Raw genomic sequence first — 57671 nt, 5'->3', positions numbered from 1 at the left:
AGATTCACCACCTCTTGTGATACGTGGTCTAGGTCCTGAGCAAACTTCTCACGCTCACTTGTGATGATTTGAGCGATCTCTTGGCGCTCTCTCGCCACCATCAATTCCAAAGCTTGGCGCTCATCACTCAACTGAGACAAACGCTCTTCCGTTTTTTGGTCAATGTCTTCCACTAGAGGCTGCAATTGAACGGCCATCTGCTCTGCCAAGTTACGCATGTACTCAGGGTTGTTGTCGATAAAGTCCTTCAACGACTCAGAAGTCACCTTCAAGCTGTTTAGCGCTGCGTTGACTTGTTCAATACTTGCTGAGCTGTTGAGTGCCAGCAACTGCGCTTTCCAAGTCATGATCTTAGGTGTTTGTTCTGAGACCAAACTTAAACGGTCGGATACATCACCGATGGCTTCAGGCATTGTACCAAGCGTAGTAACGGCTTCTTCCTCACTGATTTGGTTTGCTTGCAACCATGCTCGGTAAGCCGGCGTTCTGATCATGCTTAAATCAGCAAAAGGATACTTCTCGACAAAGTCTGCCACGAATACTTGGGTCTTTTCGTACACGTCTTTCTTCAATAGCGATTTCGCTAGTTTATCGACTTCTTTTGCCAAATGTTCAGACACTTTTTTTGCTTCGCCAGTCGCAAATAGGTCTTTGCCCGCCCCTTCACTGTAGAACTGGTTCATCTGGTGAGTGAACACCCACGTATCAATCAGAGCAGCCATTGGTGAAACTTGGTAAGCAGCAGCTTGAAGCCCCTCTTCCGCATTGATTTTCCAGAGCAGAATATAGGATTGGTTTACTTTATCACTCGGCTCATAGTTTTCTTGGAGCACATCGGCGGCTTGCTCGACTTGAGCAAAGAATTGCTGAGCATATTCACGCGTCATAATACGCATGTTCAGCTCTTGTTTGGTGAGCGGTACAGTTTGGCTGTCGATTTTCACCTCTAACAGAGAACACCCTGAAAGACTTAAAACCAAACAAGCCACCATCAATGAGGACAGTCGACGGATGGACATGAAATTACCTATGGTCAAAATGTGTAGAACAGGAACAGTGGCGAACCAAGGCATCAGGTTCGCGAGCGTCCCTTAAATACCTTAATCTTTTCTATTTTAAGTCAGAGGAATATCAATCCGTTAGCACTTCTCGAATGTTTTCACTATTGAGAACTCTTTCGGCAAAAAGTGTCGTTTTCTTTAACGTATCTTCTAACTGATCCAATTTATCGTCTGAGACTTGCTCGCCTTGTTTGATTAAAGATTCGATATCCCCAGAGATATAGTGTAGAGGCATTGCACCTATACTGCCCGATACCCCTTTCAAACTGTGCGCAACACGTTGAGCATGCTCCTTATCCTTCCCTTCAGCAATAAGACCTTTGAGCTTTTCGCTGTCTTCAGCGTGATCTTGGATGAACACTTCCAATAACATGCGCACTGACTCTTCATCACCAGACAGTGAGTCGAGCATTTTCTCTATATCAATATAAGGCTCTTTGATGTCTGAATCTTCGCTCTCGGTCGCCATGTTTTGAGTCGGAGGCGTTGCACCATCATCCTCTTTAGGACGAGGGAGTTCTGTCTGAACCGCAGATTCTGCTTTTTCAACCACCTCATGTTTCGTTTCAACCAAATGCGCTTTTTCTAGGTTTGAAACTGCAGTAGATGGAACGGTTGGCGTCTCTTCATTCTTATTTGGCGTTGACGATTCTTCCGTCACAAGCACTGTTTTAGAGAATAAAGACCAAGAGATAAGCGCAAGTAAGGAACCACTTACTAACGCAAGAAAAGTGATATAAAACGTCAGTTTTTGCTCAAGGGAACTAATCACTGAAGCCAGTTGGTTCGGGAACTCGGGGTTAAGCAGCTGATTAGAGAGGTGGCTGCCCTGCGCGTGAGCGGCCAATACGCTTGAAGTCTGCGCTAATCGACGCTGAAATGAGGCTTGTTCTTTGGATTCAAGGTTCTGTGATTCGGTAAACAAAAAATCCAGCTCTTGGTATGTGTCAGCACTTGTTGCTGCGTCGCTGAACATGGCTTCCAGTACCAAAGCGCCCAAACGGTAATACATGGTGCGAAGTTGCTCTGAATTGCTGACAGACTCGCGACTGTTGTGTAACTGATCTGCGAAAGCAACTAGCTCACTATCGCTCCCAATAAAGGTTCTAGCGCCTTCAAGAAAACGGTCTGTGGAATAAAGCAGCTGAGTTAAATCCGGGGAACCCCACCCGGCAGAATGTTCGCTTTCAAGTTGTAAGCGAACAGCGTAAACAAGCTGAAGCTTCAGAGAGACTTGATCAACGTGTTGTGCACGATAAGGCAATTCGAAGTGGAAGATATTGCGCACCTCGTCCACTTTGCTGCTGAGTTCATCAATGGTCGAGATCGTGCGGATAGTTTGTTGCGCTTGCAGCCAAATACCCACGGCAAATGCACACCACACAGCAAACAAAAGCCAGACAGCTCTTCTAATTCCCTCTTTGAATTGCAGCAATGCTTTTCCCTCGACTATTTCTTATTAATAACAAGCATATACCATGAAGCACGCGCTGACTGTGCGCACTTCACATAAAAAAAGAGAGCATAATGCTCTCTTATTATCAATTAGTTACGGCTTAACTGATCTTTTAGGTTTGGTGGCGTACCTTTGATCGTTAGCGTATCTGTCTCTGGATCGTAGAAAATACGCTCGCCAAGTAACAAGCTATCAAAGCTGATATTCAAACCACCACCAGCGCCAACGTACTTAGTTAGCTTGCGTACGGTAGAACGGTCACCAGGGAAAGACTCTTCCAACTCGTAGCCTTGCTCTTTGGTAAAGTCCATAAAGCTTGTGCCATCTTGGCTTGGTGGCAACTCACCAGACAGTTCAGAAATTTGTACTTCGTCGCCTGATTTGATTTGCTCGTTACAGTAGTTGTAAACCTGCTTTTTGTACTCGTTCGCTTCTTGCTTCTCAAGCTTAGAATCCGCACAAAAGTCTTCTACCGCTTGCATTAGCACTTGGTTTTGCTGCTTAGTATCTAGACCAACATCCGCTTGTAGGAAATCGAGGAAAAAGTCTGCTACTTTGCGACCAACGCGACCTTTGATGTAAGAAAGGTAACGATTTGACTCACGGTCTGTGTCGTAACTTGAAAGATCAATGCGCGCTGCAATGTCCATCTTAGTGATATCTAGGTAATCCGTCGCATCAATATCCAAGCCTTCAGTCACTTTTAGACTTTGGTTCATTGGCAAGATACCAATAAACAAATAGTCAGTTGCTAAGCTTTGGTACTCAGCAAAGACTAAGATACCCTCATCAGCAAATGGGTACTTAATCAGCTCTTCTTTCAAGCGATTTGCACTAATTTGTGAGAAATCATAGAAATCTCTCTCCCCTTTGCGCATTTCTTGAAGCCAAAATTGAAATTCGCTGTCTGATTGGAAAGAGCCGAAACCTTTGCCTGCTTTCGAGTGGAATACGCGATGCAGTTCCGCGACAAGGTTTTCAGTAGAGGTATCGTTTTCTAACGACGCCGGGCGAAGTTTAACAACCAGTTCGTCCTGATCGTTTTTGCACAATTGATGCAGAATAACGTTTGAAAGATGAAGGCTCATAGTGATTTTATCTTGCTACAAGGTTTAAGTTGTTGGGCATTGTAGGTTATCATAAGCCGCTTTTACTATCATTATTAGAGTCTTTATGCCGATTACATCTAAATATACTGACGAACAAGTAGAGAAAATTCTTGCTGAAGTGGGTGCTGTACTTGATAAACACGCTGCCTCTCCTGAGTTGACGCTAATGATTGCGGGAAATATCGCAACCAATGTCTTAAATCAACAAGTTGCTGCTTCACAACGCAAAGTTATTGCTGAAAAATTTGCTCAGGCACTGATGTCTTCTCTTGAAGCGCCAAAAACACATTAATAACGGATAATAGAACAAGTACATGGTAGACAGCGGAAACTCATACGGCGAACGCGTATCTCGACTAGTAGGTTGGGGTCACTGGTTTGCATTCTTCAACATCGTTGCATCGATGTTGATAGGTACACGCTATATCGTTCAATCGCCTTGGCCAGAAACCCTTATGGGGCAATTTTATCTGGCTGCATCTTGGGTTGGCCATTTTGGCTTCCTTGTTTTCGCCCTGTACTTATTAGTTCTATTCCCGCTGACGTTTGTCCTGCCATCAAGGAAACTTTTCCGCTTGGTGGCAGTGATATTCGCAACGGTTGGTCAAACCGTTTTATTGATTGATACTCAAGCGTATCAATCCATTAATTTGCACCTGAACCCTGTGGTTTGGGAGCTATTGTTTAGCGAAGATAAAAGTGCGATCAGTTCCGATCTCCAACACCTTTTTGTGGTGATGCCGCTTATTTTCCTAGTGCAACTTGCGCTTTCTGAGTGGGTTTGGCGCAAACAACGCAAACTTTCCCATAAACACGTTGGCCGTCCTTTAGCTGCCGTGTTCTTCTTAAGCTTTATGACCAGCCATTTGGTTTACATTTGGGCTGATGCTTACTTCTACAATCCGATTACTAGCCAACGCTCTAACTTCCCATTGTCATACCCGATGACGGCGAAGAGCTTTATGGAAAAACATGGCCTCCTTGACCGTGAAGAGTACCTAAAACGCCTAGCAGAGAACCAAGGCAACATCGATTTAGTCAGCTACCCGCTAGAAAAGCTTGAATTCAATCGTCGTGGTAACAAGTTAAACGTGCTGATGATCAGCGTGAATAACCTTCGTGCAGATGCACTTAACCAGAACGAAATGCCGAACTTGTATAAGTTTGCGCAAGACAATCAAAACTTTACGAATCATTACAGCTCAAGCAATGACACTTACGGTGCATTTGGCTTGTTCTATGGCTTGCCAAGCAGCTACGCAAGCAGCATCAAAGCGCAAGGCAGTGCGCCAGTATTACTAGACGTACTAAAAGATCAGGATTATAGCTTTGGTCTATTCAGCGGTAACGGTTTTGAAGATGACCTGTATTCAGAAGTTATCTTCCGAGGCTTGAATCTGGCTAATGAGCTAGATGGCACACAAGCTCATACCGACAAGCAGTCGATTGCAGCTTGGAATACATGGCTAACTGAACAAGCGAAAAAACCTTGGTTTAGCTACATCGAAGTTACCACCGTCGACAACTTTGAATCTGAGCCGATGGCTGCTAACGAAGAAATTCCAGCCAGCGAACGATTTAAGAAAGCTTACGAGCAGTCAGTGAAATCCGCAGATAAAACGGTTGCAGAAATTATTGCTGATTTGGAAGCGAATGACTTACTGGCGAACACCATCGTGGTTATAACCTCGAATCACGGCAGTGAGTTTAACGAAACCAATACCAACAGCTGGGGAGCAAACAGCAACTACAGCCGTTACCAACTGCAAGTACCAATGGTGATTCACTGGCCGGGAATGCTACCAGCCGAATTTACGCACAGTACGAGCCACTTAGATTTGTCTGTAACGCTTTTACAAGATATGTTGGGTGTATCTTCAAACCCTTACGATTACAGCAGTGGCCGAAACTTATTTGATGAGAGCCGTCGCCGTTGGATTCTAGCTGGTGACACGCGTGAAATCGCACTTATCACTAGCTCACAAACAACCGTTATAGACAAATTCGGTAACTATAAGCTCTATGATGACAATTATAAGCGTTTGAGAGAGTCTACACCGAAGCTCCCAGTGCTAATGCAAGGGCTGACAGAACTTCAGCGCTTCTATTCAAAAAGCAATTAATTGAACAAAAGCTCTCCACTCGGAGAGCTTTTTCGTTTCTTTTCTCCACAAACAACACAAAATCGTGCAGTAAACATCCAAACGGTTCATTTTGGGGTTTACAAGATTTTCAAAGCCTTATATTATTCGCGTCAACAACGGAGAGATGGCTGAGTGGTTGAAAGCACCGGTCTTGAAAACCGGCATACGTTAATAGCGTATCTAGGGTTCAAATCCCTATCTCTCCGCCACTATTAAGAAGCCTCGCTAGAAATAGCGAGGCTTTCGTCGTTTTAGCGCTTTGGAAATTACGGGATTTCTAAATCCCTAGTTGAACGCAACCCCGAACTAGGCGTCCCCACACTCAGCCAAGTTCAGAAAAAGCCGGTCTGGTCCTCTAGGCACTTTCCGATACGCAAGAAAAAAGCTCACTAAGATTTAGTGAGCTCTCATCGTTAAGTATTGGTATGAAAGAGTTAGTTTCCTTTCGCTGCCTCAATCCTTTTATCGAGGTCTGGATGAGTACTCAACCACTCAGGCAACTCGTCATAACCTTTGTTGCGGAACAACTCAAACATTTCAGCCATCGGCTTTGTGTCGCCATAAACCTTGAGCATCGCCTCTCTTGCGAATGCATCGGCTTGTATTTCGGCTTCTCTGGAGTAACCACTGGACAACACAAACACACTTGCCCCGGCAAGATTGTCCACGATGCCAGAGCTTTCACCAGTTAAAAGAGCGACACCAACAGAAAGGACACTCGAATACACCAACCTCTTTAGCATATGGCGATGATGAATATGACCAAGCTCGTGAAGAATAATACTGTCCAACTGTTGCTGATTTTTAGACAACGCAACTAATTCATCGAGCAGCACAATCTTTCCACCAGATAAGGCAAACGCATTTGCTCCTAGCTCAGAAGATCGGAAAACAATCTCTACTTGATAAGGCAATGCCTCTAACTGCGTTAAGTGCTGCTCTACCCTGCTTCGAATGGCTTCTTGTTCGGCTTTACTCAGCTCACTCGGGTCCCAACGGGAATCCAAGCTTTGAAGTACCTTTTCGCCAAGTACAACTGAGACACTGTCAGGAATAGCGTATGCGACTTTGTCGCTCACCCAAGGTAACGCGTAATAATATCCCCCGAGCACAACGGCAATACATGCCATCGCAGACACGCCCCAAGCAAGCCAGTTCGATTCAATTTTATCAACAAAGCTTGACCTTTTATTTGCCTCCAACCACCGAGACACTTCTTCAGTACGCTCGGTAACGAAAACCCAACCATTGGGCAGCTTAAATCTGACGGGTAGATTGCCGACAGGAGCAGTAATGTCCGCATGTTGCTGATCACAGCTAAAAATATTGTCAGCAACAACCAAACTCAGCGAGTTAGCTTGAGCGACATCCAATTTGGCTTGATGTCGCTCAGAACTTTTTGGTGGAAACGCGGTTCCTTCAAACTGCATTAACCGATTCCAACACCGAGATCGAAGGCTTGTGCAACTTCATCAGAAATCGCTGATTTTACTTTTGAATCTTGGTCTGCAGCTTTCAGTTGGCTCATGTCTCCAACGACGATCGTCTTGTCAGCAACATAGCGAGAAGTACGAACCATTACCCATGGTCTCGCAATACTCAAGGTCACAACTTGTAATAGGAAGTTTGAGATAATCAGCCACATGTAGCCATCAACTGTATAGGTAGACTTAAACGTAAAGTTGTTTTCTTCTTGCCCTTCTTTTTCTAGCTTCATTTGGGAGAACAAGTAGTTACGAGTTCTTGTTGCTGTGTATGCCGTCAAGCCGATGGTTAAGCCAATCATACCAAGGTACATGACAACCATTGTAATGACAGGGCTAGATTCATTCAGTGAAGCCAAGTCGCCCGTTGCCGCTTCCATTAGCCCTGAGCTCCCGACCATCACAATGACCGCTACAATCGCAAGCGCGACAGCTGTGCTAAGGCCGATTGCCACGGCTTTCAGATAGGTTTTTACAAAGAAACTGGTTTCAAGTTCGCCACTAAACTGCCAATCACCATAACGGTAGCCATTAACAAAGTAGCGTTGAACGCCAACCACAACCCAACCATAAAGTGCAGCCATAACGACGACTGAGCAAAGCCCTAAAATAACCGACGCAGCTTGCGAAACGCTCGCAACCGCCACACAGATACCAATGAAAACCATGACTGCCAGCGCTGCACCAAAGCCTCGGCCAAGTATGCTGATGTATGCATCTTTTAGTGACGAATTAAAAGAGAAGTGAACATTGCGGTAACTCGTCATTGCAGAATCAAATCGTGCGTTGCTCCATAACAACCATGGCAGGGCGACATAAAACAGAAGTAAGAGCACAAGCGCCAGTTGGGGAATGAATGAGTTTGCGATACCCCATAGCAATACAATCGCCAGCGCGACTAAACGCCCCTTTAAGATTTGCATTGGCTCGGCATGATACTCAAAATTATCACCGTCGATGTACGTGTTACCGTAGAAGTAGCGCTTTGTTCTTACTTTGGCCCAAGCAGAGTAAATTCCAAGCGTAACGATAGAAAGTAGAACATTGACAATCCAGATGCCAAAAAACTCTCCCCCTCGCCCTTTAAAAGAGATGGTATTGGAAATGCGTTGATGGTTCATATACAGTCCGAATAGTTTATTTAATTTTATGAATTTAAAGGCGTTATCCTATCTCATTCATAAATTGATAAACTTGACTGCCATAAGCAAACTAAACATCAATTATTTATAAAATACATATTAATTATGAATTCAAATTCACCAAAAAAAATAATTTAATGGTCATTTCCGCGCAAATGAAAGCATCTAAAGTGATAGAAACCACCCACTCAGTGAATTTAATCAACAATGGCTCATTATCACTAAAAAACTCAAAAACCTGAGACGTCACCTTACCAATCAAAAGGTTAGTTGCTGATTACATTTTTTATCAGGCGAATTGTAAGGTGTTTATAACTATCTAAATACCGCGAAGCCCCCTAATATTCGCCTCGGCATAAGGCAGGAGCATCTTCTTTCTGCATTAGCTAAATCCATCCATTTGTTGTTTTAGACAACGTCAAAGGCTAGGAAAATAAAATTGGGAAAGGATTCCCAGCCCTAAATGTTCATTCGAGAACTGAGTCCATTACCTCGATTTTCAACATTCTAGATTCAGTCTTTAAAAACGAATTCAGCGGCATTTAATAACTGCATATGAATAGGCACCAAATCCGCGTGTTCACTTCGATAACCACCACCAACGACAGCCGCAACAGGAATACCTCTGTCTTTCATCAACTGCATTAAGAAACGGTCTCGCTCAAATATACCTTCCGTCGACACGTTGAAGTACCCCAGTTCGTCGTCGATATGAATATCCACACCAGCGTCGTAAATCACCATGTCGGGACGATGCAAGTTAATCGCCATTTCGACGACCTCTTTAAACGTCATTAAATACGTTTCATCATTGGTATCACGACTCAAAGGGACATCAAGATCAGAGTCTGGCTTTCTCGCCGGGAAGTTTTTATCGCAATGGAAAGACAAGGTGACAATGTCGGGTTCACTTTCACAAATCGTCGCTGTGCCATCGCCATGGTGGACATCACAATCGATGATCATCACTTTATCGACGTGTTCATGATCAAGCATGTGCTTAGCAGCAATCGCCAAATCGTTGAATAGACAAAAACCACTGCCAAAGTTTTTGTGCGCATGATGATAGCCACCGCTTAGGTGAATCGCGACGCCATGTTCTAATGCCTTTTCTGCGGTCAGCACTGTTCCGGCAGTGGATGTCAGTGTCCGTGTTATCAACGCCTCACTCCAAGGAAACCCAATTCGACGCATTTTGGCCGCAGGCATAGCTCCCGTCACCAACAAGTCAACATACTCCCCATCATGCACGCGTTTAATATCATCCGTACTTAGAGGGCTTGGTTGGAAGAATTCAATTTGCCCTCCCCAATCTTCACTCGCGAGTTTCTCCATCACAGCTTGATAAAGATAGCGATATTTCATGATCGGATAACGATGACCATTTGGTAGATCGAGTTGCGAGTAAATAGGGTGGTAAATCAGTGGCAGCATGAAACATTCTTTTCATAAAACGTTGTGAAATAGTACCAACTCCCTGAGTTGATTAAAAAGAAATTTAATTGATAATGATTTTCAATATCAATTAAATTTCTACCTGTTATGAATAAAACCTTATATACGATACTCGGCGCTTTCTTTGGTTCTTTCTGCGCGATGTCTCTGTTCATGTCGATGATGTTAGGTGCATGGTGGTTAGTTGATTTTATCGCCCTTAGCTAACACAATGGTTCTGTTTCCACTTAACCCCTTGAATCAGACAGATAGGTGTACTCATGAGTCAGACAGTCTTTATTACTGGTGCGAATCGCGGTATCGGTTTGAGTTTAACCGAGCTCTATTTGCAACAAGGCGCTCAAGTTCACGCGACAAGCCGTAACCTAACAGAAAGTAAAGCACTACACGCATTAGCATCGCGTTATAGTACCTTGGTGCTACATGAATTAGACGTGTCGGATTACCAAGGAGTCGCCCAACTCGCAAGCGAACTCCCAGCAATCGATCTACTGATCAACAATGCCGGTTACTACGGGCCTAAAGGCTATGGTTTTGGTAATACCGACATCGAAGAGTGGCGACAAGTCTTCGAGATAAATACCATCGCCCCATTAAAGCTAGTGGAAAGCTTTTATCCGCTGCTACAACAAGGCAAAACGAAGAAAATTGCGTGTATCTCCTCTAAAGTTGGCAGCATGACGGAAAACACCTCTGGTGGTGGTTACATCTATCGCTCTTCCAAAGCAGCGCTCAACTCTGTGGTTAAAAGTTTAAGTAACGACCTAACCGATGAGGGCTTCACAGTCTTGGCACTTCATCCGGGCTGGGTACGTACTGAAATGGGTGGGCCTAATGCCCTTATCGACACCCAAACGTCTGCTGATGGTTTAGCAAAAGTGATTGAGCAAAGCACGAAAGAAAATTCGGGGCAGTTTATTAACTATGATGGCACCGAACTTCCTTGGTAATAGTCAACTATCAATAAGTTAATGTCAGGCGACGAAAGGTTCCTGGTTTCGTCGCCATTCTCCACTTCTCCAATCTCATTACTTAACTTGAATTTCACCGTTTCCTATCCAGACTTAGTGAGGTATTAACCCCACTAAGGAGAGTAACCATGGCAGCAGATAAAGATCTGGTGAATTTCAGTGAAGATCATGAGCTCAATTACTGCTTAAGAAGTGCAGGTAAACGTCAAACTCAAGCGAATCGCGATACGCTGATCGACTTAGGACGACAAGTAAAACAGGATTTAGGTAAACGAGTATTAACTCAAGATGACGTCAGAGGCGCAATCGACAAGAACGATAACTTGTTCGACTAGCCATGACCTTAATATAAGAAAGCGGCACTGGATGGTGCCGCTTGATTGTAAGTAAACATGAGTTATTTAGAGGATTTACGTTTGGTGGTCGTCGTTTTTGATGCACCAGATTTGTTGTAACTGCGCTTCTTACGCTTGAATGCTGGTCGCTCTACTTTAGGAAGATGACGCAGAGATTCCGGAATCGGACCTGATTTCACTTCGCCCATCAGCCCGTCTATACGTTGTTCTAACGCCTGCATGAAAGGTTGATACGCTTGATTTCTTTCTGCCATTCCTTGTAATTGGTGTTCCCAATGCGCGGTCATATCCGGGTACGTCGAATCCATTGGCAAGGCATGAATCAAGCCACGTCCTGCTGGTGAGCTCAAAATCGATTTCCCCTGACGAGTCAGCAACTGGCGTTTGAACAAGGTATCAAGAATGCCAGCCCTCGTCGCTTCTGTGCCCAGACCATCGGTTTCACGTAATATCTTCTTTAGTTCCTTATCTGCGACATAACGAGCGATGCCCGTCATGGCTTGAAGCAGTGTTGCCTCAGTAAAATGCTTTGGCGGCTCTGTTTTACGATCTTTGATTTCACCTTCACGACAAGTCAGCACGGTGCCCTCAGCAAGTGGTGGCACAGCATCGATACCATCGTCTTCTTTGTCCGTTTTCCCCATCAACGCTTTCCAGCCCGGAGAAACAAGCTGGCGACCTTTAGCGATAAACGTACCACCAGCAATATCAAAGACGAGCTTCGCTTCCGCATAAACTGCAGCTGGATAGAATTGCATTAAATATTGACGTGCAATGAGCTGATACACCTTCATCTCATTACCTGATAATGCATTCACATTTGCTTGTTTTGGTGTTGGAATGATTGCGTGGTGAGCATCGACTTTTTTGTCGTTCCACGCTTTAGACTTAATCGATAAGTCCGCACCTTGCACCGCGCTTTGTAGCTCTTTGGCATTGTTAGCAATAGCGGAAGTGACAGAACCCGCTTGAGAATAATGCTCCATCGGTAAGTAACGACAATCAGAACGTGGATACGTGATCAGTTTGTGCTTCTCATACAACGCCTGACAAGTATCTAAAACCTGTTGGGCACTCATGCCATAGCGTTTGGCAGCATCAATCTGCAAGGCTGACAGTGAATAAGGAAGTGGCGCAGACTGCTTCGTTTGCTTTTGCTCGGATTCCGTGACTTTCGCAGGCTGGTTAGCAATGCGATTTGCTACGTTCTCAACGAGCTTTCGGTTAAGAACTCGACCTTCTTCATCTTGCCAAGGTTTGCATGCCTCACTTGGCTTCCAACGAGCGCGAATATCAAACGAACCATTTTGATCTTGATAAGGGATCAATGCATGCAGAGTGAAATAGTCTTTGGGTACAAAGTTTTCGATTTCTTCGTCGCGACGCACCACTAAACCAAGTACAGGGGTTTGGACTCGCCCGACCGATAATACGCCTTGGTAGCCTGCTTTTTGGCCCAGCAAAGTATAGGCGCGAGACATGTTCATTCCGTAAAGCCAATCAGCACGAGAACGCGCCAAAGCCGAAACAGAAAGAGGAATGAAATCGCGATTGCTGCGCATTGAGCTCAATGCACGCTTAACCGCGGGTAAGTTCAAGTCTGAAATGAGAAGTCGTTGTGTCGCTTCTTTCTTGGTTTTGGAGAGCTTACAGTAGTCCAACACCTCATCCACCAACAATTGCCCCTCTCGATCTGGGTCGCCTGCATGGATAACTTCTGTCGCATCTTTAAGGAGTTTACGTATTACCGTAAGCTGTTTACTGGCACTTTTTCTCGGTCTTAACTGCCATTGCTGAGGAATAATCGGTAAGTCAGCTATATTCCATTTTTTATAGCGTTCATCGTAGGCATCAGGTTCAACTTGCTCTAACAAGTGACCGATACACCAAGTCACGACGTCACCATTACCACAACGGATAAAGCCTTGATCTTTCTTTTGAGGGTTTGGTAGTGCAGCCGCAATCGCGCGACCTAGACTTGGTTTTTCAGCAATAAACAGACGAGACATAAGGTTTTGGAAATCATAATAATTAGGGCCACATTATCTAATGTAGCCCTAACAAATCAAGGAAAACTGTACAGATGAACAGTTATAGCGTCACTTTCTAGCTTACTGAAACTCAACAAACTGAGACAGGTCACGCTCTGGCACTTTCATTGGGGTGCAACCTGGTGTGCCAAGATATAAGAATCCTACGATTTGATCTTCGCCTTCAAGGCCAAAAGCTTGATGCACTTCTGGGTGGAACATCCACTTACCCGAGCGCCAGAAACCTTGGAACCCTTGTGCTACCGCTGCCATTTGCATCGCTTGTGCCGCACAGCCTGCTGACAAGTATTGTTCGAATGCAGGGACTTTCTCATGTTCTGTCACCTTCGCAATCACCGTGATGACCATTGGCGCACGAAACGGGGCATTTTTTACTTTTTCAACGACCGCTTCTTCACTGTTTTCCGCTTCAGCAGCTTTAACAAGAATATCCGACAGTTTCTTCAAGCCATCGCCTTGAGCAATCACAAAACGCCAAGGGGTTAAACCCGCATGATCAGGCGCGCGCAGACCTGCACGAATAATGTTCTCCAACGCTTTACCTTCTGGCGCAGGCTCAGACAACTTGGCAATAGAACGACGGTTGAGCAAAAGATCGAGAGCTTCCATGAGCAAGTCCTTATTTGATTGAATTATTATTTTTACGCAGCTCACTTTAGCATAATCCAAACTTTCGAATAACAACCTGTTTTATAGGGATTTAGAACAAAAAAAGCTGCGCACTTGGCGCAGCGATAAAAGGTTAAGAACGAATGAAAAAACTATTTTGAGGTTACGTTTTAGAGTTTCACAGCAAGTTTGACGCCTTGGCGGATTGCTCTCACCGCATCAAGTTCACCGGCATGATCTGCGCCACCAATAATGTGTAGCTTCTCTCCCAGCTCATGCCACTTGTCCTCAAACGGACGAACCGATTCTTGCCCTGCACAAATCACCACTTTATCCGCCTCTAGCAGCTCTTCTTTGCCATTTACATGAATGTGTAAGCCCCTATCGTCAATCTTGTCGTACGACACCCCACCGTAAAGGTGAACACCACGTTTCTCTAGCGTACGTTTATGAATCCAACCTGTGGTTTTGCCCGGCCCTTTACCAACTCGCCCTTTACGACGTTGAAGCACCCATACTTCTTTATCGCTAACTGCATCAGGGTAAGGATACAAACCGCCCGGTTGAGACATCTCTTTATCAATGCCCCACTCATGCAGCCAATCATCTAATGTTTGACCTACTGGTTCGGTTATCATGGTCGCCACATCAACACCAATACCACCAGCCCCAACAATCGCAACTTTCTCACCAACAGGCGTTTTATCTCGAATCAGTGTTTGGTAGTCGATCACTTTCTCTGGGTTATCAATACCATCAATTTTCACCTTGCGAGGTTCAACACCCGATGCCATGACGACTTCATCGTATTCGGTAAGCAAGTCGTAATTGGCTTCTGTCTCTAGGTGAAGATTCACACCCGTCTCTTCAATGCGGTTCGCAAAGTAACGGATGGTTTCGCGAAACTCTTCTTTGCCCGGGATCTGCATCGCTAAACGGAACTGACCACCAATGCGATCGTTCTTCTCAAACAGATCCACTTTGTGCCCACGTTCTGCCAGCGTCGTCGCACAAGCCAAACCAGCAGGACCGGCTCCTACTACCGCAATGTTCTTCTTCTTGAATGCCTCTTCAACAACAATCTCCGTCTCGTAACACGCTAGCGGGTTAACTAAACAACTCGCTCTTTTGCCTTTGAATACATTGTCCAAGCATGCTTGGTTACAGCCAATACACGTGTTGATCAGTTGAGATTTTTCCTGCTCTGCTTTGGCAACAAAGTAAGGGTCAGCGAGGAATGGACGCGCCATCGAAACCATATCGGCATGGCCAGAAGAAAGAATTCGCTCGGCTTCATCTGGGGTATTGATACGGTTACAAGTAATGATTGGCACTGAGACGTGAGGTTTGACTTTTTCTGTCACCCAAGTGAATGCGCCACGAGGAACCTGAGTTGCAATAGTTGGAATGCGCGCTTCGTGCCAGCCGATACCAGTGTTGATAATGGTAACACCAGACTCTTCCAGCGCTTTTGCCAGTTCAATCACATCTTCAAACGTACTGCCCTGCTCGACCAGATCGAGCATGGAAAGACGGAAGATGATAATGAATTTTTCACCGACCGCTTTACGCACCGCTTTAACGATTTCAACCGGGAAGCGCATACGTTTTTTATAACTGCCACCCCAGTCGTCGTAACGCATGTTGGTACGTTTACATAAGAATTGGTTAATCAAATAACCTTCAGAGCCCATCAGCTCGACACCATCATAGCCCGCTAGCTGAGCCAGCTCGGCACTATTAGCGAACGCTTCGATGGTCTTTTTGATTTGACGCTCGCTCATCTCGCTTGGTGCAAATTTAGCGATAGGCGCTTTCATACCAGACGCACTCTGCGCGAATGGGTGCATCGCGTAGCGTCCTGCATGTAGAATTTGTAGGGCTATTTTGCCGCCGTGTTTGTGCACCGCTTCAGTCACAACCTTATGTGCTTTGGCATGTTTTGGCTTACTGAATTCTGCACTCAAAGGATGTAATCGGCCACGTAGGTTTGGAGAGAAACCGCCCGTCACGATTAGACCTACACCGCCTTTGGCACGTTCTTCATAAAACGCCGCAAGCTTTTGTAGTCCTTCTTTGTGCTCTTCTAGACCAGTGTGCATTGATCCCATCAGGACGCGGTTTCGTAGCTGTGTAAAACCTAAGTCCAATGGCTTTAACAAATTTGGGTACATGGCAGACATCACTAAACATCCATTTTTATTGTTGTGGTCTGACCACAGTACGCCGCAAAAACCAAAAAATCAAACAAGCGTTTACATTTTTGCAACACAAGTCAATCTCACGTTAAAGTATGCCAATTGTTGAATTGCCGTGATAAGCTAAAAAAATTGTTATCTTTTGAGATCTTAGAGATAAGAACCCATACTTTGTAAGATTAGGGAATGACTATCTCGTTATGGAGACAAGATGAAAAAACTCTTCAAATTTATTGGTCTGATATTCAAGGGGATATGGAAAGCCATCACCTTTGTCAGACTCGCGCTGATGAATCTGATCTTCTTAGTGATGATTGCCGTCTTCTACTTTGCCTTTACATACACTGGTGAAGGTCAGCCTACCGTCGATAAAGAATCGGCACTTGTGATGAACCTATCTGGTCCTATCGTAGAACAGCGACGTTATGTCAATCCTATGGATTCGGTAGCTGGCTCAATTCTGGGTAACGAAATCCCGAAAGAGAACGTACTGTTCGACATCGTAGATACTATTCGTTATGCGAAAGATGACCCGAAAGTGTCGGGGTTGGTATTAGCTCTTCGCGATATGCCAGAAACTAACCTGACGAAACTTCGTTACATCGCAAAAGCACTGAATGAGTTCAAAACCTCCGGCAAGCCAGTATACGCGGTCGGTGATTTCTACAACCAAAGCCAGTACTACCTTGCAAGTTACGCAGATAAAGTCTTCCTAGCACCAGACGGCGGCGTATTGATTAAGGGCTACAGCTCTTACTCTATGTACTACAAAACCTTGTTAGAGAAGTTAGACGTATCGACTCACGTATTCCGAGTAGGTACTTACAAATCAGCAATTGAGCCATTCATTCGTGACGACATGTCGGATGCAGCAAAAGAGTCAGCAACGCGCTGGATCACTCAACTTTGGAGTGCGTTCGTTGATGACGTCGCAACCAACCGCAAAATCGACGCCAAAGTGTTAAATCCAACTATGGATGAATTGCTTGCAGAGATGAAGTCTGTAGATGGTGACCTAGCACAGCTGGCCGTAAAAATGGGCTTAGTCGACGAACTGGCTACTCGCCAAGACGTACGTAAGCTGTTTGCGAAAGAGTTTGGTAGCGATGGTAAAGACAGCTACAACGCGATTGGTTACTACGACTACCTAGCGACCATGCGTCCTAATCTCGCACCGTCAGAGAACGACATTGCAGTAGTCGTCGCAAGCGGCACAATCATGGATGGGCAACAACCACGCGGCACTGTGGGCGGCGACACGGTAGCAAGCCTACTTCGTCAAGCGCGCAATGACGACAAAGTGAAAGCGGTTGTACTTCGTGTTGATAGCCCTGGTGGTAGCGCGTTTGCCTCTGAAGTCATTCGCAATGAAGTAGAAGCACTGAAAGAAGCAGGTAAACCTGTCGTGGTTTCAATGTCGAGTCTTGCAGCATCTGGTGGTTACTGGATCTCTATGAGTGCAGATAAGATCGTTGCTCAACCAACGACTCTGACAGGTTCAATTGGTATCTTCAGCGTAATCACGACTTTCGAGAAAGGTTTCAACAAACTTGGCATCAGCACTGACGGTGTTGGCACATCTCCATTCTCTGGTGACGGCATCACGACGGGCCTCTCTACTGGCGCTTCTGAGGCGTTCCAATTGGGTATTGAGCACGGCTACAAACGCTTTATTTCTCTGGTTGGTTCAAACCGAGATATGTCATTAGACGAAGTCGATAAAGTGGCACAAGGTCGCGTTTGGACAGGCCAAGATGCACTGTCGTTCGGTTTAGTCGACCAAATGGGTGACTTCGATGATGCCGTGAAACTTGCTGCAAAACTTGCTGAAGTTGAAAACTACGAAATCTACTGGGTTGAAGAGCCTCTCTCACCGACTGAGCAATTCATTCAAGAATTCATGAATCAGGTGAAAGTCTCTTTAGGCATCGATGCAACAAGCTTTCTTCCAAAGAGCCTTCAGCCAGTCGCGCAACAGTTTGAACAAGACGCTAGCATGATGCAAAGCTTCAACGATCCAAAAGGTCAGTACGCCTTCTGTTTAAACTGCGAAGTGCAATAGCTTTCCCAGCTTAGCCAAAAAGGGGCATCTCTGTGCGAGATGCCCCTTTTTATTAGATGTCATTTCGCTATAATCCCCGCCACTGTTCCCCCTACATGAAATAAAGTAGAACGATGACTAGAAAACACATCTACATCGCTTACACCGGTGGCACCATCGGTATGCAAAAATCGGATCACGGCTACGTGCCTGTGGCTGGCTTTATGGAAAAACAACTAGCCAGTATGCCCGAGTTCCACCGCCCAGAAATGCCGGAATACACCATTCATGAGTACGAGCCTCTGATCGACTCATCTGATATGACACCGGCAGACTGGCAGCAAATCGCAGATGACATCCGTGATAACTACGAGAAATACGATGGCTTTGTGATTCTGCATGGTACTGACACCATGGCATACACAGCTTCTGCTTTGTCTTTCATGTTGGAAAACCTAGGTAAGCCAGTAATCGTAACAGGCTCACAAATTCCTCTAGCAGAGCTGCGCTCAGACGGCCAAGCAAACCTGCTGAATGCACTGCATATTGCAGCAAACTACCCTATCAACGAAGTGACGTTGTTCTTCAACAATCAGTTGATGCGCGGTAACCGCAGCACTAAGTCTCATGCAGATGGTTTTAATGCCTTTACTTCACCAAACCTTCCACCACTATTGGAAGCGGGTATCAACATCCAAATCAGCAACAACATTGCTGTCGGTGAGCAACCAGAAGGTGAGTTCAAAGTACATAACATCACACCTCAACCTATCGGTGTGATCACCATGTATCCGGGCATTTCGCACGAAGTTATTCGCAATACACTTCGTCAGCCAGTTAACGCAATGATTCTACTGACGTTTGGCGTGGGTAATGCCCCTCAAAATCCAGAGCTACTTGGTCACCTAAAAGAAGCGTCTGAGCGTGGCGTTATCGTCGTGAACCTAACTCAGTGTTTGGCTGGTAAAGTTAATATGGGTGGTTACGCAACAGGCTGTGCTCTGGCTGATTCCGGCGTGATCAGCGGTTTTGATATGACACCAGAAGCGGCACTAGCAAAACTTCACTACCTTTTGAGCCAAGATTTGTCTTACGAAGAAATTAAGCAAAAGATGCAAGAAGTGTTGCGTGGCGAAATGAGCCTGTAAACGGTTATCTTCAACATCCGAATACGAAAAAGCCCAATTTACACAATTGGGCTTTTTGCTTTGAAAGAGGTGTGCTGTTTAGTTCAAGTTTGGGTTCACTCGAACGATGTCTTGCTCTTCTCCACTGAATTGTTTCTTCAATTCTTGCTTAGATTTAAAGCTGATTTCACCACCAGCGGCTACCGTCATGTGCTGCGCCTCGGTGTTATGTTTTGATTGATACAACATCACAGCTTGCATACATGAGTCTCGCTGCTCTTGGGAAAGTGGTGTACCCTCAGGCCATCTTCCTGTCTCTACTGCGTAAACCAATCGCTCATAGACTTCTGGAGTTATCGCATTTAATAATTGTTCTGCGTCCATAATGTACCTTCTTATTACATTCTATTTACAGAACATAACGGTATAGAAAGCAGAGTCAAGAGCTCGAAAATGAATTGGTGTAACGGATCACAAGCAAAACCATGAAACGAACATACTGGTTACTCGCAGGCCTTGCCAGCCTGACATTAACAGGTTGCTTCGAAGGCAACGTCACCACTGAAGAATTGTGCCAAAAGAACCCACAGCTTCGTTGTGAAAACTTAAATATGGACGATGGTCAATGTCGCATACCTCGTACCAATTTGGTTTGGCATCGCTTTGAGCTACTCAAAGATCCATCAGAAGCCAATCAAGTCATCGAATACGGGTTAGTTGCTGAGTATCGCAAATGTTTAGAACTCGCGTCACAGATCACTCCGATTGATCAAAGCGCGCTAAAACGTAAAAGATTTGATGCCTTGGTGCACAGCATTGATGAGCTGGATCGTATCGTCAATAACCTAAAAGGCTCTAATGACCCAGCAACACTTTACTTCTTGTGGTCTCAAACGGGTGACGACCAAGCACGTCGTCAGTTTTTACAAATGGAAGGCAAACCAGAGCTCAATACCGCAGAAATGCAGTACGCACTCGCCACCTTCTATACCAACCGCGATCCACAAAAGACATTAACATTACTTCATAATTCGCTATCAATGTCGAACGAAGACAACTTAAAACCAGAAATTTTGAAGTCATTGGCCAGCATTAACCAAGGTCTAGGTAATAAAGAGCAGGCTTACTTATGGGCCATGGTTGCAAAGCGCTACGATGTCCCGCTTGCTGACGAGCAACAATTGCAGCGCATGTTTAACTTTGCCGACCCAGAGAAATATGAACAATTAGATGATCTGGCTAAATCTATATCTAAGGCAATAGATAAAGGGAATTATTCACCAAGGATGATCCCTAGCGATTTATAAAATAAAAACTCCCGTTCATGTCGGGAGTTTTTTATTTCTACAGTCACGGTTCAGTATTTTATTAATTGAAAGGATGAAACATTCTTTCTACCAAAACTGGCGTTATTGATCGGATTTGTTGAAAATTAACGACACCGAGTTGACACAAAAACGCTCACCCGTTGTTTGCGGTCCATCTTCAAAAACGTGACCTAAATGGCTGTCACAAGTGGCACATCGAATCTCAGTTCGGACCATTCCGTGACTCAAATCCTTAAGATAACGCACCGCAGAGTCGTTAATCGGGGCATCGAAACTCGGCCAACCACAGCCAGAGTCATACTTGTTATCGGAGACAAATAGAGGGGTGTTGCAACAGGTACAGGCATACACACCTGTCTCTTTATTATGAAGCAGTTTACCGGAGAACGGAGGCTCTGTGCCTTGCTCGCGACAGACGCGAAACTCTTCCTCAGAGAGCTGCTCGCGCCACTGTTCATCGGACTTCGTTACTTTTCTTCCGCTTTGTTCTACCAATTTCTGTTCCTTATTTCTTATTTTTGGCAATGACTTTTTTAGCAAAAAACTTGCTTCTCGTAACAGTTGTAGCACATACTTTCTCACCAGGACACCATGTGTAATTAATTTGATACGAGTTCTTATCTCGAAAGTTATATTACGCCAACTGGAATGTAGAATAACCAGTTAAAAGTTTAAAAAACGAGCATTTGCGAAGAATTGTTAAAAAAAGCGTCGCTTTTTTTTGACTTTAAACAAGTTAAGTCCGATTATCTGTTGCAGATGTTTACTGGATTTTGTAATTTTACTACCAGTTATCTTTAATCAGAAATTAAGTTGTGGAGCAACTATAATGACTATCAAAGTAGGTATTAACGGTTTTGGCCGTATCGGTCGTTTCGTATTCCGTGCAGCGCAAGAGCGCAACGACATCGAAGTTGTAGGTATTAACGACCTTATCGACGTAGATTACATGGCATACATGCTTAAGTACGACTCAACTCACGGCCGTTTCAACGGTACTGTTGAAGTTGAAGGCGGTAACCTAATCGTTAACGGTAAAACTGTACGTGTAACTGCAGAGCGCAACCCAGAAGACCTAAAATGGGATGCTATCGACGTTGACGTAGTAGCTGAAGCAACTGGTCTTTTCCTAACTGACGAGACTGCACGTAAGCACATCACTGCTGGTGCGAAGAAAGTTGTTCTAACTGGTCCTTCAAAAGACGCTACTCCAATGTTCGTAATGGGCGTTAACCACGCTACTTACGCTGGTCAAGACATCGTTTCTAACGCTTCTTGTACTACTAACTGTCTAGCGCCTATCGCTAAAGTTCTTAACGACAAGTTCGGTATCGAATCTGGTCTTATGACTACAGTTCACGCTACTACAGCAACTCAAAAAACTGTAGACGGTCCTTCTGCTAAAGACTGGCGCGGTGGTCGTGGTGCTTCTCAAAACATCATCCCATCATCAACTGGTGCTGCTAAAGCTGTAGGCGTTGTTCTTCCTGAACTAAACGGCAAACTAACTGGTATGGCTTTCCGCGTACCAACAGCTAACGTTTCTGTAGTTGACCTAACAGTTAACCTAAAAGAAGGCGCATCTTACGAAGCTATCTGTGCAGCAATGAAAGAAGCTTCTGAAGGCGAACTAAAAGGCGTACTAGGCTACACTGAAGACCAAGTTGTTTCTCAAGACTTCATCGGTGAAGTTCAAACTTCAGTATTCGATGCTAAAGCTGGTATCGCTCTAACTGATAACTTCGTTAAAGTTGTATCTTGGTACGACAACGAAATCGGTTACTCAAACAAAGTTCTAGACCTAATCGCTCACATCTCTAAGTAATTATTACTTAGCTGAAAAGCAATTAGCGAAGCTTGTGTTTGAAACATAAGATTTGAATAAAAGGCGGCTCTAGAGTCGCCTTTTTTGTATCTGGAATTTGAGAGAATGAAGACTCGACGTTGCACTCAATGTGCGAAGCGTGTCAAAAAAGCTCTCCCTCCCAGCGATAGGAAGCAACACATGGATTTAAAAACTCTCCCTGCTCTAACCGTGCTATCTGATAACGTCACTATCGTCGAAGTTGATCAGGTTAAAGTCGTTCGCGTTATTCATGAGAAAGCAACGGCAGGTATCGCACTACACGGTGGTCATGTCGTGTCGTTCACACCAGCAGGCCAAGAAGACCTAATCTGGATGAGCGAAAAAGCAATCTTTGATGGCAAAGCGGCACTTCGTGGTGGTATTCCTGTTTGTTGGCCTTGGTTTGGCCGCATCGCAGCGCCAGCTCATGGTTTTGCGCGCACAGCAGAATGGGAATTGGTTGAACATCGTGAGAACGACAACGGCGTGATCGTTGAACTTGCTCTCTTCCCAACCGAAGAAACTCACGACATCTGGCCACATATGTTTGATGCTCGTCTTGTTGTTGAAATCAGCGACGAACTAAAGGTGACATTGAAAGTCACCAACATTGATGATGCAGAGTGGACATTCTCAGGTGCACTACACACATATCTAAACGTTGGTGATATCAAACAAGCACAAACAACAGGTATGGGACCTGAGTACATTGACAGCTTAAAAGAAGGTGAAATCTGCCAAGGCGGTGATGTCCTTCAACTAACTGATACCATCGACCGTGTTTACACTCAGCCAGAAGCGCAAATCTTGGTGAAAGACCCAGTGTTAGATCGCACGTTGAGCGTTGAAAACCAAGGCCATAACTCAGCAGTGTTGTGGAACCCTTGGGCACAAGGCGCACAAAGCATGGGTGACATGGCAGACAACGGCTACGAAACCATGATGTGTGTTGAATCGACAGTGCATGCGCCAAGTATCGAGCAAGGCAAGACGTTACAGCCAGGCGAGACACATGAACTTATCACTGTAATTTCAGCGCAGTAATCCAGTTTAAAGGCCGGTTCAACCGGCCTTTTTTACATTTCCAAAGCACAACACAAGAATCACTCATGCCATACTAAGGCCAACCAAACGAGTCGAGATAATGGTGTAACGATGAAATACCGCATTTATTCAATATCGCTTCTTACGGGCTTAATGTTTGGCTGTGCCAACACTGAGGTCTCGTTACAAGCCGAAAAGAACGTCCCCGAATACAAGCAGTTGTCTCCAACACGATATCAAGTCTATTGCCCCACCGGAATCTGCCGCTTCCAAGTTTCCGCGAACCAGAAAACGGCAATAAGCATTGAGATGTTCTATGCCGAGAAGAAACCGTTCAAGAAGATTGAGGGGCTGACCTACGACAATCAAAATCAATATCCGACGTCGAACACTTTTACTCTTCCCGTAAAATCAGGCAACGAGAGAATATCTGTGCAAGTCATCGACTATTACAGATAAACCCACTCCGTTATCACTTTGAATAACGAATAATCGATTCTCGATACAGTGAAAGCAGTGTATCGCTTTTCACACCGACCCCAACGTTTTGCGCGGAGAAAGCGCTCCACTTATCGTGCATGTATTTGCGTTGATCCGTTTTCTGAATCGTCATCCCTTCGGCAGGTCCATCAGTCACCACTCGGACGGCACCACTGCGCAAAGTAAACAGCTCAGGATCAATGACATACGCAATCGCAGAAGGATCATGGACATGGCAACCATCCATTCCAACCTTCTCGGAGTAAAACTTCAAATAGTAGCGGCTCACATCCCAAATGAACTGCCCTACTTCTCCCGCATCCTCTCGCAGTTGGTCTAGGTATTGCCCCGTAAAGAAGCTCTCTTCCGTAACATCCAAACCGATGATGACGACTGGCCACGAAGCCGTGAATACCTTATCGGCGGCATGAGGGTCGTCATGAATATTTGCTTCCGCAAATGGCGTAACATTGCCTCGATGATCGTTCTCACCAAAAGCGCCGCCCATTACAACCACTTCCTTAACCAAGTTAACGATTTCTGGGTCTGCTTCCAAAGCGAGCGCAAGGTTAGTTAAAGGGCCCACGGCCACCAAGGTGATTTCTCCCGGTTCTGCTCTAACGCTGTCGATGATGAACTGATAGGCAGGCGTATCAATGGCACTTACATCCAGTGCGCTCGGTGCTTTCACATCACCAAAGCCAGCTTCACCATGCACGACAACTGTTGCTCCAACCGGCGCTTTAACTAAAGGCTTATCTGCACCTTTCGCAACCAACGCTTTCATACCAAACTTCTGTTTTAGGTAAAGGGCGTTTTGCGTCGCGTTGTCTATCGTTGCATTACCATAAACGGTTGTAATGGCCATAAGGTCGATATCAGGATGGGCTTCAGCAAAAAGAATGGCCATCGCATCATCGATGCCAGGATCTGTGTCTAGGATGATTTTCTTTGTCATATCAGCTTCTATTAAACGCTTGGAAAGCCCCAACAATACCTATAAAAAACAAGGATAAACGTGACCAAAGCCGAAGGTATGAGCTTTCTTTTAGTCGCTGCTCCTTACTATCGCTTCAACCAAACAAATGAAACTTTCGCCCATTAGCATCCAATTCATTGGTGACTCAACTCACTCAACCTTGTTTGGTCATTCCATTTCTGCAATAAAATCACCCAGTCAGCGGTCATTTGTTATCTAAGCTATTGGTTGCTCTTATTTTTTGACAATTAACTTAATAAATATCAAAAAAACTCGTCATATAAATCGCTAGCATGCCGATACAACATTTATAACACCTATCAATAATCAGGAAAGACACTACATGCTAGACAAATATCGGAATCAAAGTGTCGGTTTCCAGCTCAAACTGGTCATCACACTGTGTCTGCTTATTGCATTTTCAAGCATTGCTGCGCTTGTTTATCAAAACGCTTCAAACGTACTTTTAGAAAACACGCTGAAAGAACATCAATCTAAAGTGGAATCGATGGCAAAAACCATTGCAGGCCAGTTCAACGCTTATCTGCACACGGCAGAAGTTTTGGAATCAACCTTCCGTAATGGTTATTTGGCGGGCGTCTATGTCGAGAGTTACAACGTTGACTTTCAAGGTCACCAAGTACCAAACATCACCCAATACAGCGAAAGCTTGATTGGTGACACTAAGTTAGTTGATAGCTTCACTCGTGACACTGGCGCTGTTGCGACCCTGTTTGCTCCAATGGGCAACGACTTCATTCGCGTCGCGACTTCACTAAAAGATCCTCAAGGTAAAAGAGCACTTGGCACTACATTGGGGCTTAACCACCCGGGTTACCAAAAGCTTAAAAACGGCCAACCTTACTATGCGCAAATCAAACTTTATGGTGAGCGCTACATCACCTACTACGCACCTTTAAAAGACGCGAATGGTAAGGTCAACGGTATCTCTTTCATTGGTTTACCTGTTGAGCGCGCGACCCAAGATCTATTCAGCTCGCTACAAAGCGTAAAATGGGGTGACACTGGTTACACCATCATTCTGGATAACGAAAAAGACAACCAAGGTCACTACCTCCTTCATCCAAAACACGAAGAGAGCGATCCACCGATTCAAGAAGTGTCTGACTACAACGGCAACAAGCCTTTCTACCAACTTTTTGAACAGGAAAGTGGCTTAATACGCTACCCATTTGAATATCAAGGCACCGTGGGTGAAAAGTACTTAGTTTACACTCAAGTACCAGGTTGGAACTGGAAACTCTTGGGTGGCACTTTCATCAATGAAGTCACCAAAGGCAGCCAAGCTCTACTTCAACTGATTGCAACGATTTCTCTCATTGTGGCTGCGGCAACTTTTGTGGTGCTTACGCTTGTACTCAACCGAACACTAAATCCACTCACCATTTTAAATGGTTACATGAATCGCTTGGCAAAAGGTGAAGTGAGTATTGATATTCCTGCGTCAGGTAAAGCATCGAAAAACGAAATCATTAACTTGAACAACGACGTTGCCAATATGGCGGGACAACTGAACGAGTTGGTTGGTCAAATTCGCTCGACTAGCGACCAAGTTGAAAGTAACTCGACCAGCGTTGTGGATGATGCAAACCGCAACCTGATGCAATCGGACCTTCAACAAGAGCAGGTAGAGCAAGTGGTAACAGCAATTGAAGAGATGGCTTCATCTGCTCAATCTGTCGCTCAACAAGTCGAGCAAATTGCCGAAAATGTTCGCTCTGCAAACACTGACAGCCAATCTGGGTTAGAAGTCGTTGAAGGCGTTTGTATTGATGTTGCACAGTTAAATGATCAACTAGACCAATCTGCGGCAGCTATCGAACAAGTGAATCGTGACAGCGAAAGCATCCAAACCGTGACGAAAATGATTGATGAGATCGCAGAGCAAACCAACCTACTTGCGCTTAACGCGGCTATTGAGGCTGCACGTGCGGGTGAACAAGGCCGTGGCTTTGCTGTAGTGGCTGATGAAGTGCGAACCCTTGCACATCGTACTCAGACCTCTGTGAAAGATGTCGTAGAGATCATCGAAAAACTTAAAGGCTCCACCAGCAATGCTGTAAGCATGATGACGGAAAGCCAGCAAAACGCGAATAAGGTATTGGATAAAGCACAAGAAGCAGGCACCGCGCTAGAAGCCATTGCAGGGCAAGTTCAGTCTATTGCGTCTCAAGCCGATGCGATTGCTGCAACCTCAGAGGAACAAGCACAAGTTTCTCAAGAGATTGCCGCCAATGCTCATTCTATTAGCGAACTGAACCGCGAAAGCCGCGATACCAGCGCTAAAACATCGCAAAGCGCAACCGAGCTACAGCAGCAAGCGCAAAACTTAAAACAACAAGTGGATTTCTTCCACTAACCCTCCAATAAAACCGATGAAAGAGCCGATAATTCGGCTCTTTTTTGTTTCGCTTGCCGCATCCCTTTTTGATAGAATTTGCCGCCCTACTTCCTGTCCAGAGATCGTCATGAACTATCAATGTCCTCTATGTCACCAACCTCTTGAGCTAACAGCAAAGACGTTTAAGTGCGAAAACAACCATCAGTTTGATTTAGCAAAAGAAGGCTACGTTAACTTGATGCCAGCGCACCACAAACGCTCAAAAGATCCAGGTGATAACAAAGAGATGATGCAAGCACGTCGTCGCTTTTTAGAAGGCAATCATTACGATCCGATGCGCCAAGAAGTGGCAAGCCTATGTGCCAAATACACCGAAGGCACAAGCCATCAATTGTTGGATATTGGCTGCGGCGAAGGCTACTACACAGACCAAGTTCAGCAGTCTCTGCACTCACAAAATGAAGAAGCGACGGTGTATGGTCTAGATATTTCTAAAGTCGCCATTCGTTTCGCGTCTAAGCGCTACCCAAATTGCGATTTCAGCGTAGCATCAAGCCATCGCTTGCCGTTTGCAGAGCAATCTTTAGACGCGATTTTGCGTATCTACGCTCCGTGTAAAGCAGAAGAGCTACAACGTGTGATTAAAGACAACGGCGTTGTTATCACAGTCACGCCAGCAGGCCGTCACTTGTACCAGTTTCGTGAACGTATCTACCAAGAGATACGCTTACACAACGAAGAACCAGAGAACATTGAAGGGTTCGAACTTGAGCATCAACAAAAGCTCAACTACACCATGGACTTAAAAGACGGCGTCGCATTCGATCTACTGCAAATGACACCATTTGCATGGAAAGCCAGCGACGAGCTTCGCGAAGAGCTAAAGTCATCTACACTTTTCCAATGTGAGGCTGACTTTATGTTGCGCGTTTACCGTAAGAAATCGAATCAATCTGAGAATGAAGTATAAAATGTAACGCTAATTATTCTCATTACCATTGATTCATTTATCAGCCTCCATTAATATCATTCGGACATTTTTGGAGGCTTTTTAATGCGCTTTTCTACACTAAGTCTGATTTTTGCAGGCTTGCTTACTGGCTGTGCTTCAAATGCACCGACCGCTCCCAACGCCGCAACTGACGACGTAACCAGTTTCTACGACTACCAGCTTCACGCCCCTTCCGGTGAAGCCATCTCAGTCAACCGGCTAACTCCAGCCCTACAACAAGCCGACGTAATTTTGATTGGTGAATGGCACACACACGCTGGTATCCACCGTTTTCAAACCGACATGCTAAAGCAGTTGTCTTCTGCGAGTCGCCCTCTTGCGCTATCAATGGAACAGGTCACACGCGACAAGCAAGCAATCTTAGATTCGTACCTAAACGGCGAAATTGGTGAGCAATACTTTATGAAGCAAAGTAATGCTTGGCCAAACTACGAAAGTGATTACCGCCCGCTGGTTGAGTTTGCCAAGCAAGCTGATATTCCCGTGATTGCCGCAAATGCGCCGAAAAATATTGTGCGTTGCATTGGCCGCCAAGGCATCGATTACCTAGATAAGCTCGACAGCGATGAGCGCAGTTTTGTCGCAGACAAAGTCAACACAGCAAACAGCCCATACAAAGAGAAGTTCATGGCATCCATGCACCACGGCAAGCCAGAGCAGACCGAAAAGCAGTACGCAGCTCAGGTAACATGGGATGAGACCATGGCAGAATCCATCGTCAAATACCTAGAGAAGCACCCGGGTACTCAAGTGGTTCACGTCGCGGGCAAATTCCATACTGAAGGCGGTTTAGGCACAGCGGCTTCTATCTTGAATCGCAACCCAGATTTAAACGTTGTCGTCATTACCCCTACTGCAGACATCACCTCAGACGGTTCGGATTACCAACTAGAAGTCCTTGCGCCACCGGTGCGTTACGTACAAGACGCAAACCGCATGGCTGCGTACAAGCACCTTGCTAAGCGCAATAGCGATCTTCAATGTAAGTAATCAGAAAAATCCGACTACGCCTTTAGATAAATAGGTCTGCTTTTTGCTTTAGTTTCCGAATAGTGACAGGAAGCGGCAAAAACAGACCTATTTTTCGTTCTGATTGATTCAAGAAATAACGTTTGCCGTCGATATAGATATAACTGCTTTTTACCTGCACTCATGAAGGAGTGTCGTTGTTCGAAGGGGTAACAGATGAATCCAGTAGGAAGCAATTCAGTTAATACATACGCCGCTCAGCAAAACAAAGTTGAGCAAGCAAAAAAGGCAGATCAAACTACCGACGCAGCGCCACTAAAGGTTGAGCAAAACAAAGTGACGCTTTCTTCTGAAGGAAAAGCGCTGCTTGCCGCTCTTCAGCAAATCGACCATGAGAGTAAAAAGGTCGAAGCGGAAAACAAAACCGTTGGCGATAAGGTTGAATCTTTTGCTCATGGCGCTCTCGGTATGGACCATCCAGATACTATCGAAGAAGAGGAAGACGGCTCCTACTCGGCAGGCCAATATCTTTCAGCTGCACTGACCGTTGGCGGTATTATTCTGGCTCTTGTTTAACCTCAACTGCGTTAAGCAAGAGTTTCTTTCGTTACGATAACCATCCTCATTTGAACACATTTTTTGCTCCGGTCCATAATGATCGGCGATTCATTATTGGACGATGGACTGTGAAAAAGGCTTTTCAATCTTGCTCTTCTTCAACTCAATTTCTCCATTTTCCTATTAAGTACGGCCGATAAGTTCGCGCCCGACGAATCCCAAATTTCACAGAATTATCTCGATTATGCTGCTGCGTAAGGCGAGTTCTGTTTGCTGTTCATCATTTGTCTTTAGAAGGGCAAGAGGAGTTGTCACTCTATTCAGACAATATGGTGAGAGCAAAACTGGCCAAACTTGGTTCAGAAAAGGCTTCCATGCCTTCTTCAATCGAGTTTGCTCATCGTGACCCAAAGCTCTGCTTACGCGGTGTAGCTTTAGCTCATGACTTTCGACTCCTAAACTTAACTCAAAGCCCACTTCTGTGGGCTTTTCTTATTTTAAGGTCTGTTAATCTTTCGAGCTGATTTTTGCGGCAGTTTGGGGGAGTTTATACAAGGCAGAGGTTAAGCATAGCTGGGTGTCTCATCGAACAAAACTCAACCACGAAAAAGCAACAGCCCCTAGACTTAGTGAATAGAAGTGACTTCCACATGAACCTTTTATGACGGTAGCATTTCTGCAATAAATCCTTGTTTTAATTCGAGCGCTTTTATAAATAAGGAATATACAATGAAGCACTTAGTGACCCCAATCGTAACCGCAGTAGCGGCATCCACACTTTCTTTCAATGCGCTCTCAGCAGAAATCAAAAACGTCATCTTGATGATTGGCGATGGCATGGGCCCTCAACAAGTTGGCTTGTTAGAGACCTACGCCAATCATGCACCAAACTCTATCTACAAAGGCGAAACCACCGCACTATACAAACTGGCACAAGAAGGAGTAATCGGCTCCTCTTTGACAAACCCAGAAGATGCCATCGTCGTGGATTCAGCTTGTTCAGCAACCATGCTTGCGACCGGCATTCCGACCGCTTCTGAAGTGATTGGAATCGATAGCCAAGGCAACCACGTTGAAACGATTTTGGAGAAAGCGAAGGCAAAAGGGAAAGCAACTGGCTTGGTTTCAGATACCCGCATGACGCACGCGACACCTGCCGCTTTTGCCTCTCACCAACCTCACCGCTCGTTGGAAAATAGCATCGCTGTAGACATGCTAGAGACCGGCGTGGATGTGATGCTTTCTGGCGGCCTTCGTCATTGGATTCCTAAATCGACCAACGACAAAGGCGACACTTACAAACAACTTGAGCAACTGACTCAAGGCGACGTTTACCTAAAATCAAAACGTAAAGATGAGCGAAACCTTCTGACGGAAGCGCAGCAGCAGGGTTACAGCCTAGCGTTTAACCGCAACATGCTTGAACAAGCAAAGGGCGAAAAAGTACTGGGACTCTTTGCTTATTCCGGCATGAATGATGGCATCGCGTACAGCCACAGCAAAGACGATCCGAAACGTACCCAACCATCGTTAAAAGAAATGACCGAGAAAGCGCTCGATGTCCTTTCAAAGGATAAAGATGGCTTCTTCTTGATGGTGGAAGGCGGTCAAATTGACTGGGCAGGACACAGTAACGATGCCGGCACCATGCTGCATGAATTGATCAAGTTTGATGAAGCGGTAAATACAGTTTATGAATGGGCAAAAGGTCGCGAAGACACTCTTGTTATCGTCACTGCCGATCATGAAACTGGCTCTTTTGGATTCAGTTACTCATCAGCAAATTTGCCAAAACCAGAAAAGCGCAGTGGCGAAGCATTTGCGAACCGCGATTACGCACCAAACTTCAACTTTGGCCAGTTTGATATTCTCGATGGCCTCTACAATCAAAAGCAAAGCTACTACGGCATGATCAGTGAGTTCCAGAAACTCGATGAAGCAGCACAGACGCCAGAAAAGTTGGCTGAGATTGTCAACGCGAGCAGCGACTTCTCCATCACACCAGAGCAAGCTGCGCGCGTATTAGCAAGTAAACCTAACCCTTACCGCCTCGCAAGCCACAAGTATTTGAGTGAAGAGAATGTCCCAGCGGTCAATGACTTTGACGCCTTCTTCCCATACAACGACCGTGGCAACTTGTTAGCTCGTGAGCAAGCGACCAAACAAAACACAGTCTGGGGAACAGGTACACACACGCATACTCCGGTAAACGTTTTTGCATGGGGGCCAGCGGGTACTATTCTTCCGGTTTCGAAAATCATGCATCACTCACAGCTGGGTGAATACCTGATTCAACAAATCAAATAATCCGTAATTTGCACTTACTTTCATCTTTTGGTGAAACCTTCACGCCCTCATTAGAGGGCGTTTTTTTACATAGAAACGGTTGACGCCCCGCACTCAACGTTCCAATATCTGCGGGTTATTTATAAATACGATCAATACCATGTGCGAAATATTTGCTAAGCAACCTCAGGAAAACTACCAATTTATCACCCGCTCTATCCGTATCGATGGCCATGCTACGAGCGTGAAACTAGAGTCCAGCTTTTGGCTGATCTTAGAAGAGATCGCTTCTGCACAAGAGATGACGGTGCCGAAGTTCATCAGTACGGTTTACCAAGAAGCGTTGGAGCATAATGGTGAAGTAAACAACTTTGCCTCCTTGTTGCGTTGCGCTTGTCTAACGTATGCACGCCAGCCTCAAGAGACCATGGCACAAGCGTTGAGCGAACTGCATTAAACAAAACACCCACACCTCCCTCAACGTTCATTGTCGTACCTGAGTACTACCTATTGCGCGCGAAAACTGACTAGTCTAAGCGCACAATTAAGGAGTACTCATGACAAAAATGATTCATACCATGATCCGCGTAAGCGATCTGGAGCGTTCTCTTAAGTTTTATCACGACGCACTTGAGCTAGAAATCAAAGACCAATACGTATTCGACGGCTTTTCTCTTACCTACTTAGCGAACCCAGAAACAGGGTTTGAGCTGGAACTGACGCACAATCACGACCAAAGTGAACCTTACACACATGGCACTGGTTACGGCCACCTTGCTGTAAGTGTGGAGGATATTGCGGCGACACACCGACGCCTTAACTCATTGGATATTGAAACCAGTGACATCAAAGTCTTTGACCATCAGGAAAAGCACTTAGCAACCTTCTTCTTCATTACCGACCCAGACGGCTACAAAATTGAGTTCTTGCAGCGTCAAGGTCGCTATCTCTGATAGTAAGTTCTGTCCCAACAGGAACGGCCACTATCCCCTTTAATAACAACAAAGAAGCAAACACAACTATGATTCATTTAACTGCTGCATTTCACGCAAAGCCTGACTGCGTATCTCAACTAAAACAAGCATTAGAAGCGATGCTAGAGCCGACTCGAAATGAGACTGGCTGCGTGCGTTATCACTTGTTCCAAGACAAAAATGACCCAAGCCAATTCTTATTCCAAGAGCAGTTTGCAGACCAAGCCGCGTTTGACGAACACTGCAAGACAACGCACTTCCAGACTCTACTGAGTGAGATTGATGGTTTACTTGCTAGTGAGCCAAAAATCACGTTCTTGGATGAGCTGTAATCTTTACTGCTAAACCGATAAAAAAGGCGCTCTAATTGAGCGCCTTTTTGTTGATTTTGGATTCAAGTAAAAGAAATTTATGCTTCTTTCTTTTCCACCATGTGCAAGTGCACATCTTGTTGTGGGAATGGAATCGAAATGCCTTCACGATCGAAGCGCAGTTTCACTTCTCGGGTCACATCCCAGTAAACATCCCAGTAGTCATCCGTTTTAACCCAAGGGCGAACAATGAAGTCAACTGAAGAAGTGTTCAGTGTATGAAGCTTGATCATTGGCTCTGGAGAACGAAGTACTGAAGGGTGAGAAGTCACGATATCTGCCAATACTTCTTCTGCTTTTAGCACGTCATCTGAGTAACCAATACCAAAAACCATATCGACACGGCGAATGCGCTCATGCGTCACGTTCTTAATTACGTCTCCCCAAATCTTGCTGTTTGGCACGATGATGATTTGGTTATCGAAAGTACGGATTGTGGTGTTCACCAAGCTCATATGGCTTACCTTACCGTCTACACCACCTGCATAAACAAAGTCACCGACATCGAACGGACGGTAGATCAGTAGCATCATACCCGCAGCGAAGTTTGAGAGCGTATCTTGTAATGCGAAACCGATGATCACACCAGCAATACCGAAACCAGTCAGGATTGGAGCAAGGTTAAGGCCGATTTGAGATAGGCCAACCATGATACCGATGATCCACACGGCTTTGCCTGACATCGAGATAAAGAAGTCTTGCATCAAGTGTGACAGCTTCAAGTTCTTCGATGCCACCGTCTTGCTAACCACTTTGCGTGTTAGCTTCGCCAGTGCGCGGGCAATCAGCAGGATCAAAGCAAACACAAACAACTGGAAGATGTGCTGTGGTGCGTTTTCAGCAAACCAATCCACCATTGAGTTCGACCAATGGCTCAAGATAGACAGAATTACTTTGGTGTTCAGCAAATCATGCGTGATGCTACCCGTCACCTCAAAGATCTGACGCTTGTATTCCGATGTTTCTAGGCCAACTTTATCGCCAATGGTGATCAGATTGCGTAAGCTCTCTGTCGCGATATTTAGTCGTTGCTTCAGAATCAGTTGGCTTAGCTGCAGAGACGCTTTTTCTGACTCTGGACTAGAGGAAATTTGTGAGCCGATGATTTCGCTTTGCTGATTCAAGTACTCAATCGACGCAGACAGCAAGCGCATGCGCTTATCAACGTTGTCTTTGAATGTCGCTTCCGCATCTTCATCTTGCACACCTAGTGTTTTCAGCCAGTTAAGGTTTTGCCAGCTTGATTCGTAGCTTACGTCCAAGTACTGCTGCAATTCACGATAGCTGTTTACTAACGACAGTTTGTCTTCGTCTTTTGCAGTATTGATTTCTTCATTGAGCGTTTTGACTTTGTCATCTAGGTAAACGACCGCGCCTTCTGAATACTTCTCTTGAGTTTGAACAAGCTCAATCAGCTTCTCATGAGGAATCGACTTGTTGCTGATTGCTGTTGCAAGGCGGCTGCGCAGCTCTTCATTTTTTTGGAACAGTTGTAGTTGTAGTGCATCACGCTCATCGCCACTGGCTTGTTTCAAGCTTTCAGACAAATCGATGATGTCTTGGTTGATGTTATCAATCGCTTTTTCAGCGGCAGAAACCTTTGGTACTTCTACGACCGTTTCTGTGCTTTCTGTTGCTCGAACCACAAAGGAACTCATGGTCAAAGCAAACGCCATAAATAACACCACAAATGGTGTAAAACGCACTTTTAGGGGGGATAGTAACGTCATTTTTACCTCGTAAGAGACAATCTTGATCGGGGTGACCAAGCGCCGGAATGTAAATCCTTGAAATTAGATGCTCTAAGTTTACAACACGAATCCGCAAACCGAGCAGCATTTAGTAAATTATGCGTCAAAGTTCCTACAGCGGATCCAAATTTTCTTAATCTAAATATGGAATAGCAGTTGCCACTTCTTCTGTATTCTTCGCTCAACTCAGCACAAAGTCTGTGCGACAGCCCAAACAACGAGTCACAAAATCAACGGCTATAAAAATCTCTGCTACGTTTAATTGGCAGTCAAAACTGTCTTATGAACACCAATCACTACTGATAACAAGCACAATTGTTTCAATAAGATAAGGGATTTCACATGCCTCTTCATAAAAAATCGACCGTCCGTGGCTCTATTCTCGACGATGTGTACTCATCGAAAGATCTTTCCGTTGTTATGCCCAAGTATCGTATTCCAGATGAAGAACACTCGCCGGAACATGCTTACCAAGTGGTACACGATGAGCTGATGCTCGACGGCAACTCTCGCCAGAACCTCGCTACATTTTGCCAAACTTGGGTAGAAGAAGAAGTACACAAGTTGATGGATGAGTGCATCGACAAAAACATGATCGACAAAGATGAGTACCCCCAAACGGCTGAAATCGAATCTCGTTGTGTTCACATGTTGGCAGACCTTTGGCATGCACCAGACGCTGAAAATCCGATGGGATGTTCTACGACGGGTTCCAGTGAAGCGGCCATGCTCGGCGGTATGGCTCTGAAATGGGCATGGCGTGAAAAAATGAAGAAGCAAGGCAAGCCGACTGACCGCCCTAACCTCATTTGTGGTCCCGTTCAGGTGTGCTGGCACAAGTTCGCTCGTTATTGGGATATCGAACTGCGTGAAATTCCGATGCAAGGCGATCGCCTAATCATGACGCCAGAAGAAGTGATTAAACGCTGTGATGAAAACACCATTGGTGTCGTTCCAACTCTTGGGGTGACTTTTACATGTCAGTACGAACCTGTAAAAGCCGTGCATGAGGCTTTAGATCGACTCCAAGCGGAAACGGGGTTAGACATTCCAATCCATGTCGACGGCGCAAGTGGTGCGTTCCTCGCTCCTTTCTGTGATCCAGACTTAGAGTGGGATTTCCGTTTACCAAGAGTCAAATCAATCAACGCTTCTGGGCATAAATTTGGTCTATCGCCGCTAGGCGTTGGGTGGGTGGTTTGGCGAGATGCGGATGCGTTGCATGAAGATCTGATCTTCAACGTTAACTATCTCGGCGGGAACATGCCAACTTTTGCCCTCAACTTCTCCCGTCCTGGTGGTCAAATCGTTGCTCAGTACTACAACTTCCTTCGTCTCGGTAAAGAGGGATACCGAAAGATCCACCAAGCCTGTTACGACACTGCTCGATACCTAGCAGAAGAGGTCGAGAAGATGGGCATGTTCAAGATTATCTACGACGGGCACGGCGGGATACCTGCACTGAGTTGGTCACTCAAAGAAGACGCGAATCCGGGCTTCAACCTCTATGATCTCTCAGATCGCATTCGATCAAGAGGTTGGCAGATCGCCGCTTACGCCATGCCAGCAGAACGCGAAGATCTGGTGATCATGCGCATTTTGGTTCGCCACGGATTTAGCCGCGACATGGCCGATCTTTTGATTGCCGATTTGCAACACTGCGTCGACTTCTTTGCCAAACATCCGATTGTTAACGGCAGTGATGCAGACGAATCGAGCAACTTCAATCACGGTTAACGCTCTCACCTTACACGCAAGAGCGAGGAATATGGGTTGTACCTCGCTCTGCCACTCACTAGGTCACAGGTGACACTATGTCTTTTCTCTTTAGTTACTTGTCAGAAAACCCATTCGTTTTTCTCTTTTTATCTCTCGCCATTGGTTATCCGCTTGGCCGATTAACCTTTAAAGGCGTTAGCCTAGGTACAACCGCCGGCACGTTAGTCGTTGGTGTTGCTCTGGCGCTGACCTCCTTTTCTGTTTACGGGCTAAAAATTGAAGAACCGGGCTTGGTGTCAGACATCTTTTTGATGATGTTCATGTACGCCATCGGGATGAAAGTCGGACCGCAATTCTTCTCTGGGTTAGCACGGGGCGGCATCGACTTTGTGGTTATTGGGCTCATTGTGGTCTTTAGCAACTTCGCGATTGTGGTGATCGGCGCAAAATTAATGGGGCTAGAACCGGGCTATGCGGCTGGCATCATTTCTGGGAGCTATACTGTGACCGCCGTAATGGGCGTTGCACAATCTGCAATAAGCTCGGGAGCCTTTACTCCTCCTGAAGGCATGAGTATTGATCATGTCAGTGCCAACATCGCCGCCGGATACGCAATCAGTTATGTTCTCTCAACCGTCTTAATCATCCTATTTATTAAGTACCTTCCTTCCCTATTTGGTATCGATCCCGTTAAAGCGGGCAAAGACGCCGAAGCGGAATACTCCACTGGAGACGACAACGAAAAATTGCCAAGTACTTTTGGCTTTTCCGATGTCGGCGTACTTCCGATTGATGTGAGAGCCTACAAAGTTTCACACCAAGAGCTCGTCGGTCGTTCAGTTCAAGAGCTGTATCAGAAGTTCCCGGATGCTGCGGTACTAAAAGTGGTTCGAGGAGACCAAGTCATTGATGCTTCTGACAATCCAACACTTGAGTTAAATGATGTGATTGGCATTCGAGGGGAATATCACGTGCTGATTGCCGAAGGCGAAGCGGACATCGGTAACGAAGTCGATGAACCAAGAGCAAGAAACGTCGATATCGAAGTGGCTGATATCCACGTAGGCAAATCTGAACACGCAGGGAAAACGGTCGCACAATTGCATGCTGAAGTGGGTTTTGGCGTTTATTTCAAAGCGATATTTCGACAAGGCCACCAGCAGCCTTTATTGCCGCAAACTAAGGTCGAAGTGGGCGATGTTGTCCGCATTGCTGGCTCCCAATGGTGTGTCGAGCAAACCGCGTCCAAACTCAATAGCGTTCCGATTGTAGAGAGCACGGTCACTGAAACCTTCTACCTTGCCCTCTCCCTTCTTATTGGCTATGTCTTTGGTCATTTGAGTGTCACCGTTGCTGGCATTCCATTTGCGTTAGGGACATCAGCCGGCTGCATGCTAACGGGAATCGTCTTTTCTTTTTTGCGAACCCGTAACCCAAGCTTTGGCGGCCCGATGAGCGAAGGCGCGAGAAGCTTTTTACAAGACATAGGTCTAAACCTATTTGTCGCGGTATTGGCGGCAACCGTTGGGCCGAAAATCTTAGCGTCATTCCAAGGCATCATCGTGATTAAGATTGCACTCTTGGGTGTGACCGCAGCACTCGTACCACCCCTGTTAGCTTGGTTATACGGCTTGTATTTCCGCAAGATGAATCCTGCGATTTTAGCCGGAGCCTGCGCTGGTGGTCGCAATAGCACGCCAGCAATGAAAGGGGCTCAAGATGCCAGCCACAGTGACATGCCTGCAATTGGCTACCCTGTGCCTTATGCGCTGACCTCTGTATTAGTGTTGATATTAGGTTACATCGCTATGGTCATCAGCTAACCCATCATGCGTTAACCCGTGACAAGTTAACAAAAGAGCAGTTTTAGCGGGATGAACTATGATTGAATCGTAACAGTTCAAAACGGATAGCAGATAGCTAACACAATAATGAGTAAGGAGAAATTATGGGCTTTCTATCTTGGATTATTCTAGGTTTGATTGCAGGAGCACTGGCTAAGTGGTTGATGCCTGGCAACGACGGAGGCGGCTGGATTGCCACTATGGTGCTCGGTATTGTAGGCGCTTTCGTTGGTGGTTTCTTAGGAAGCTTTGTTGGCCTTGGCGGTGCAGACGGCGTAAACATCGGCAGTATCGTCACCGCTACTTTAGGTGCTTTCGTTATATTGTTTGTCTACAACCGTTTCTTAAAAGGTTGAGCACTTTTTACTTCATCCAATAACAAACAAGCCTTTCATATTGAAAGGCTTGTCTACGTTCGGCTATGGGCGATTTGGGTGATTCAAAATGAACAAGAATTAATTTTTGTTTTTATGAATCATGAGAGAGACCTGCAATACCAATGGGTTCATGGTTTTCTCAACAAAAAGCCCTTTCTCTAACCAAAACCTGAGAAAATCACCCCGAAATTCTCAACTTTCCCATCAAGTCGATCAAAGCAATACTCGACATTTTGTTGCTAGTCAGCGCTCTGCGATGCAAGCGAGCATTCCTCCTGTGCATCACACAGGCAGAACTCACACACAGGCAGAACTCCGCTTAAAAAACTTTTGGACAAATCTGTGCTACATGCATTGCTAAATTAGTATTTAACGGATTACTTATGGTATAGCAAAACCTCTAATGTAGTGGTCAAATTTACTTAGCCACTACACCTTGAGTGAAAGTAAACTATTCATCTATATCCTCAAAGATACTTCTCGTACCGTATTTTTCTTCAGGGGTTGTCACCGTACCAAAGGAGCGAGGGCTGATTTTAGGTTCTGGAGCGGAAGACTCAGCAATCCATTCATTAACGAACTCCAGCTCCCGTTCAATGATCTTAATTGCGTCCTCATCTTCACTAAATTTATCCTTCAGCGTGTTAAGCGACTCAATCATAGATTCCATATGCTCATCCGGATCATCAGTCTCGTTATAATTGCTCTGAACATTCACCCGCACATCTGCCAGATTAGGTAATAGGTTGCAACGAACGGTTTCCACAAGTCCATTAAATTCACTGTCAGTAAAAACACCTCTTATACCTGAGTCATCCAAAGCGTATAAGTCTTCACCTTCGATGGCATAGTTACTCACAGTTTCAACAAATTTTCTGCGATACTCTTCAGGAAGAAGGCCAAACTCATAAAGGCGGATAGCAAGACCAACTTCGGGTACTACACTTAGGTTTAAACCCGGATTAGATATACGCTGTAGGATTTCGGTGTTTTGCGCAAGATACATCTCTAAGAACTCTTTCGAGCAACGATTAGCAAGGAAGCGATAAAGTGCCCACCTAGCGCCCCACGACGATAACCATTGCACCTTGTATTTGGTACTTTGTGTGAACTCATTTAGTCTATCTATCATCATTGTGAACAATGACTTGGGAACAACTACTGCCTTTTCAATACCGACATTGCCACATGTTACCTGTGACAGTAGGTTTTCAGTTGAGCTACCACTCAAGAAAATTCCGAGTAGATCTGCGTTGAAAGATAGTGTTATCGCGTAAGCATCTCCAATCGTCGGATGCTTGAAGCGCCACTCTGGTTGGTCATCAGTATGTACTTGCGTTACAAGACTACCATTTAGTGCAGTCAATGCCTTGATACATTCCCCTAATGTACTGCCGAGGCGTTCCAATGCCGAAGGCTCAGATTCTTGTAACATGATAGGGCTTTCTAGTTGGCCTTTTCTCATATAGATTAAGCCGAGTGCGGCCTTGTCATTAACATCCAGCCCTTGGAGCACTTCAAGAAGAAGCTGTTCGCGCTTATCTACAAATTGCCCCAACTGATATTCACTTATATAGAGGTCCTTCGTAAATAAAGGCTCGGCGATTCGTCGTGCTGTTTCTGGAATGAAGCGTGAATGCGCTGCAATGTACTCAAGATACGGCTTTATCGAAGTGCGAAAAGCTGCGGGTTGTTTTCCGAGTTTCAAATGGTTGTAAAGGATCTGCTGCCTTTCAAGTTCTGATAGTTCATGAACATCGATTACAACTTGACTCTCACTGATTAGTGGAAAAGTACTTTCCTTTAGGTCTTGGCGAGCACGATTGTAGATATAATCCCTTGACGTCATAACGATCTTCACTCCTTGGCGCAACATTGCCTTAACCTGCGCTAGGGAATGGTTCCATCCGTGAACCAAAGACGACTCATACTGAGTAACACCAAAAGCATCATCAATCCAAAAGAACTGAGTGGGTTCTTCCACATTCCAATGTTCTACTACCTTGCCTGGGTCGTCTAGTTTGAGAACAGATGAGCCCCATTTATCTGCGGCCGCCATTGCTAACATCGATGCAATAGTCGTTTTACCCGCTGCTGGTTCGCCTATGAGTAATACAAATCCATGTTCATCAAGGGCATCAACCGCTTTTCGGTAGGAACCCGTAACTACAACCTTAGCCAAATCTTCTCGTAACGATTCCAGAACTGAGCGAGCCTGAGCGTAAGCTCGTTGATCCAAAATTTGACTGAGATCTCCCAAACCATATATGCGAGGGACGAGCATCCGAAGTCGTGTGTTTTCTTTGATTTGATCCTCGATCCAAGTAGAACCAAAAATCAGAATGTGTTTTACCCCGGCAGCAAGCAACTCTGATTTTATCAACGATTCTTGATTGGCAGATACCCCAGCGTTAGTCATCAAAATATAAACATCGCAAAAACCATCAGCGACTAACTTGCGAACTTTAGGTATTTCATCCGACATGCTGGACTTCGTAAGATAAAAAGAGGATCTATTTGTAAACTTGCATTGAATCACGAAATTTCCACTAAGATGCATGCTTGAGCAAGGAGCCCAACTACCAGCGAAAGCACCATCACGTCCAGCATCATTTGAGTCCAGAAAGGACTGTACAGTTTGCCCAAGCACTTCACGAGTGATTGTAAGGCAAAGCTGTTGGAAGCTATTCCATCCAAGAAGGTGTAAATCGTACATATTTATCCAAATCTATGCTGAAAACTTAAAGAGCTTAATAATCATTTTCTTTTTTTGGTGTTTAACGTTTAGTTTTGAAACACAGTGCTTTGACAAATCAGTGTTATGGTTCTGAGGCGTTGTTGGCCAAATCGGCTTGAAGATCAACGGCACCACGCTGTCACCAAAAGGCAATGAGAGTTAAGCTAATGTCCTTAAGTAAAAAGGCTCCAGAAACGAAGCCTTTAGGTATCGTTACATCTAATTCACAAAAGCAAATTCAATAATCTCTTTTAATGTTGACTTACATGCAGCATCAAGGTCGAGTTCGTTGTCTAAAAATTGTCGTGTGCGTTTCCATGAATGATAAGGTTTACTGCTAGACTTTATTGAATCTTTTTCAGCATTCCACAATACATGTTCAAACGTATCATTCACAAGAAATACGTTTTCTTCACCTGCAACTTCCGAAATTTTGGCATTGGCTCGATAAGGGTGCAAATTCCCAACTTGAACAAGTTCTTCTTCAGTTAAGCCCTTGGCATCGGTATCGTGAATAACTTTGTATCCAATACCAAGACCTTTAAGCACCTTTACAATCGCAGGAATTGTCCATTTTCCTCCCGCCGAAACAACCGTTATATCTTTATGTTTTGAGTTTTCAATTTCTAACTTGCTTACTAACTCATCGATCATTGAAAATACTGCAACCTCAGTATCACCTTCCACGACAACAACTTGTTTTGCAAATAGACTTTCACAAACGGTCGGATGGAAATCTAGTACCGCACGCAGTAGCACTTTTTCATCATATTCATCGCTTTGTTCGAACAACTCGTTTGGAAGCTGAGAAACAATTCGACTATTTCCCTCTCCCCTTTTAATTAATTTAATTGAGTCTGGCTGATTCGCTAAATCAATCAAAAATGGGGAATGCGTAGAGCATACTACCTGCCAGAGTGGGCTGTCTGATCGAGTTTGAAGCGTATTTTTTAAACGGCGCATAAGATGAGGGTGTATATATAGCTCAGGCTCTTCATATAAGACAATTGTGGTTCTTTGGGCACCTTCAACTTGTGCTTCAATTGCAGCGTTGCTTTCAAGCATAGCAAACGCCAATGCTCTTTGAACTCCGCTGCCTTGATATTGAAGACTTGTTTCTAACTCGTCATCGATAAGGAACGTCGCGGCATTCATAAACAATTTTTCGACATCAATATCACCTACGGCGAGTTTTACTTTTGTATCGAAATCCAAAATATCATTAAGAGTTTCTGAAACTGCTTTTAGAGCATCATCCAAACCATCGATTTCCGACCCATCTTCGGCTTGACCCTTTAGTTTTTGTTGTAACTTGCCCGCGATATCAATGTACTCGCTGTATGACTTATCATCTTTAACTCGAGGGAATAACTTGTTCTTGAACAAATAAGCAAATGGTGACGTTCCTGTGGTCTTTAATTCATCTTCAATTTTAAAACTAGCAGGTACATACATAACATGCGGAATCGCTTGTTGTAAGGAATTTGCAAATGCCTTTTCATGCCAGTCGGTATCTTCTGTAACATGTTCAGGATGAGATTGGATAAAGTATTGCTCAAGCTCTTCTCTTTTCTCCTTGTACAGGTCAGCAGTGTTTGCACCTCGTTCAATTAGTATTTGTTTTGCTAAATCATTTTCTCGTACTTTCGTTATCTTGGTTTCGGAAAATGGAGTGGTTTTTAGCGAGTGATGTACATAATACTTACAATTAGGTGCGTCTGCGTTCTCTTTCCAAGTGGCTTTCATACGTACAATTAACTCATCGCCATTCAACAACTTTGAAATAGCTGGCTTTGCTCGCTCCCAATCCTCTAAATCACTAAAAGTGCAGGTAATAAGCATTTCATCATCGGATTGGGTTTGGTTAGGCCAATCTTCTACCTTTGGCTTTTTGTTATCCAATACTAAGTTTAATGCCGCAAGTATCGTTGATTTACCTATGTTGTTTGGACCGACTAGCGTCGTAAAGTTACTAAGGTCGATTACCGCTTTCGAAATTCCCCTGAAGTTTCGAATTTCCACTTTTCTTATTTTCATATGACTCCCTTGGTATAAGCGCAATGTATCATACTGAAAAAAGAAGTTCTGTTTAGAGCTTTGGATCAAATAAGTAAAGCAGACTTTCCCCGTGTTACATGACGAGATATAAGAACCATCATCCCCCAAACACTAGCGAACTATGCTTACGGGGATTCACAACGAACAGTACTAGAAGAATGGATAAGTTTTAGTAGGGGAAAACTCATGAACAGGATGGGAATGAGTAAAAGGTCTATCCAATAATGGGGCACAGGCTTTTCAGAAGAAAAGCCTGTTTCAGCTCCTGTCTGTCAGCAGTCTGTTTTCTCAGACAACCTCAGAGCGTCTTCTAGCTCAACGCCGAGGTATCGAATCGTGTTATCTAGCTTCGAATGTCCAAGTAAAATCTGTACGGCCCTGATGTTTTTCGTTCTGGCATAGATTAAAGTGGCTTTAGTGCGGCGCATAGAATGAGTGCCGTAATAGTCAGCATTCAGTCCCAGTTTTGCAGCCCAGTTCCTGATAATTGAACGATAGAATGAGTAGCTGATAGGTTGCCCAAAGCGTCTGTTACTCGGGAATAGAAAACTGTTTGCCTCTAGGGATGCTGCAAAAATCCATCGGCTAATACTTTGCTGTGTTCTCGGAGTAATCTCATAGTGGACATCGGTACCAGTTTTTTGCTGGATGCACTGAACCCTTTCATAGATAACTCCTTGCGAAGAAACATCGTAAACGTGTAGTTTCAGCAAGTCACTCGCTCTTAACTTGCTATCTATAGCTAGGTTCAGTAGTGCGAGTTGCATCAGATCATTTTCAATCTCCAGCCTAGTTCTGATCCGCCAGATCTCTTCAAGCTTAAATGGCCTTTTGATGCCACTGCATTTTCCAGAAGATAGCTTTCTCATGATGACCTCCTCTCAGTGTTTTAGGTCAACATGAAGTTTGGCAGGCACATTTAGTAGGGTTTAGGAAGATCTAAAACGTCGGTGGACAGAGACGTTTCAGCAACTTTAATAAATTATGATTAGCTATAATTACCGAAAGCCGCTTAACTTGATGCCCAGTATTCATCGTGTTGAGGCTCACTTGCCACCTTTAATAACAAGTATCGCAGGTCTTCTTTTATGGATAGATAGTTCTGGAACTGCTGCTATGTCTTCCTCGGACGGTTGCGGCTCTGAAAAACCTTGGATAGAAAACCCTGCGTCTAGTAATGTGCTCACATAAGACTGGACACTGCGATGGAATTTAACGACACCATTCACAAACCAATTTTGTTCCCGTTTAGTTTCATTGAAATAATTATCCACAGGCCAATGAGACTCACCCTGAGTTTCATAAAGGCCTTTGAGTAAAGAGGTGCATATAGGATGCTCTACCGAAAAAACAAACGTTCCATCCGATTTTAAGCTGTTGAATATTTTCTTAAACACCGCACTTATGTCTTGGATGTAATGTAAACAGAGTGAAGCAACAACGACATCGAATTCCTCTTCGGGGTATGAGTAGTCCTCGATTGAGCAATGTAAAAAATCAACACTGACCGTTTTATGTACCATTGCTTCACTAAGCATTTTCTCGGAAATATCGATACCTAGATAATAACTAGCACGGTGTTTTACTGCATATTGGGAGAAGTCACCAAACCCACAGCCAATATCTAGTACCTTCTTACCCTCAAGGTTAGGTAACAAAGAACGAAGAGTTGGTTCTTCTAGATAACGATTGTAACCCGAATCATTTTTTCTTAGCGATTGATAGCCTTCGAAAAACACATCGTCATCGTAAATATTTTGCTTCATTTATTTTTATCCGATATCTATTAAGATGAGAGCTGGTAACTGCAAGACCTTATCTCAGGCTATGTCGAGAGGCAACCCCGCTCATCGCGTAAATCGCCTTAGTTAGATTGTATCGTTGGTTTGTGAAACACAATTTGGGGCAGAAACGAGTTACGTTCCCTTGCCCCATTACACTTGCGTATTACTTTATTGGTGTTACGACTGAATTTTCATCCAATAGCTCTTGTTGGAGGTCAAACACCCTAAAGCGGAGCCTCGCATTTTCAGCCTCTAACTGCTTTCGAGCTTCAACTGCATTGTTTCGTTGCACCCTGTATTTATCCTTAAGGTCATTGGCTTTTTTTAATTCGTGTTTTAGCCTGTCAAGCTCAGACAAAGGGACATCCAATTCAATATCTAAGCCCGTTGTCATAGCCTTATCACGGTTGTGGTTGTATTCATCGATCACAGGTTTAGCGTAAGCCACAAACTCTTTAAACTTATGGACATAGCTATTGCCAAGCTGGGCTTCATTATTGATCCGGTTTAACGTGAGCTTACCCATCGCCTTGACATGAATAGGCTTACCATCTAATAGTCGCTGAAACGCATTGACCAGTAACCCTTCTGCCTTGCAGGTTGCCTTATACTCTACTTTCATGACCACACTGCCTTAATCTCATCATTGAAGTTATCAAAAGGGATGCTGTGTTTAACTAGAGTTGGTTCAATAGACTGAATCTTCTTTTTTCTAGCATCTAGAATCAATTCATTGGCATAATCTTCCATATCATTGATTGCTCTAAATGAAGCAATCAAGTTATCTCGCTCTCTCGAAAACCTTTTAGCAGCTTTATCCGTCACAACCTTATGAGAGCAAGGAGCTTCGACGATATCCATCAGAGAGCATAGTCGCTCACAATCAGGGTTAGTGCAGTATCCACCTGTTGGAAGCAGTACAATAGATTTGTCTCCTGATCTCACCAAAGCAATTAATTCACTCCGAGATATAACAACTTCTTCACCTTGAGCTAACCGTTCCGCGTTATCCTTAGCTATGCGTTCTCCCTCGGTACCACTTAAGTGCTCAGATACATTATAAATATCATCCCATGCATCCACAGCTGCTTCTTCAAAGGCTTCATTGAATTCACCCATTAATTGAGAATCCATCAACAACTCATTAGTGCGCGCTAACTCAGAATAATTAGCATACCAATTGGACATATTTACATTACGGTGTTTTAGTTGATATTTAACAGTTAAAGCGTTCCCAAGTCGATTTTTCACCATAAAGACAACAAAGCTACGCCTTAAATCATGGGGAGCTAGTCGCGGTAAACCACCTCCCACCTTTAAATCTCCCGCTCGTTCAGGGTTTAAAAGGTTGAATTCTTCAACATCCTCTGCAGTTGCAATAATATTGAACTCTTTTAAATTGAGAGTGAAAACACCATCACTATCCACCTTGTACTTAAAACTCTTTTTTACTTGTAGTTTTTCGTCGCTGTATGGAATATCCACTGCGATAAAAGCGCTGCTTAGTTCTCGAAGCCTGTAGTCGTACTGGTCTTTGGTTATTAAACCAGCTTGAAAACCTTTCTTAACTCGCTCAAGTGCATAATTCCTTGTAGCCTGCGTCGCATCATAAGCTAACTCTAATGCTAATTTAGTAATAGGCGCTGTATTCCATGTTGTGAAAATTGGGTTACCATTTTTTCCCTTTGTGGTAAAACCTGATACTTTTGATATTCCAGAAGACGATAGGTCATAACTGTCCTTGTTCATGGAAAGCAACTCTTTATGTCGCGCTCCAGTGAATAATCCAACGCAGATAAAACACACTTTATGCAACTTGCCTAACCAATTACCTTTCCTGTGTACTTGAAAATCTGGTATTGCTTGAATATCAGGCCATTTACATATGCGCCTTGATACTTTCGTACCAAAAGCTTTTAATTGCGACTCAGTCATATCATCAACATGAATAAGACCTAATTTATCGAGTTCCTCATCCATCATTTGATTTTGATAGGCATAAACCTTACCCATTACTTCTGAAATCTGATGGCGATATGGATGATAAGTTTCCACAAACTGAACGACTTGCTTTAAAATAGTAGAGTGAATCGCCTCAGGGAAAGCTATAGCCTGACCTTTTTTTGAGCCTTTTTTTATCCAATTGATCCACTCCCTTTTATGAACATATCGGTTTAACAGACCAACTCTATTCAGAGTATTTATAGTCGATGCCAAAGATCGACAAAAACTTTCACTAGCATAACTCCTCAATTTCTTGGAACATTTTTTCCACTCTCGGTCACTAGATAGCAAACTAAAGTCACTGTTGCCCCAAAGCGTTGCAAGGACATTTAATTTCACTCTGTAATCAACCAGAGTACTAACTGACTCATGTTCGCCATCAGGAGAGTTTTGTTTCTGCCATTGCATTATTGCATAAAGATAGGACTGGATATTTTGGCAGTAATTGACATCGATATGACTAAAATTTATCTCAACATTATTTTGGTGCAATGAATAAAAGTTCCAATTTAAATCAAAGACATGAGAAACGCCTTCTTCATCAGAGCCAAACGTAACATAAGGGTTTTCGGTAAGCTCAGGATATCGCTGTTCTAAAATCAAAGACATTGTATTCTCCCTAAAAAAATAGGTTTGCACTGGCACGATTTTGGTAAAGAGGGTGGTAACTCCCATTTTCTATTTTGCATTTTGCTGATTCGTAATTTTTTGGCGCTTTATTTTTTAATCTGACCAAGACTTTTTTCAGTACCCCTTCCACCCAAAAATATTCTTCTTTAGGTACTGAGTTACTAACCACCATTTCTTTGAGACCTTCGATTTGCTCTAAAAATGAGAGCATCAGCCATATATCATTTTCAGACGCCACCAATTTATGTCTGTCACAGTCAAAACAACCGATAAAGTCGGTACAACGCCCAGTATCTTTCGAAAAATCAATACCAAGCTTTTTCATACGCCTAGCCTCTGCAATTAATTTCTCTGGTGTAGCTCCTGAGCATTTTATGCCACTTGGCGTGGTCATTAGAGGCTTTGACTGATTGTCACCGTTACGTAAATTCTTGTAATCATAATCCGATAAGATATCGCTGTGCATTACCTTCGCATTTTCAATAGCTTTTCCAATATCTTCGCCTTTAGATATTGCATTCAATGCTGAAAATGTAGCGTTTAAATTGTTGTCATGATCAGCCTGAACACCACTCGAGTATCTTTTTGCAACTACATTTACGGTATCATTTAGCCCTTGCGATACAAGAAACATATCTTCAGTAACTCTCATTAGCACATCTGACTTTGTAGCTCTAAAACGCTTTGTAGTGACTCTCAATCCCGTTACTTTCTCTAACTGAGCATTGATGTAGCCAATATTTGCACTATCTGCATCAAAAGTTAAAACCTCACCATAACGATTAAAGAAAGGACAAAGAGGAAGGTCACTTGAGATAGGTATACCCAATGACTGGTACATGATTTTAGACACCGTTAGCCACCCATTAATAAGCTCCTTGGTTCGCTTACTAAAACCAACAGCATTATCTAAATCTTTAAAACCTGCTCTAAATTTTTCGCCATCAAAAACAAACCGGCCATTGCCAATATTTTTAAATGCGACATCTCCATATCTAACTTGAGCAAGTACTGATTTGTTCATGCCGGTCATCATCGAGAATACAAAAAACCAGTTACGTGATGCATGATTATAAAAAGTTTGCTGGTTGAGTCGTCCGAGGGAAAGAGGACTGTCCTTTATTGTTCCAGCGACAGACCTCATACAATCCTTAAAACCTCTCTTCTGATATGAAATTTTACGTTTTGACCAACCTTTACTTTGGGCTAATTCAAGGAATAATTTCTCATCAAAAAATGGATGAATATCAAGATATTCTTTTTTTCTATAGCTGTTCGAAAGGCGAGAGCTCCCTTAATCAAAATTCGTGATAATGGTTTTAGCTCTGTTTCCACATTAAAAGCCTGCCCAGAAGAAGGGGCTAGAGCAGGGACTTCAGGTAACGTTTTTAGATCTGCTTCTCTATTCCATTGTCTTAGAAAAAACGATAAGGATAATTTAATATTGCTCGCTTTAGATATATATTGACCTTTGTTACGAAGCCTATTGAAATGCTTGAGGCAAGTCTGCATGACTTCATTATCAAATGATATTCCCTCGATATTTTTTAGCGTCGATGTATCTAAAATAATCAACTAAACCAGTAAAGTAGCTTTCTTTTGACTTACTATCAGGTAAAGGTTGTAAAGTTTCAAAAATAGTTCTAACGATATTATATCTATTAGCCAAAACCTCATTTCCAGAGGCTATTTGCTTAATCGTTGGAACGTTGACATAACACAGGCGATTAAGGTAAGAACGTTTACCATTACCACACATTAAAACCATGTCTTCATGGCTCAATGCTGTAACAGCCGCACTTTTCTTTTTTAAAGCAATTTTGGTGCGCTTACGTCCTTGGATCATAACAACCCCTCAATCTCGTCGAAAGCACCAATATAATCAAGTACGTCCTCGTAGATTTCATCGGCAGAGGGCATATCCTGTGCAATTTTCAGGTACTCCATGGTCGTCGCCCGATCTTCATGTCCTAGCAGCGCTGATACTCTATCCAATGCCTCATCGGGTGTGATTGACGGATTGCCATACTCATCCTTTTTATTTAAAAGGTGACGGAGGATATTTACAGCAAACGTTGAGCGTAAATTATGTATGGAGCCAACAATCGGTTTGTCGAGACCTTGGGTTAGGTTTGCAGTGTTACGAATTTCCACCCAGCGCCCAGTAAAGTCTTGTAGCCGTGTGAACATCGGTTTCCCAGACTGGGTAATAAACAGGTATTCCAGTTCGAGGTTAATGGCATCATCACCCTCAAAGAAATGCGTATTACCTTCCTCAACCTGCTCATTGCACCATGCTTTGAATTTCTTAAGGCGCTTTTGATACCTGTCCGACTGCGAGTAATCGTAAAGCATCTTCATCAATGTGGCGGGGATAATGGTAACGCGGCTTTTATTAGTCTCTGAGAAGCCCTCAGCCGTCTTTGTGAGTGATTGGTACTTATCACCGACACCCAAATCCATCACAGGCTTTTTAAACACCTCTTTGCCATCCTGAATCATGGTTTCAGGGTTAACAATCTGTCCTAAATGAAGGCTCGCTGCTTCCTCTCGGCGTAACCCCGTATTACGGCAAATCATTGGGTGCAGGCAAAACTCAACCGGCAGGGAGTGCAGTTTATTATTGTCACCATGGCGAACCACCCTACGAGACTTCATCAATATATTTTGTAGGATGTTCCATTCACTATTAGTAAACGGTTTTAAGTCACGGCGTAGGTTGCTGAGGTTTGTGCCGCCACTGCGAGATGATTTAGAAAACTTAATCCGCATATCCGTCGTGTGCACCTGCTTACGTTGGTAAGCTTTCATACTTGAAGTAGACGCCTCGAAGTGTATATTCACTGTCTCAAATTGGAAGGGAGGGTTATTGAAGCGAATACCTTGACGAAGACAGTGTTTATAGAAGCCAACCACACTGCTCATATATTGCCTAGCCGTTGTTTTAGCCAATACACCATCAATAGCTAGCTGCTTGATGCCATCCCGATATTGGTAGGTTAACCGCTCTTGTTTGTTGCGAGGAAAAGCACTCCATTCTGGGCGGGGGTCATCATAGAGAGGGTCAAAGTCCTCCTGATCGTATTCAGTATCCCACTCAGCTTGTTTGTCCAATACGAAGCTGAAGTAATGGGCAAGCCCCTGTGCATCAGTGCCAAGCTCAAGCACACCATCATCGATTGCTTTCGACAATAAGAACTCATTCACCATATCTAATGGTTGGTAGCTAATCAGGTTGTCTTTGTCGTCATAACCAGCGACATAGAGTAAGGGAAGTTTCTTGATGGGGATCTGATTGCCATTGGCACGGTAGGTAACCTGGGGTTCGCCATTCTCATCAATGGATACCAATGGTTTCTCGTAAACGAAGTGAGGGATAGGTGAAATCTCTACCTCTTTTCGTATGACATTTTTCTGAATTTCATCGTTATCTGACATACTAAACCTCATGCTGTACATACAACCAATATATACAGCATTCTCAACTTTTAAAGTTAATTGTGAGGTTTTAGTCTATCAGGTAAGTTTTGAATGTGGTCTTCCCAGTCCACCACATCGATTTCGTACACCACTTTGTTTCGTACACTTTCTCCTGCTGCGTGCATGGCAGACTTAGAGCCAGTGATTAATGGGTGCCACTCTGGCAGTGGTTGGTTTTCTGCCAACAAGCGGTATGCACAAGTGTGTGGCAGCCACGTAAAATCATCAATATCTTCACGCGTTAGCTTGGTGCACTCTTCGCCTGAAGTGAAACGGTTCGGGTAGTCTTTGCACGAACATGTTTTGCTGTTCAGCCAACTACACGCCACGTTGGTGTAGTAGATTTCGTCCGTATCTTCATCCATTAGCTTGTGCAGACAACATTTGCCACACCCATCACAGAGAGATTCCCATTCTTCTTCTGTCATGTTCTCTAACGATTTACTTTGCCAAAATGGAGTGCTCATACGCTTACTACTTATTTCTTGAATGGGAATGAATTGGGTGCGTTTTATACCCCTCTGACAACAAAAGTTCAAGTTTTGCCGAATTCCACCCCGTAATACGAACTATTATCAACGTTTGTCCTGTTTCATCAGCAAGGGCGATCAACATTGATATTTTTACTAATAGTGATTCCTATCCTATGGTTTTAGCTCATAGTGTGAATAAAGGAATCAATATTATGAAACTCGCAATGATCACCATTATCTCTCTTGTTTCGTTCGGAGCTGCGGCGAGTACCGATGCAGAACTTTGTCAGCAATACGGCAAGGATATCGCCTCTAATGTTCAAGAAGGTCAAGCAACGTTTCTAACGGAAATGACCGCTCGTACCGAGGCTGGAACGTGGGGTTTAAGCATGCAAGAGTGCAACCGTTATATACAACAGGCTAAACGCGATCAGAATTTTGAAGTCGCCGATTTACTTAATGATGAGTAAAAAGGGTTAAGTTTGTTGGTGTGAATTCACGCACGCCTCTTCCAATCTGGCGAGAAATGTCCATAATGCCCCCTTCATTTTTGCGAGGGCTTTTAGATGGATTGTCGATTAGGTTGTGGGGCGTGCTGTATTGCACCGAGTATCTCTTCCCCTATTCCGGGCATGCCAAACGGCAAACCAGCAGGTGAACGTTGCATTCAACTGAATGACGATAACCTGTGCAAACTGTTCGGAAAACCAGAACGCCCAAAAGTTTGCCACGATTTCAAACCGTGTCCGATCGTGTGTGGCAAAACTAATCAGGAAGCTTTGAACAACATTACCGAGCTCGAACAGCTCACTTAATCGTTACCCAATTCCCTTAGGTAAAGGTAAATCGTATCACGCGAGATACCTAGGTGGTTTGCCACCATCAATACCGCATCTTTGTATTTAAAAATCCCCAAACCTTGTAAGCGTGTCACCAACTCTCGGTTGCGTTTGGAAGGAGTGATTGCCTCATTCGTCCATACTTCTGACTGAACGGTTTCGATCGTACTAATGATGGTTTCGTCGATGTTGCGTGCAAACGTTTCTGGCGAGCTCGCTCCCGTACAGCATGGGTTCTGCTGCTGCGGTAAGATTGAACGCAAGAAGTCCTGCATCGGCACATCCATATCCACGTTGATACAAAGTAGACCGATAGGCTTATTTTTTGGGTTACGAACGATGGTGGTGATTGAGTGCAAGGTCTTTCCGCTCGCGGTTTTAGTCAGATACGAGTCTGACACGTCCTTGCCCTCAAGTAGCTTCATTCTTGCTAAGTTGGTAATTGGAGCGCCTTCTCCACGTTCAGTAACATGGCCATTGGCAATTTTGATGATTTCTGGTGCTTCTGCATCAAGACTGTGAAGAACGACTTCAGTATGTTCACCGTACATACGAGCAATGCCATCGACGACGTTCTTCATCGAATTCAAAATATCTAAATCACTTTTGGTGAGTTTCTTAAGCTGCAATTTACTTCCCTTAGCAAAAACTTTGAGGCTAGGCCGACATGATATCGATAATAGATTTGTCAGTATACGGCATACCAAGTCTAACCATAGAGCCTACGTTTCTTATAGTTTGTTCGACTTCGTCGCCTACTATACCTTGATTCTTCACACTGTGGTTACCCATCGCCATCAAATATGAGCGCACCGCCGTAGTTGAAGAAGTGCAGACTTTCATCGCACATGAGGATTTTGCGCCATCGCACACCATGCCCGAACTATCACTGATAACGTTTTGAATCGCATAGCATGATTGCTCAAACGTGCCACCCGCTAGGTACACCAATGCCATAGATGCGGCCGCACTGGTTACTGTGTTACCGCAGAAAGCTGACAGAGGTGGGTAGTAAGACTTGATGTATATCGCGCCTAAGTGACTCATGATCAGAGCTCGTGCTAAGTGCTCTTCATCACTTTGGAAAGCTTCCGCTGCGATAACCACAGGCACGGTAGCCGCAATGCCTTGGTTACCACTGCCAAAATTACTCATAGCTGGTAAGGTTGCTCCGCCCATGCGCGCATCTGATGCAGCAGACGTCATCATTTGGATTCTGCTCATCAGATCATTGCCAAGCAAACCCTGTTCGATATTGCCTTTTAATGTGCGGCCGATTTCTAAACCGTAACCTCGGTCGATACCCTCTTGCGCTAAGGAAGAGTTGAGTTCCGCTGCTTGCAGAATGAATTTGATGTCATCAAATGGCGCTTGAAGGGCAAAGTCATAAATCTGCTTAATAGAGATATCAACCCCTTCGCATACTGATCCTGTCGCGACTCGCTGCTGCAAAGGGGCATCGAACGTCACCGCTCCATTGTGAGTGATCTGGATAATATTAGTGTGTCCACCACTGATGGTCACCGAGACGGAATCTTCTCCAGCGCTCATGGTGACACTGCAAAAGATAAATTCTTGTGTATCAATGCGAGCAACACTGACTCGCTCTTCATCAATAAGTTGCTGGGCAGCAGTCACATCGTCTTGATTAATTTTAGCGAGTACTTCCAGTTCTGCGTTTGGGTCTCCCGCTAATGCGCCAACTGACGCCGCGATCTTAAGGCCAATTTTCCCAGTGCCGGGAACGTAAACCCCCATTGAGTTTTTAAATAAGTTATCTGAGACACGTACTTCAATCATGTCCGGGGTTTGGCATCCAAGCTCACGCTTTGCAACTGCTGCCGCATATGCAGCAGCAATGGGTTCTGTACATCCGAGGGCAGGTTTTACAACTTGCTTAATGATTTGGATATATTGGTTCCATTGCTGATTCATGCTTCTTCTCCGTATTACTTTTTACTAGCAATCGCTTCAACTTCAATCAAAACACCTAGCGGAAGATCTTTCACCGCAAAGCAGCTTCGTGCTGGGCAATCTTTTTGGAAAAACTCTGCATACACTTTGTTGAATTCCGCAAAGTCGCTGATGTTTGCCAAATAACACGTCGTTTTTAGAACCGTATCTAAACTGCCGTTACCTGCTTCAAGCACATGTTTTAAGTTCGTTAGAGATTGATGACTTTGAGCAGTAATCCCTCCCTCTACTACTTTACCTGTCGCGCTATCAACTGGGAGCTGGCCAGAAGTAAAAATCAAATCCCCGTAAGTGGTACCGTGTGAATACGGGCCAATTGCGGCAGGAGCGTGCTCTGAAGCGATCAATTCTTTCATGTTAATCCTCACATAGTTTTTAGTTTTAGTCGTAAAACTCAGCTTTCGCTTTCGTTTCAAAGCTATTCTTTCAACTATATGTGAGCAAAACAACCACTCCAGATCACACAAATCGATCTAAATTCAGATTTTATTGAGTATTTTTGCCGAGATCTCAAATTTATCTGAATTTTCCACAAAAAAATTGTTGTTAATCTTTTTCTCAAATAGATTTGAGAAAAATTCATACTAACAAAGAGAAAACGACAATGAGCGTTACTGTACCTACACAAACTCTTCCAATAACTAAAGAACCACCTCACGTTAAAGCCGGAATGACAGCCACAGAATGGAAAGCGGCGACTAAGTTTGATAGCACTGACTGGGGCTGTTGTCGGAAAACCCGTTGTATGGTCTAGCATTGGTTTGCGCTTTGGTAGCAATCGCATCTCGTGGCGAAAAGATCTTATTTAAAGTCAGTACGGGCTTAGTGCTAATTAAGCTCTGTACCGTTGCCCTGTTGGGTTTCATGATGGTAGAAAAGTGGGATTTAGCTAATGTTGGTACGGTACCAACGGCTGGTGCTGGCCTAAAAGATGCGATTGAACTGCTGCCGTTCACTCTCACTTCTATCTTGTTTATTCAAAGCTTGAGTCCGATGGTGATCTCTTACCGTTCGAAAGAAAAGTCTATTGAAGTTGCCCGTTTTAAAGCGATGCGTGCTATGAATATTGCTTTTGGCATTTTATTTGTGACTGTGTTTTTCTACGCGATTTCTTTCACATTGGCGATGTCTCATGAACAAGCAGTCCGTGCAGCAAACGAGAACATCTCTGCGCTAGCGATGGTAGCACAAGGCATGGACGGCACGACGCTTAAACTGCTTAGCCTGATGTTGAACATCTTTTCTGTAATGACAGCATTCTTTGGTGTTTACCTAGGCTTCCGTGATTCTTGCCAAGGCCTTGCGATGTTGGCATTGAAAAAAGTGATGCCTGAAGAGCAAATCAACAAAGATCTCGTGACGAAAGGTATCATTCTGTTCGCTATTTTGATGGCATGGGGCGCTATCGTACTCAACCTACCAGTTTTGAGCTTCACTTCGGTTTGTAGCCCTATCTTTGGTTTGATTGGCTGTTTGATTCCTGCTTACTTGGTGTATCAAGTGCCTTCTCTACATAAATACAAAGGTGCTTCACTATACCTAATCATCGCGACAGGCATCTTGTTGTGTATCTCACCATTTATTGCTTTTAGCTAACGCTTCCTCTCGCCTCGGTTATCAAACTCTATAACGATAGCTGAGGTTTTCCTTTCAACTCATCCACCTACCCTCTCCTTACTCATTTCGTTTCATGTATGAGACAGAAACGCTCATATCTGGCATTTTGGTTAATTTCCGTGCTTCAACTCACACTTTTCTGACAATTCTCTACTATGTTCAGCGGGTAATCTAAATCCGCAATAGGAAACAATATGAATAAATACATGGCAGAGGCTTTTGGTACTTTTTGGTTAGTGCTTGGTGGTTGTGGTAGTGCAGTGTTAGCGGCTGGCTTCCCTGATGTCGGCATTGGCCTGTTGGGCGTTTCTTTGGCGTTCGGTCTTACCGTACTTACAATGGCATTTGCTATTGGCCATATCTCAGGTTGTCACCTAAACCCAGCAGTAACTATCGGTCTATGGGCTGGTGGTCGTTTCGAGACTAAAGACGTAGTGCCTTACATCATCGCTCAAGTGATTGGTGGTGTTATTGCGGGTGGCGTACTTTACGTAATCGCAACCGGTCAAGCAGGTTTTGACGTGGTTGGTTCTGGCTTTGCCGCGAACGGTTACGGCGCGCATTCTCCTGGCCAATATTCAATGGTTGCAGCTTTAGTGACTGAAGTTGTCATGACGATGATGTTCCTAATCGTGATCATGGGTGCAACAGACAAACGTGCACCGCAAGGCTTCGCACCTATCGCTATCGGTCTATGTTTGACACTGATTCACCTAATCAGCATTCCTGTGACAAACACATCGGTTAACCCAGCGCGTAGTACTGGTGTTGCGGTATTTGTTGGCGACTGGGCGGTTTCTCAGCTTTGGCTATTCTGGGTAGCACCAATCGTTGGTGGTATTCTAGGTGCACTTATCTACAAGAACCTTCTGGGTACAGAATCAAACGATTAATCGATTCTCGAACCTCACGATCAAAAAAGCCGCTGAACTCAGCGGCTTTTTTATTAAATCTGTACCGTCCTAAATAAG

The 57671-nt window shown here is 44.3% G+C and carries 48 protein-coding genes, 1 tRNA gene and 2 pseudogenes (1 of these 51 running past the window's edge); 26 read left to right on the top strand and 25 right to left on the bottom strand.

Annotation, left to right across the window (positions count from 1 at the left end; translation table 11 throughout):
• From H735_RS01730 to yejK, 3 genes are all read right to left on the bottom strand, one after another.
• Positions 1–1019: the 5' portion of a hypothetical protein gene (locus H735_RS01730; protein WP_005439710.1), read on the bottom strand. It extends 145 nt beyond the left edge of the window; only the first 1019 of its 1164 coding nucleotides appear in the window; its start codon is at positions 1017–1019; its stop codon lies off the left edge, out of view.
• A 112-nt stretch (positions 1020–1131) separates the two neighbouring features.
• On the bottom strand, positions 1132–2496 hold the full coding sequence (locus tag H735_RS01725; protein ID WP_027726712.1) for an Hpt domain-containing protein: 1365 nt from the start codon (positions 2494–2496) through the stop codon (positions 1132–1134).
• A gap of 110 nt (positions 2497–2606) precedes the next feature.
• On the bottom strand, positions 2607–3605 hold the full coding sequence (gene yejK / locus H735_RS01720) for a nucleoid-associated protein YejK (RefSeq protein ID WP_005432897.1): 999 nt from the start codon (positions 3603–3605) through the stop codon (positions 2607–2609).
• Between the two features lie 85 nt (positions 3606–3690).
• On the opposite strand from yejK, the gene H735_RS01715 reads away from it, so the two are divergent.
• The 3 genes from H735_RS01715 (at position 3691) to H735_RS01705 (ending at position 5979) form a co-directional block, all read left to right on the top strand.
• On the top strand, positions 3691–3918 hold the full coding sequence (locus tag H735_RS01715) for a YejL family protein (RefSeq protein WP_009707299.1): 228 nt from the start codon (positions 3691–3693) through the stop codon (positions 3916–3918).
• A gap of 22 nt (positions 3919–3940) precedes the next feature.
• The gene (locus H735_RS01710) at positions 3941–5749 is read left to right on the top strand and encodes a DUF3413 domain-containing protein (RefSeq protein WP_020196356.1); all 1809 of its coding nucleotides are present in this window, start codon (positions 3941–3943) and stop codon (positions 5747–5749) included.
• Between the two features lie 139 nt (positions 5750–5888).
• A tRNA-Ser gene (locus tag H735_RS01705) sits at positions 5889–5979 on the top strand.
• A gap of 225 nt (positions 5980–6204) precedes the next feature.
• Here H735_RS01705 and H735_RS01700 read toward each other — a convergent pair.
• From H735_RS01700 to H735_RS01690, 3 genes are all read right to left on the bottom strand, one after another.
• Positions 6205–7200 carry a M48 family metallopeptidase gene (locus tag H735_RS01700; protein ID WP_020195686.1) on the bottom strand — a complete coding sequence of 332 codons (996 nt, stop codon included), beginning with the start codon at positions 7198–7200 and terminating at the stop codon, positions 6205–6207.
• Positions 7200–8375 (bottom strand): YjgN family protein, encoded by a 1176-nt coding sequence (locus H735_RS01695; RefSeq protein ID WP_020195687.1) that lies wholly within the window; start codon positions 8373–8375, stop codon positions 7200–7202. The genes H735_RS01700 and H735_RS01695 overlap by 1 nt, the downstream gene beginning before the upstream one ends.
• 534 nt (positions 8376–8909) lie before the next feature.
• Positions 8910–9830, bottom strand: a complete 921-nt coding sequence (locus H735_RS01690) for a histone deacetylase family protein (protein ID WP_020195688.1) — start codon at positions 9828–9830, stop codon at positions 8910–8912.
• Positions 9831–10111: 281 nt separating this feature from the next.
• Here H735_RS01690 and H735_RS01685 point away from each other — a divergent pair, with 281 nt between their 5' ends.
• Together H735_RS01685 and H735_RS01680 are read left to right on the top strand one after the other, a co-directional pair.
• On the top strand, positions 10112–10801 hold the full coding sequence (locus tag H735_RS01685; protein WP_020195689.1) for an SDR family oxidoreductase: 690 nt from the start codon (positions 10112–10114) through the stop codon (positions 10799–10801).
• A 149-nt stretch (positions 10802–10950) separates the two neighbouring features.
• Positions 10951–11157 carry a hypothetical protein gene (locus tag H735_RS01680; RefSeq protein WP_009707305.1) on the top strand — a complete coding sequence of 69 codons (207 nt, stop codon included), beginning with the start codon at positions 10951–10953 and terminating at the stop codon, positions 11155–11157.
• A 62-nt stretch (positions 11158–11219) separates the two neighbouring features.
• Here H735_RS01680 and H735_RS01675 read toward each other — a convergent pair whose 3' ends face one another.
• The 3 genes from H735_RS01675 to H735_RS01665 all read right to left on the bottom strand — a co-directional run bounded on the left by H735_RS01675 (position 11220) and on the right by H735_RS01665 (position 16021).
• Complete coding sequence (locus H735_RS01675) at positions 11220–13187, bottom strand: DNA topoisomerase III (protein ID WP_020195690.1); 1968 nt, start codon at positions 13185–13187, stop codon at positions 11220–11222.
• Positions 13188–13289: 102 nt separating this feature from the next.
• Complete coding sequence (locus tag H735_RS01670; protein ID WP_009707307.1) at positions 13290–13838, bottom strand: NAD(P)H nitroreductase; 549 nt, start codon at positions 13836–13838, stop codon at positions 13290–13292.
• Positions 13839–14008: 170 nt separating this feature from the next.
• The gene (locus H735_RS01665; protein WP_009707308.1) at positions 14009–16021 is read right to left on the bottom strand and encodes an NADPH-dependent 2,4-dienoyl-CoA reductase; all 2013 of its coding nucleotides are present in this window, start codon (positions 16019–16021) and stop codon (positions 14009–14011) included.
• A gap of 226 nt (positions 16022–16247) precedes the next feature.
• Here H735_RS01665 and sppA point away from each other — a divergent pair, with 226 nt between their 5' ends.
• Together sppA and ansA are read left to right on the top strand one after the other, a co-directional pair.
• Positions 16248–18098, top strand: coding sequence for a signal peptide peptidase SppA (sppA, locus tag H735_RS01660; RefSeq protein ID WP_009707309.1), 1851 nt, complete (start codon positions 16248–16250; stop codon positions 18096–18098).
• A gap of 113 nt (positions 18099–18211) precedes the next feature.
• Complete coding sequence (gene ansA, locus H735_RS01655) at positions 18212–19225, top strand: asparaginase (protein ID WP_005439732.1); 1014 nt, start codon at positions 18212–18214, stop codon at positions 19223–19225.
• 78 nt (positions 19226–19303) lie between these two features.
• On the opposite strand, the gene H735_RS01650 is transcribed toward ansA, so the two are convergent.
• A complete protein-coding gene (locus H735_RS01650; RefSeq protein ID WP_009707311.1) occupies positions 19304–19588 on the bottom strand; it encodes a YeaC family protein in 285 nt (94 codons plus the stop codon).
• A 101-nt stretch (positions 19589–19689) separates the two neighbouring features.
• Here H735_RS01650 and H735_RS01645 point away from each other — a divergent pair, with 101 nt between their 5' ends.
• On the top strand, positions 19690–20511 hold the full coding sequence (locus H735_RS01645; protein WP_020195691.1) for a DUF2989 domain-containing protein: 822 nt from the start codon (positions 19690–19692) through the stop codon (positions 20509–20511).
• A gap of 102 nt (positions 20512–20613) precedes the next feature.
• Here H735_RS01645 and msrB read toward each other — a convergent pair whose 3' ends face one another.
• On the bottom strand, positions 20614–21027 hold the full coding sequence (gene msrB, locus H735_RS01640) for a peptide-methionine (R)-S-oxide reductase MsrB (RefSeq protein WP_020195692.1): 414 nt from the start codon (positions 21025–21027) through the stop codon (positions 20614–20616).
• 334 nt (positions 21028–21361) lie between these two features.
• Between msrB and gap the strand changes: the two genes are divergently transcribed.
• The 3 genes from gap to H735_RS01625 all read left to right on the top strand — a co-directional run bounded on the left by gap (position 21362) and on the right by H735_RS01625 (position 23881).
• Positions 21362–22357, top strand: coding sequence for a type I glyceraldehyde-3-phosphate dehydrogenase (gene gap / locus H735_RS01635; protein WP_009707314.1), 996 nt, complete (start codon positions 21362–21364; stop codon positions 22355–22357).
• Positions 22358–22537: 180 nt separating this feature from the next.
• The gene (locus H735_RS01630) at positions 22538–23422 is read left to right on the top strand and encodes a D-hexose-6-phosphate mutarotase (RefSeq protein WP_020195693.1); all 885 of its coding nucleotides are present in this window, start codon (positions 22538–22540) and stop codon (positions 23420–23422) included.
• A gap of 111 nt (positions 23423–23533) precedes the next feature.
• Positions 23534–23881 carry a hypothetical protein gene (locus H735_RS01625; RefSeq protein ID WP_020195694.1) on the top strand — a complete coding sequence of 116 codons (348 nt, stop codon included), beginning with the start codon at positions 23534–23536 and terminating at the stop codon, positions 23879–23881.
• Between the two features lie 13 nt (positions 23882–23894).
• On the opposite strand, the gene H735_RS01620 is transcribed toward H735_RS01625, so the two are convergent.
• Positions 23895–24860, bottom strand: coding sequence for a nucleoside hydrolase (locus H735_RS01620; RefSeq protein ID WP_020195695.1), 966 nt, complete (start codon positions 24858–24860; stop codon positions 23895–23897).
• Between the two features lie 364 nt (positions 24861–25224).
• On the opposite strand from H735_RS01620, the gene H735_RS01615 reads away from it, so the two are divergent.
• From H735_RS01615 to H735_RS01580, 8 genes are all read left to right on the top strand, one after another.
• Positions 25225–27261 (top strand): methyl-accepting chemotaxis protein, encoded by a 2037-nt coding sequence (locus H735_RS01615; RefSeq protein WP_020195696.1) that lies wholly within the window; start codon positions 25225–25227, stop codon positions 27259–27261.
• 109 nt (positions 27262–27370) lie between these two features.
• Complete coding sequence (rlmA, locus tag H735_RS01610) at positions 27371–28213, top strand: 23S rRNA (guanine(745)-N(1))-methyltransferase (RefSeq protein WP_009707318.1); 843 nt, start codon at positions 27371–27373, stop codon at positions 28211–28213.
• Positions 28214–28297: 84 nt separating this feature from the next.
• Complete coding sequence (locus tag H735_RS01605; protein ID WP_020195697.1) at positions 28298–29245, top strand: ChaN family lipoprotein; 948 nt, start codon at positions 28298–28300, stop codon at positions 29243–29245.
• A 195-nt stretch (positions 29246–29440) separates the two neighbouring features.
• The gene (locus H735_RS01600; RefSeq protein ID WP_005439760.1) at positions 29441–29800 is read left to right on the top strand and encodes a hypothetical protein; all 360 of its coding nucleotides are present in this window, start codon (positions 29441–29443) and stop codon (positions 29798–29800) included.
• Between the two features lie 711 nt (positions 29801–30511).
• Positions 30512–32089, top strand: a complete 1578-nt coding sequence (locus tag H735_RS01595) for an alkaline phosphatase (RefSeq protein ID WP_020195698.1) — start codon at positions 30512–30514, stop codon at positions 32087–32089.
• A 139-nt stretch (positions 32090–32228) separates the two neighbouring features.
• Entirely contained in the window at positions 32229–32525 is a 297-nt protein-coding gene (locus H735_RS01590) for a ribbon-helix-helix domain-containing protein (RefSeq protein WP_020195699.1), read from the top strand.
• A 100-nt stretch (positions 32526–32625) separates the two neighbouring features.
• Entirely contained in the window at positions 32626–33021 is a 396-nt protein-coding gene (locus H735_RS01585) for a VOC family protein (protein ID WP_009707321.1), read from the top strand.
• 68 nt (positions 33022–33089) lie between these two features.
• Positions 33090–33374 carry a putative quinol monooxygenase gene (locus tag H735_RS01580; RefSeq protein WP_020195700.1) on the top strand — a complete coding sequence of 95 codons (285 nt, stop codon included), beginning with the start codon at positions 33090–33092 and terminating at the stop codon, positions 33372–33374.
• A gap of 77 nt (positions 33375–33451) precedes the next feature.
• Here H735_RS01580 and H735_RS01575 read toward each other — a convergent pair whose 3' ends face one another.
• Positions 33452–35143, bottom strand: coding sequence for a mechanosensitive ion channel domain-containing protein (locus tag H735_RS01575; protein WP_005439768.1), 1692 nt, complete (start codon positions 35141–35143; stop codon positions 33452–33454).
• A 363-nt stretch (positions 35144–35506) separates the two neighbouring features.
• On the opposite strand from H735_RS01575, the gene gad reads away from it, so the two are divergent.
• The 3 genes from gad (at position 35507) to H735_RS01560 (ending at position 39083) form a co-directional block, all read left to right on the top strand.
• Positions 35507–36901, top strand: a complete 1395-nt coding sequence (gad, locus tag H735_RS01570; protein ID WP_009707323.1) for a glutamate decarboxylase — start codon at positions 35507–35509, stop codon at positions 36899–36901.
• A gap of 77 nt (positions 36902–36978) precedes the next feature.
• Positions 36979–38706 carry an aspartate:alanine exchanger family transporter gene (locus H735_RS01565; protein ID WP_020195702.1) on the top strand — a complete coding sequence of 576 codons (1728 nt, stop codon included), beginning with the start codon at positions 36979–36981 and terminating at the stop codon, positions 38704–38706.
• Between the two features lie 125 nt (positions 38707–38831).
• Positions 38832–39083, top strand: coding sequence for a GlsB/YeaQ/YmgE family stress response membrane protein (locus tag H735_RS01560; RefSeq protein ID WP_005439775.1), 252 nt, complete (start codon positions 38832–38834; stop codon positions 39081–39083).
• 472 nt (positions 39084–39555) lie between these two features.
• Here H735_RS01560 and H735_RS01555 read toward each other — a convergent pair whose 3' ends face one another.
• From H735_RS01555 to H735_RS01515, 9 genes and pseudogenes are all read right to left on the bottom strand, one after another.
• Complete coding sequence (locus tag H735_RS01555) at positions 39556–41589, bottom strand: nSTAND3 domain-containing NTPase (protein ID WP_202905990.1); 2034 nt, start codon at positions 41587–41589, stop codon at positions 39556–39558.
• A 471-nt stretch (positions 41590–42060) separates the two neighbouring features.
• Complete coding sequence (locus H735_RS01550) at positions 42061–43878, bottom strand: ATP-dependent nuclease (RefSeq protein ID WP_020195705.1); 1818 nt, start codon at positions 43876–43878, stop codon at positions 42061–42063.
• Positions 43879–44171: 293 nt separating this feature from the next.
• Entirely contained in the window at positions 44172–44768 is a 597-nt protein-coding gene (locus tag H735_RS01545) for a tyrosine-type recombinase/integrase (RefSeq protein WP_020195706.1), read from the bottom strand.
• Between the two features lie 177 nt (positions 44769–44945).
• Positions 44946–45665, bottom strand: a complete 720-nt coding sequence (locus H735_RS01540) for a class I SAM-dependent methyltransferase (RefSeq protein ID WP_020195707.1) — start codon at positions 45663–45665, stop codon at positions 44946–44948.
• Between the two features lie 181 nt (positions 45666–45846).
• Positions 45847–46305, bottom strand: a complete 459-nt coding sequence (locus H735_RS01535) for a hypothetical protein (protein WP_019283094.1) — start codon at positions 46303–46305, stop codon at positions 45847–45849.
• Positions 46302–48296: a hypothetical protein gene (locus H735_RS01530; protein ID WP_020195708.1), complete on the bottom strand. Its 1995-nt coding sequence runs from the start codon at positions 48294–48296 to the stop codon at positions 46302–46304. Before H735_RS01530 ends, H735_RS01535 begins: the two co-directional genes overlap by 4 nt.
• A 10-nt stretch (positions 48297–48306) precedes the next feature.
• Positions 48307–50163 (bottom strand): annotated as a pseudogene (locus H735_RS01525) (hypothetical protein).
• Positions 50160–51755: a tyrosine-type recombinase/integrase gene (locus H735_RS01520; RefSeq protein WP_020195709.1), complete on the bottom strand. Its 1596-nt coding sequence runs from the start codon at positions 51753–51755 to the stop codon at positions 50160–50162. The pseudogene H735_RS01525 and the gene H735_RS01520 overlap by 4 nt, the downstream one beginning before the upstream one ends.
• A gap of 56 nt (positions 51756–51811) precedes the next feature.
• A complete protein-coding gene (locus H735_RS01515; protein ID WP_020195710.1) occupies positions 51812–52264 on the bottom strand; it encodes a YcgN family cysteine cluster protein in 453 nt (150 codons plus the stop codon).
• 218 nt (positions 52265–52482) lie between these two features.
• On the opposite strand from H735_RS01515, the gene H735_RS01510 reads away from it, so the two are divergent.
• Positions 52483–52740, top strand: coding sequence for a hypothetical protein (locus H735_RS01510; RefSeq protein ID WP_009707326.1), 258 nt, complete (start codon positions 52483–52485; stop codon positions 52738–52740).
• Positions 52741–52836: 96 nt separating this feature from the next.
• Positions 52837–53085 (top strand): YkgJ family cysteine cluster protein, encoded by a 249-nt coding sequence (locus H735_RS01505; RefSeq protein WP_027726651.1) that lies wholly within the window; start codon positions 52837–52839, stop codon positions 53083–53085.
• Here the strand turns inward: H735_RS01505 and H735_RS01500 are convergent.
• From H735_RS01500 to H735_RS01490, 3 genes are read right to left on the bottom strand one after another with little or no spacing between them, the layout of a single operon-like run.
• On the bottom strand, positions 53082–53738 hold the full coding sequence (locus tag H735_RS01500; protein WP_009707329.1) for a helix-turn-helix transcriptional regulator: 657 nt from the start codon (positions 53736–53738) through the stop codon (positions 53082–53084). The two genes, H735_RS01505 and H735_RS01500, sit on opposite strands and share 4 nt — an antisense overlap.
• A 28-nt stretch (positions 53739–53766) precedes the next feature.
• Positions 53767–55044: an L-cysteine desulfidase family protein gene (locus H735_RS01495; RefSeq protein ID WP_020195712.1), complete on the bottom strand. Its 1278-nt coding sequence runs from the start codon at positions 55042–55044 to the stop codon at positions 53767–53769.
• A 14-nt stretch (positions 55045–55058) separates the two neighbouring features.
• Positions 55059–55439 (bottom strand): RidA family protein, encoded by a 381-nt coding sequence (locus H735_RS01490; RefSeq protein WP_005432926.1) that lies wholly within the window; start codon positions 55437–55439, stop codon positions 55059–55061.
• Positions 55440–55803: 364 nt separating this feature from the next.
• Here H735_RS01490 and H735_RS01485 point away from each other — a divergent pair.
• Together H735_RS01485 and aqpZ are read left to right on the top strand one after the other, a co-directional pair.
• Positions 55804–56679: pseudogene (locus H735_RS01485) on the top strand (amino acid permease); the annotation flags it as partial.
• Between the two features lie 215 nt (positions 56680–56894).
• Positions 56895–57593 (top strand): aquaporin Z, encoded by a 699-nt coding sequence (gene aqpZ, locus H735_RS01480; RefSeq protein ID WP_020195714.1) that lies wholly within the window; start codon positions 56895–56897, stop codon positions 57591–57593.
• Positions 57594–57671 lie beyond the last annotated feature (78 nt).

The sequence above is a fragment of the Vibrio owensii CAIM 1854 = LMG 25443 genome (genome assembly GCF_000817815.1).
In the GTDB taxonomy this organism is placed as follows: Bacteria; Pseudomonadota; Gammaproteobacteria; order Enterobacterales; family Vibrionaceae; genus Vibrio; species Vibrio owensii.
The sequence above is the reverse complement of the archived record's forward strand: the minus strand, read 5'-3'. Positions and strand labels throughout refer to the sequence as shown.

Coding starts and splice junctions, on each gene's coding strand:
- H735_RS01650 (WP_009707311.1), bottom strand. CDS start 19,588: ATGGACGCAGAACAATTATTAAATGCGATAACTCCAGAAGTCTATGAG.
- sppA (WP_009707309.1), top strand. CDS start 16,248: ATGAAAAAACTCTTCAAATTTATTGGTCTGATATTCAAGGGGATATGG.
- H735_RS01510 (WP_009707326.1), top strand. CDS start 52,483: ATGAAACTCGCAATGATCACCATTATCTCTCTTGTTTCGTTCGGAGCT.
- H735_RS01495 (WP_020195712.1), bottom strand. CDS start 55,044: ATGAATCAGCAATGGAACCAATATATCCAAATCATTAAGCAAGTTGTA.
- gap (WP_009707314.1), top strand. CDS start 21,362: ATGACTATCAAAGTAGGTATTAACGGTTTTGGCCGTATCGGTCGTTTC.
- H735_RS01545 (WP_020195706.1), bottom strand. CDS start 44,768: ATGAGAAAGCTATCTTCTGGAAAATGCAGTGGCATCAAAAGGCCATTT.
- H735_RS01505 (WP_027726651.1), top strand. CDS start 52,837: ATGGATTGTCGATTAGGTTGTGGGGCGTGCTGTATTGCACCGAGTATC.
- gad (WP_009707323.1), top strand. CDS start 35,507: ATGCCTCTTCATAAAAAATCGACCGTCCGTGGCTCTATTCTCGACGAT.
- H735_RS01600 (WP_005439760.1), top strand. CDS start 29,441: ATGAATCCAGTAGGAAGCAATTCAGTTAATACATACGCCGCTCAGCAA.
- H735_RS01605 (WP_020195697.1), top strand. CDS start 28,298: ATGCGCTTTTCTACACTAAGTCTGATTTTTGCAGGCTTGCTTACTGGC.
- H735_RS01565 (WP_020195702.1), top strand. CDS start 36,979: ATGTCTTTTCTCTTTAGTTACTTGTCAGAAAACCCATTCGTTTTTCTC.
- H735_RS01685 (WP_020195689.1), top strand. CDS start 10,112: ATGAGTCAGACAGTCTTTATTACTGGTGCGAATCGCGGTATCGGTTTG.
- H735_RS01645 (WP_020195691.1), top strand. CDS start 19,690: ATGAAACGAACATACTGGTTACTCGCAGGCCTTGCCAGCCTGACATTA.
- H735_RS01540 (WP_020195707.1), bottom strand. CDS start 45,665: ATGAAGCAAAATATTTACGATGACGATGTGTTTTTCGAAGGCTATCAA.
- ansA (WP_005439732.1), top strand. CDS start 18,212: ATGACTAGAAAACACATCTACATCGCTTACACCGGTGGCACCATCGGT.
- H735_RS01550 (WP_020195705.1), bottom strand. CDS start 43,878: ATGAAAATAAGAAAAGTGGAAATTCGAAACTTCAGGGGAATTTCGAAA.
- H735_RS01675 (WP_020195690.1), bottom strand. CDS start 13,187: ATGTCTCGTCTGTTTATTGCTGAAAAACCAAGTCTAGGTCGCGCGATT.
- H735_RS01680 (WP_009707305.1), top strand. CDS start 10,951: ATGGCAGCAGATAAAGATCTGGTGAATTTCAGTGAAGATCATGAGCTC.
- H735_RS01515 (WP_020195710.1), bottom strand. CDS start 52,264: ATGAGCACTCCATTTTGGCAAAGTAAATCGTTAGAGAACATGACAGAA.
- H735_RS01580 (WP_020195700.1), top strand. CDS start 33,090: ATGATTCATTTAACTGCTGCATTTCACGCAAAGCCTGACTGCGTATCT.
- H735_RS01555 (WP_202905990.1), bottom strand. CDS start 41,589: ATGTCGGATGAAATACCTAAAGTTCGCAAGTTAGTCGCTGATGGTTTT.
- H735_RS01700 (WP_020195686.1), bottom strand. CDS start 7,200: ATGCAGTTTGAAGGAACCGCGTTTCCACCAAAAAGTTCTGAGCGACAT.
- H735_RS01615 (WP_020195696.1), top strand. CDS start 25,225: ATGCTAGACAAATATCGGAATCAAAGTGTCGGTTTCCAGCTCAAACTG.
- H735_RS01520 (WP_020195709.1), bottom strand. CDS start 51,755: ATGTCAGATAACGATGAAATTCAGAAAAATGTCATACGAAAAGAGGTA.
- H735_RS01695 (WP_020195687.1), bottom strand. CDS start 8,375: ATGAACCATCAACGCATTTCCAATACCATCTCTTTTAAAGGGCGAGGG.
- H735_RS01535 (WP_019283094.1), bottom strand. CDS start 46,305: ATGAAAGTAGAGTATAAGGCAACCTGCAAGGCAGAAGGGTTACTGGTC.
- H735_RS01670 (WP_009707307.1), bottom strand. CDS start 13,838: ATGGAAGCTCTCGATCTTTTGCTCAACCGTCGTTCTATTGCCAAGTTG.
- H735_RS01690 (WP_020195688.1), bottom strand. CDS start 9,830: ATGCTGCCACTGATTTACCACCCTATTTACTCGCAACTCGATCTACCA.
- H735_RS01710 (WP_020196356.1), top strand. CDS start 3,941: ATGGTAGACAGCGGAAACTCATACGGCGAACGCGTATCTCGACTAGTA.
- aqpZ (WP_020195714.1), top strand. CDS start 56,895: ATGAATAAATACATGGCAGAGGCTTTTGGTACTTTTTGGTTAGTGCTT.
- H735_RS01620 (WP_020195695.1), bottom strand. CDS start 24,860: ATGACAAAGAAAATCATCCTAGACACAGATCCTGGCATCGATGATGCG.
- H735_RS01530 (WP_020195708.1), bottom strand. CDS start 48,296: ATGTCTTTGATTTTAGAACAGCGATATCCTGAGCTTACCGAAAACCCT.
- H735_RS01625 (WP_020195694.1), top strand. CDS start 23,534: ATGAAATACCGCATTTATTCAATATCGCTTCTTACGGGCTTAATGTTT.
- H735_RS01595 (WP_020195698.1), top strand. CDS start 30,512: ATGAAGCACTTAGTGACCCCAATCGTAACCGCAGTAGCGGCATCCACA.
- H735_RS01665 (WP_009707308.1), bottom strand. CDS start 16,021: ATGTCTGCCATGTACCCAAATTTGTTAAAGCCATTGGACTTAGGTTTT.
- rlmA (WP_009707318.1), top strand. CDS start 27,371: ATGAACTATCAATGTCCTCTATGTCACCAACCTCTTGAGCTAACAGCA.
- H735_RS01590 (WP_020195699.1), top strand. CDS start 32,229: ATGTGCGAAATATTTGCTAAGCAACCTCAGGAAAACTACCAATTTATC.
- H735_RS01715 (WP_009707299.1), top strand. CDS start 3,691: ATGCCGATTACATCTAAATATACTGACGAACAAGTAGAGAAAATTCTT.
- H735_RS01585 (WP_009707321.1), top strand. CDS start 32,626: ATGACAAAAATGATTCATACCATGATCCGCGTAAGCGATCTGGAGCGT.
- H735_RS01630 (WP_020195693.1), top strand. CDS start 22,538: ATGGATTTAAAAACTCTCCCTGCTCTAACCGTGCTATCTGATAACGTC.
- H735_RS01560 (WP_005439775.1), top strand. CDS start 38,832: ATGGGCTTTCTATCTTGGATTATTCTAGGTTTGATTGCAGGAGCACTG.
- yejK (WP_005432897.1), bottom strand. CDS start 3,605: ATGAGCCTTCATCTTTCAAACGTTATTCTGCATCAATTGTGCAAAAAC.
- H735_RS01490 (WP_005432926.1), bottom strand. CDS start 55,439: ATGAAAGAATTGATCGCTTCAGAGCACGCTCCTGCCGCAATTGGCCCG.
- H735_RS01575 (WP_005439768.1), bottom strand. CDS start 35,143: ATGACGTTACTATCCCCCCTAAAAGTGCGTTTTACACCATTTGTGGTG.